At 65.0% G+C, this 57,671-nt stretch carries 48 protein-coding genes and 1 pseudogene (1 of these 49 running past the window's edge); 39 read left to right on the top strand and 10 right to left on the bottom strand.

Features of this window, described 5'->3' with window-relative positions:
* From J2853_RS46900 to J2853_RS46955, 12 genes are all read left to right on the top strand, one after another.
* Positions 1-318 (top strand): hypothetical protein (locus tag J2853_RS46900; RefSeq protein WP_307569301.1); only part of this gene is annotated, 318 nt, incomplete at its 5' end.
* Between the two features lie 904 nt (positions 319-1,222).
* Positions 1,223-1,501 carry a hypothetical protein gene (locus J2853_RS46905; RefSeq protein ID WP_307569302.1) on the top strand — a complete coding sequence of 93 codons (279 nt, stop codon included), beginning with the start codon at positions 1,223-1,225 and terminating at the stop codon, positions 1,499-1,501.
* Positions 1,502-1,725: 224 nt separating this feature from the next.
* Positions 1,726-4,254 carry a helix-turn-helix domain-containing protein gene (locus J2853_RS46910; protein ID WP_307569304.1) on the top strand — a complete coding sequence of 843 codons (2,529 nt, stop codon included), beginning with the start codon at positions 1,726-1,728 and terminating at the stop codon, positions 4,252-4,254.
* A gap of 132 nt (positions 4,255-4,386) precedes the next feature.
* A complete protein-coding gene (locus J2853_RS46915; RefSeq protein WP_307569306.1) occupies positions 4,387-4,593 on the top strand; it encodes a hypothetical protein in 207 nt (68 codons plus the stop codon).
* An 8-nt stretch (positions 4,594-4,601) separates the two neighbouring features.
* Entirely contained in the window at positions 4,602-5,411 is an 810-nt protein-coding gene (locus J2853_RS46920) for a hypothetical protein (RefSeq protein ID WP_307569308.1), read from the top strand.
* Positions 5,411-6,019, top strand: a complete 609-nt coding sequence (locus tag J2853_RS46925) for a hypothetical protein (protein WP_307569310.1) — start codon at positions 5,411-5,413, stop codon at positions 6,017-6,019. Before J2853_RS46920 ends, J2853_RS46925 begins: the two co-directional genes overlap by 1 nt.
* Before the next feature lie 271 nt (positions 6,020-6,290).
* Positions 6,291-6,740, top strand: coding sequence for a hypothetical protein (locus J2853_RS46930; protein ID WP_307569311.1), 450 nt, complete (start codon positions 6,291-6,293; stop codon positions 6,738-6,740).
* Between the two features lie 112 nt (positions 6,741-6,852).
* The gene (locus J2853_RS46935; protein WP_307569312.1) at positions 6,853-7,185 is read left to right on the top strand and encodes a hypothetical protein; all 333 of its coding nucleotides are present in this window, start codon (positions 6,853-6,855) and stop codon (positions 7,183-7,185) included.
* Between the two features lie 63 nt (positions 7,186-7,248).
* Positions 7,249-7,683 (top strand): hypothetical protein, encoded by a 435-nt coding sequence (locus tag J2853_RS46940; protein WP_307569314.1) that lies wholly within the window; start codon positions 7,249-7,251, stop codon positions 7,681-7,683.
* A 214-nt stretch (positions 7,684-7,897) separates the two neighbouring features.
* On the top strand, positions 7,898-9,478 hold the full coding sequence (locus J2853_RS46945; protein WP_307569316.1) for a hypothetical protein: 1,581 nt from the start codon (positions 7,898-7,900) through the stop codon (positions 9,476-9,478).
* A 58-nt stretch (positions 9,479-9,536) separates the two neighbouring features.
* Complete coding sequence (locus J2853_RS46950) at positions 9,537-9,974, top strand: hypothetical protein (protein ID WP_307569317.1); 438 nt, start codon at positions 9,537-9,539, stop codon at positions 9,972-9,974.
* 78 nt (positions 9,975-10,052) lie between these two features.
* Positions 10,053-10,673: a hypothetical protein gene (locus J2853_RS46955; RefSeq protein WP_307569319.1), complete on the top strand. Its 621-nt coding sequence runs from the start codon at positions 10,053-10,055 to the stop codon at positions 10,671-10,673.
* 99 nt (positions 10,674-10,772) lie between these two features.
* Here J2853_RS46955 and J2853_RS46960 read toward each other — a convergent pair whose 3' ends face one another.
* Positions 10,773-10,973, bottom strand: coding sequence for a P-loop NTPase family protein (locus J2853_RS46960; protein WP_307569320.1), 201 nt, complete (start codon positions 10,971-10,973; stop codon positions 10,773-10,775).
* Between the two features lie 1,369 nt (positions 10,974-12,342).
* Positions 12,343-13,362 (bottom strand): ParA family protein, encoded by a 1,020-nt coding sequence (locus tag J2853_RS46965; RefSeq protein WP_307569322.1) that lies wholly within the window; start codon positions 13,360-13,362, stop codon positions 12,343-12,345.
* Positions 13,363-14,402: 1,040 nt separating this feature from the next.
* Between J2853_RS46965 and J2853_RS46970 the strand changes: the two genes are divergently transcribed.
* Positions 14,403-15,275 (top strand): hypothetical protein, encoded by an 873-nt coding sequence (locus J2853_RS46970; protein WP_307569324.1) that lies wholly within the window; start codon positions 14,403-14,405, stop codon positions 15,273-15,275.
* 141 nt (positions 15,276-15,416) lie between these two features.
* A pseudogene (locus tag J2853_RS46975) lies at positions 15,417-16,447 on the top strand (IS5 family transposase).
* A 723-nt stretch (positions 16,448-17,170) separates the two neighbouring features.
* Here the strand turns inward: J2853_RS46975 and J2853_RS46980 are convergent.
* Together J2853_RS46980 and J2853_RS46985 are read right to left on the bottom strand one after the other, a co-directional pair.
* Positions 17,171-18,028 carry a hypothetical protein gene (locus tag J2853_RS46980; RefSeq protein ID WP_307569326.1) on the bottom strand — a complete coding sequence of 286 codons (858 nt, stop codon included), beginning with the start codon at positions 18,026-18,028 and terminating at the stop codon, positions 17,171-17,173.
* Positions 18,025-18,573 (bottom strand): RNA polymerase sigma factor, encoded by a 549-nt coding sequence (locus J2853_RS46985; protein ID WP_307569328.1) that lies wholly within the window; start codon positions 18,571-18,573, stop codon positions 18,025-18,027. Before J2853_RS46985 ends, J2853_RS46980 begins: the two co-directional genes overlap by 4 nt.
* An 872-nt stretch (positions 18,574-19,445) precedes the next feature.
* Here J2853_RS46985 and J2853_RS46990 point away from each other — a divergent pair.
* A complete protein-coding gene (locus tag J2853_RS46990; RefSeq protein ID WP_307569330.1) occupies positions 19,446-20,255 on the top strand; it encodes a hypothetical protein in 810 nt (269 codons plus the stop codon).
* A 418-nt stretch (positions 20,256-20,673) separates the two neighbouring features.
* Complete coding sequence (locus J2853_RS46995) at positions 20,674-20,994, top strand: hypothetical protein (protein WP_307569331.1); 321 nt, start codon at positions 20,674-20,676, stop codon at positions 20,992-20,994.
* A 366-nt stretch (positions 20,995-21,360) separates the two neighbouring features.
* Here the strand turns inward: J2853_RS46995 and J2853_RS47000 are convergent, their stop codons facing one another.
* Complete coding sequence (locus J2853_RS47000) at positions 21,361-24,204, bottom strand: hypothetical protein (protein WP_307569332.1); 2,844 nt, start codon at positions 24,202-24,204, stop codon at positions 21,361-21,363.
* A gap of 1,465 nt (positions 24,205-25,669) precedes the next feature.
* On the opposite strand from J2853_RS47000, the gene J2853_RS47005 reads away from it, so the two are divergent.
* The 9 genes from J2853_RS47005 (at position 25,670) to J2853_RS47045 (ending at position 33,642) form a co-directional block, all read left to right on the top strand.
* The gene (locus J2853_RS47005) at positions 25,670-25,936 is read left to right on the top strand and encodes a hypothetical protein (protein WP_307569334.1); all 267 of its coding nucleotides are present in this window, start codon (positions 25,670-25,672) and stop codon (positions 25,934-25,936) included.
* Positions 25,937-26,638: 702 nt separating this feature from the next.
* Positions 26,639-27,481, top strand: coding sequence for a phosphoadenosine phosphosulfate reductase domain-containing protein (locus tag J2853_RS47010; RefSeq protein ID WP_307569336.1), 843 nt, complete (start codon positions 26,639-26,641; stop codon positions 27,479-27,481).
* A 507-nt stretch (positions 27,482-27,988) separates the two neighbouring features.
* Positions 27,989-28,294 (top strand): hypothetical protein, encoded by a 306-nt coding sequence (locus J2853_RS47015; RefSeq protein ID WP_307569337.1) that lies wholly within the window; start codon positions 27,989-27,991, stop codon positions 28,292-28,294.
* A 2-nt stretch (positions 28,295-28,296) separates the two neighbouring features.
* A complete protein-coding gene (locus tag J2853_RS47020) occupies positions 28,297-29,163 on the top strand; it encodes a hypothetical protein (protein ID WP_307569339.1) in 867 nt (288 codons plus the stop codon).
* A gap of 311 nt (positions 29,164-29,474) precedes the next feature.
* Complete coding sequence (locus tag J2853_RS47025; protein ID WP_307569340.1) at positions 29,475-29,981, top strand: single-stranded DNA-binding protein; 507 nt, start codon at positions 29,475-29,477, stop codon at positions 29,979-29,981.
* Between the two features lie 328 nt (positions 29,982-30,309).
* A complete protein-coding gene (locus J2853_RS47030) occupies positions 30,310-30,912 on the top strand; it encodes a hypothetical protein (RefSeq protein WP_307569342.1) in 603 nt (200 codons plus the stop codon).
* Positions 30,913-31,894: 982 nt separating this feature from the next.
* Complete coding sequence (locus J2853_RS47035; RefSeq protein ID WP_307569343.1) at positions 31,895-32,356, top strand: hypothetical protein; 462 nt, start codon at positions 31,895-31,897, stop codon at positions 32,354-32,356.
* Positions 32,357-32,810: 454 nt separating this feature from the next.
* Entirely contained in the window at positions 32,811-33,095 is a 285-nt protein-coding gene (locus tag J2853_RS47040) for a hypothetical protein (protein ID WP_307569344.1), read from the top strand.
* A 118-nt stretch (positions 33,096-33,213) separates the two neighbouring features.
* Complete coding sequence (locus J2853_RS47045; protein ID WP_307569345.1) at positions 33,214-33,642, top strand: DUF6205 family protein; 429 nt, start codon at positions 33,214-33,216, stop codon at positions 33,640-33,642.
* Between the two features lie 360 nt (positions 33,643-34,002).
* Here J2853_RS47045 and J2853_RS47050 read toward each other — a convergent pair whose 3' ends face one another.
* Entirely contained in the window at positions 34,003-34,527 is a 525-nt protein-coding gene (locus tag J2853_RS47050) for an XF1762 family protein (protein ID WP_307569346.1), read from the bottom strand.
* A gap of 2 nt (positions 34,528-34,529) precedes the next feature.
* Entirely contained in the window at positions 34,530-34,691 is a 162-nt protein-coding gene (locus tag J2853_RS47055; protein WP_307569348.1) for a hypothetical protein, read from the bottom strand.
* Positions 34,692-35,040: 349 nt separating this feature from the next.
* On the opposite strand from J2853_RS47055, the gene J2853_RS47060 reads away from it, so the two are divergent.
* Positions 35,041-36,285 (top strand): IS3 family transposase, encoded by a 1,245-nt coding sequence (locus J2853_RS47060; RefSeq protein WP_307569593.1) that lies wholly within the window; start codon positions 35,041-35,043, stop codon positions 36,283-36,285.
* Positions 36,286-36,714: 429 nt separating this feature from the next.
* Here J2853_RS47060 and J2853_RS47065 read toward each other — a convergent pair whose 3' ends face one another.
* A complete protein-coding gene (locus tag J2853_RS47065) occupies positions 36,715-37,230 on the bottom strand; it encodes a VUT family protein (RefSeq protein WP_307569350.1) in 516 nt (171 codons plus the stop codon).
* Between the two features lie 754 nt (positions 37,231-37,984).
* Here J2853_RS47065 and J2853_RS47070 point away from each other — a divergent pair.
* The 4 genes from J2853_RS47070 (at position 37,985) to J2853_RS47085 (ending at position 42,831) form a co-directional block, all read left to right on the top strand.
* A complete protein-coding gene (locus J2853_RS47070; protein ID WP_307569351.1) occupies positions 37,985-38,425 on the top strand; it encodes a plasmid mobilization protein in 441 nt (146 codons plus the stop codon).
* Positions 38,422-39,882, top strand: coding sequence for a relaxase/mobilization nuclease domain-containing protein (locus tag J2853_RS47075; RefSeq protein WP_307569353.1), 1,461 nt, complete (start codon positions 38,422-38,424; stop codon positions 39,880-39,882). Before J2853_RS47070 ends, J2853_RS47075 begins: the two co-directional genes overlap by 4 nt.
* Positions 39,883-39,910: 28 nt before the next feature.
* The gene (locus J2853_RS47080; RefSeq protein ID WP_307569355.1) at positions 39,911-41,839 is read left to right on the top strand and encodes a coiled-coil domain-containing protein; all 1,929 of its coding nucleotides are present in this window, start codon (positions 39,911-39,913) and stop codon (positions 41,837-41,839) included.
* Positions 41,840-42,075: 236 nt separating this feature from the next.
* Positions 42,076-42,831 (top strand): hypothetical protein, encoded by a 756-nt coding sequence (locus tag J2853_RS47085; RefSeq protein ID WP_307569357.1) that lies wholly within the window; start codon positions 42,076-42,078, stop codon positions 42,829-42,831.
* Between the two features lie 122 nt (positions 42,832-42,953).
* On the opposite strand, the gene J2853_RS47090 is transcribed toward J2853_RS47085, so the two are convergent.
* On the bottom strand, positions 42,954-43,814 hold the full coding sequence (locus J2853_RS47090; RefSeq protein ID WP_307569359.1) for a DMT family transporter: 861 nt from the start codon (positions 43,812-43,814) through the stop codon (positions 42,954-42,956).
* Positions 43,811-45,340, bottom strand: coding sequence for an NsdA family TPR-like regulatory protein (locus J2853_RS47095; RefSeq protein ID WP_307569361.1), 1,530 nt, complete (start codon positions 45,338-45,340; stop codon positions 43,811-43,813). Before J2853_RS47095 ends, J2853_RS47090 begins: the two co-directional genes overlap by 4 nt.
* Before the next feature lie 528 nt (positions 45,341-45,868).
* Between J2853_RS47095 and J2853_RS47100 the strand changes: the two genes are divergently transcribed.
* The 9 genes from J2853_RS47100 to J2853_RS47140 all read left to right on the top strand — a co-directional run.
* The gene (locus J2853_RS47100) at positions 45,869-46,525 is read left to right on the top strand and encodes an SAM-dependent methyltransferase (RefSeq protein WP_307569362.1); all 657 of its coding nucleotides are present in this window, start codon (positions 45,869-45,871) and stop codon (positions 46,523-46,525) included.
* A gap of 29 nt (positions 46,526-46,554) precedes the next feature.
* Complete coding sequence (locus J2853_RS47105) at positions 46,555-47,811, top strand: glycosyltransferase (RefSeq protein ID WP_307569363.1); 1,257 nt, start codon at positions 46,555-46,557, stop codon at positions 47,809-47,811.
* Complete coding sequence (locus J2853_RS47110; RefSeq protein ID WP_370879567.1) at positions 47,798-48,658, top strand: SAM-dependent methyltransferase; 861 nt, start codon at positions 47,798-47,800, stop codon at positions 48,656-48,658. Before J2853_RS47105 ends, J2853_RS47110 begins: the two co-directional genes overlap by 14 nt.
* A 917-nt stretch (positions 48,659-49,575) precedes the next feature.
* Positions 49,576-50,556 (top strand): ABC transporter substrate-binding protein, encoded by a 981-nt coding sequence (locus J2853_RS47115; RefSeq protein ID WP_307569366.1) that lies wholly within the window; start codon positions 49,576-49,578, stop codon positions 50,554-50,556.
* The gene (locus tag J2853_RS47120; RefSeq protein WP_307569368.1) at positions 50,553-52,082 is read left to right on the top strand and encodes a methyltransferase; all 1,530 of its coding nucleotides are present in this window, start codon (positions 50,553-50,555) and stop codon (positions 52,080-52,082) included. Before J2853_RS47115 ends, J2853_RS47120 begins: the two co-directional genes overlap by 4 nt.
* Positions 52,083-52,528: 446 nt before the next feature.
* A complete protein-coding gene (locus J2853_RS47125; RefSeq protein ID WP_307569370.1) occupies positions 52,529-53,764 on the top strand; it encodes a cytochrome P450 family protein in 1,236 nt (411 codons plus the stop codon).
* A gap of 23 nt (positions 53,765-53,787) precedes the next feature.
* Positions 53,788-54,927, top strand: a complete 1,140-nt coding sequence (locus J2853_RS47130) for a cytochrome P450 family protein (RefSeq protein WP_307569594.1) — start codon at positions 53,788-53,790, stop codon at positions 54,925-54,927.
* A gap of 54 nt (positions 54,928-54,981) precedes the next feature.
* The gene (locus J2853_RS47135; RefSeq protein WP_307569372.1) at positions 54,982-55,701 is read left to right on the top strand and encodes a hypothetical protein; all 720 of its coding nucleotides are present in this window, start codon (positions 54,982-54,984) and stop codon (positions 55,699-55,701) included.
* A gap of 1,723 nt (positions 55,702-57,424) precedes the next feature.
* On the top strand, positions 57,425-57,671 hold the 5' end (the start) of the coding sequence (locus tag J2853_RS47140) for a DUF8094 domain-containing protein (RefSeq protein ID WP_307569373.1). 836 nt of this gene lie beyond the right edge of the window; only the first 247 of its 1,083 coding nucleotides appear in the window; its start codon is at positions 57,425-57,427; its stop codon lies off the right edge, out of view.

Raw genomic sequence — 57,671 nt, forward strand, 5'->3', positions numbered from 1 at the left:
ATCGTCCGACACCAAGAGGCCTTTCCCACCATTGCTGAGCCGCAGCACGACCGCCACCGCGAGGTCCGTCCCTCAATCGCCCTCACCACGACCGGCCCGTCCGTCAATAACGCACCCACGTCCACCATCCCTGAGCACGCCACCGCGAACCAGCAACCTCACCCCGCCTTCAAAAGGGCCACCGCTACCGCAGCGGCCGCCTTTCCCGGCTCGGTCCAGACTCGGCTGCTCAACACCGCCGGCCAAGCCGCATCGCCCAGCGCGGCACCCGTCCCCACGACCGGCCTGTACTCCTCCCGCGAGCAGGACGGGCGATGAGCGCCCACAAGGTCAGCGTGCCGACGTGCCCGCTCTTGAACGGCGAAACCACCGCACCATCCAGAGGCCACGTCCGCGCGGAGAGCAGTTGTTTCACACCGCTGCAGATCTCGCCGACGCGCGCGCTTTTCCTCATGCCATCTCCGGGCCTGCAGATCGCGATCAGCCGCCGACTACGAGCGCTGCGGCCCGCTGCCGCCCCCGCCCTGCCGTGAACCCCTCGCTCATGCCCAGCGCGCCTGGAAAACTCCAACTCCCTTGTCAGAGATTCCTTGACAAGGATGGGTCAATAAACACGCATCAAGATCGAAAAGTATCGAGAAATCCCGCTCGCCCACCCAGATATCCCCCGCGCGACCACACGCTCCCAATCGCGCCGGCCGCCTCCACCGAAGGAAAGACGACCTTGAACAACACCACTTCAACGACCCCTTTCCCCTTCGCCGGCCCCCACCAGGACCGACGTGGCCATCGCCCCAATCCCGCCCTGAAGAACCAAAAGAAGAGAAACTCCTGTGGCGCTTGGGATTTTGACACCCCATATGACACGATGGTCAGCCACAAGACGATCATCAGGAGTCGCCCACAAACACCCGAACAACAAAAAAGACGCCCCCCAATGAGGGACGCCCACAACTTCACACCGACGATCTCAGCTCCCCAAGGATTCCCGGCCCAACGGAGCAAGATTTCACACGTCAATCTGGAGGACACCATATCAGGTAGCCCCCGGCTCACCACAGCACGCCCTGATGCCAAAAGCACGGGCGAACCCGCCTGCGGTCCAGCCGTCGATCCCCTCACCAGCCAACCTGCCAAACCGGCTGATGATCAAACCCCAGGTGACAGCAAATCGCGACACGCCGAAATCCTTAGTGTTCCACTAACAGCCTCCAGGTGTGCCATGATCCTCACCATGGCCACTCATGGAGCTACGGGAGCACGACGCGGCGAGCGCCGCCGCAAGCCCTCCCGCACCAAGGGGAGCGCGGAGCCGTGGGACATCCGCACCACTCTGACGCCATTCCTCGCAGACAAACTGCTTGACCTCTGCGATGCAACGGGGCTGAGCGCCAACGCGCTGCTCAGTGGTCTCGTGGATCAAGTTCCGGTGGACCCCGAAACCGGGCGACCGCAGGGCTGGGCCGCAAACGTGCAGGAGACGATGCCGATCGCCAGCTAGACACCCAGGGTTTGAGCCCCCGGAACATATGTTCACGGGGGGCTTCAACACCACCATTTGAGGATCCTCAGCACCGGCCTCGCAAACCACGCTGACGATCTCTCTGCTAGATCAGCCTGACGGCATCGCCGCTGGGTCGACCTTTTGTTGTCCGGGAACGAGTCCCTATGGAGGGGATCATAGCTCACGGACCCCGGGATAGCACTGCCATGCCTCTTTTGGGCGTGTCTGAGTCCATCACAGGGGCGATAAGTGCTTTTCCTGATCCGCGAACAGCTGAGCGCGCGCGCACGCCGATGGCGTCGACGACCGCGGTGATCAGCTGGATTTCGAGCGCGCTCGAAATCCCGGGCATCTCAGACAGCTCACGCAACGCATCAACCCACTCCCCCGCCACCTCTCAACGCGCTCAGCCATCTTCTCCCGACGAAGACCGCTGGCAAGCAGCTCGCGACCTGGCCGCAGAGACCTTCGCCCGGATCACCCCGCTACTGGCCCAGACACTGCGGATACGGCACAGCCCCAACGGCGGCGAAGACTTCCCTGGCGGCGTACACGAACGGCCGCTATCACCCCACCGGCCAAAGCTGCCCGACCGGCCCACCGCGATCGCTGTATTCGACCGCGCCAGGGGGGAAGGACGCCTGCTCGTAGCCGACCTCGATGTCACCAAGGCTCAGGCAACCGGCCTGACCCGCCAAGCGGCCACCGAGCTGGTCGCCACCGAGGCCACCGCGCTGATCGAGTTGATCCAACGATGCGGCGGACGCGCAATCAGCGACGTCAGCCCCAGCGGCGGCCGCCACGTGTACATCCGATGGGCACGACCCCTGCCCTGGCCAGACCTCCGCGACATCGCCCACGCCCTGGCCCAGAGATTCATCTCCTTCGACACCAGCCCGATGTCAGGCCCCGCCGCACAGATCCGCACCCCCGGCAGCCTCCACAAATTCGCCGCCGGCGGCTCAGGCCGCCTCAGCGGATACCTGCGCCTGACCATCCCCATCGCCGACGCCGAAGCAATCTTGCGGCGACCCTGCGGCCCCAAGGTCTGGGCAGCGCTCCAAGAAGAGCTCACCGCCGAGCGAGCGGTCCTGGCCGCCGGCCGCAGACCCCGCTCCTCCAGCTCGGCCGAGCCCGGTAGCGACGACGACCAGACAGTCAGGGACGCTGCGGCATGGTCAGGCAGCGGGCAGACCTGTCCCTCCTGTGCTGCCATCATCGACGTCCCCTTGGACAACGCGGGCTCGCTCTGGCTCCCCCGCCGCGGCGGCCGCCGCGCACCTCGAGCAGATCTCGACCAGCTGGCCCGCAGCGGGGACTGGCAGAGCCGACGAACCAAATCAGCCTCAGAGCTACGTCTGAGCGTGCTGAACTCCATCGCCGCAGCGGGCTGGCGACTGGGCGAAGTGATCCAGGAGATGGAGCACGGTCGCTGGCCTGGCTTGGCCCGCCTGCTGGAGTCCAAGCGCCCCAGCCAGCATCGCCGCAGGTTGGAGGGCGATTGGCGAAAAGCCGTGACCGGAGTCGCATGGCAGAGACATGTCCGCAGGTGCAACACAAGCCCGAGACAACCTTCCACGCCCCCCCTGGTGTCCCCTACAACTGAGGGGGGTGGTGCTACCCCCGCGGTCGTCCAGAAATCAGGGCTTTACATTGTAGATTCGAAAGAAGCGGCGGCCTCTCCTGACTCCGATAGCTCCCATCCCCGGGAGCGAAATATCTGGGGAGTGCGCACCATCGATCCGGATGTCGCCACACAAAGAGTCCTGGACCACTGGCAGCAGATCCTGCAATGGCGCACCGCGGTGTATCTGGCCGAGCGCGACGAAGAGCGCGTCCGAAACTGGGGCCGAGCCGCGCCTCAGATCCGTATGCTGCTGCGAGGGATGGCCGTCGCAGCCCGCAAAGATGGTTCAACCTGCCCAGCCTTCGGAGCGCGCAGCCTGTCGCAACTCGTCGGCATGGACTACACCACCGTCGCCCGCCATCTCAAACGACTACGCGAAGAGGACAACAGCCTGATCGACCGAGTTGAAGAGGCATCGGGAAAACGAGCCGATCGCTACGAGCTGAGCGTGCCCGACATCTACAAGGCCGAGGCGCGGTGGATCCGCTGGCGGGGCGGCCGCATCGACTGCCTGCACCCTGCGCTGCACGCCCTCGGCGCAGTCGTGGCGCTCGTCTACGAGCAGCTCAACAGCGTCGAGACCGGCTCGACAGAACTCGCCCGGCTAACTCTGATATCTACGAGCGCTACCGCGGAAGCCTTGCGCACCCTGGCCCAGCTCGGCCTCGCTGAACGTGGACGAGCCGGCTGGTATCGAGGCGACCGACCTTTGGAGGAAGTCGCAGTCGAGCTCGGCGCCGACGTCATAGCCCGCGAGCGACGGAAGCAGTATCGCAAGCACCGCGAAGACTGGTGGGCGCTGCTGGAGGCATGGCAACTCCCCCCAGCCGATCGACCCGATCACCTGCAACCCCGTCGTCGTACCCAGGCTCCGCACGTCCTAGACGCGACCGCTGGGGAGGAAGCGCCCTGGCCAGAGGAGCCCGTAGACAACGGTGAGGCAGGGGCCTATGACTACCTTGAGCAAAACGACGAATTGTCTTTAGCACCTGGACTAGGCACGTCCGAAGTGGCGGGAAACCCGACTCTCGAGCGAGGAGGTCTTGGGGAAACAGAACGGTCAGTGCTGCTAGTGCATGCATCCTCCTCCAAGCGGGGTGGCGACTACTGGCAGGATCCTTAGAGTGAGTCGAAAGGAGTGACGGCGATGACGTCGGTCCGAGGTGCGATTTTGGTCTTTCGATCAGACGATGAACGATGCGCTTGCCCAGCCAGCCGGCGGCCCGCCTCCGGCTCCCCGGCCAAGGCGCACACGGTGACCATCGACCTGATGGACGGCGAGCACACACTGGGTGCTCACCGTGAGGCGCTGCGCGAGTTCGCCCATCGCCAGAACGGCGAGGCCGACCAAGAGGAAGCGGAAGCTGCCGAGCGGGGCGAGGTCCGTGACCGCCAGGCGAAGCATCGCCGCGAGTGGGTGGCCGCCGAAGCCCTGCTCAATCGGATCGACGACGTACTGTAGGGCCGCTCATGACCAATGACCACGCTGCCGACCGTCCGGCCGGACGGCCCCAGCTGATCGCCACCGTCGCCGAGCTGGCCGCCCTAGCCGCCGCCGTCGAGCCCGACGCCCCGGTGTTCATCGACGACGCCCAAATCGAGCCCGGCTCCGACCCGGCCGACCACAAAGCCTGGGCCGTCGTCGCCCAGCGTCAGCTCACCCTGGCCAACGAGGCCGGGCAGGCGGCCGGGCCGGGCGAGCAGGTCGGCACCAGCGCGCCGGACGAGCACGGCAGGCGGCACCTGCTGGGCACGCCCGTGCTGATGCTGACCGAGCGGCGGCTGGCTACCCCCGGCGTTATCGGCCCCGTTGCGCACCCGGCCGACCCTGAAACCCGCCGGTATGAGGCGTACGAACTGCGCAGCGATCAAGATCTGACCCGCTACCTGATGGAACTGCTGGACGCGGTCGAACGGCTGCGAGTCGAGACCGAGCGGGACGCGCATGACGACGACCAGCAGTTTCATCCCCTTGCCCGCGCCCACCTCGGCACCGCTGCGGCGCACCTACAGCAGGCACGCGCCGCGATCGACCGCGCCACCGGCTACGGCATCGCCTGCGAGCTCATCCGCGGCTACGACCTGGACGACGACAGCGGCAGCCCCTGCGACGCCGAGCGCCTGTATGACGTCCTGGTGTGGCTGCCCGACGAAGGGTACGAAGAGCTCGCCTGCCCGGTGCACGGCGCAGTTGTGGTGCGTGTCCTCCCCGGCGCTACGAGCCGTCCGAACCCCAACGCTGACTACGGTAAACCGCGTCCGAATGGGGACATCAGCTGATGACCAGCTCTGCCCGCTCACTGCCGCCCCTGCTCAGCGCGGCCGCCACACTCCTGCAGCGCGTCGGCGAGCTGTTACCGGTGAGTGTCACCTGCCAGCTCACTCACCCATCGCTGGCGCCCGTGACCCTCACCCCGGCTTCCCTGCACATGAGCCGAGACGATCAGCACGCCGTCGTGAAAGCGATCGCCACCGCACTTGGCTGGTCTTGCCGTCGCCTGCCCAACGTCGATGGAGGCTGGGTGGCGGACGGCCGCATCGACGGCATCCCAGTCGAGGCGCTGGCCGCACCCATAACCTGGACCAGCACCAGTGGCGAGCGGGCCGTGCGCGGTACCGGGATCACCACCGCCGACCACGCCGCTTTGCTGCTTGACCTGGTCGATTGGAGTGCGGCGCTGCCCACGCACGGTATCGCCGGGCTGGAGGTCCGCGAGGACCTGGATGCCGGCGCGCTGCGGGCTTGCCTAGTCGTAGCCGACCGGGCGACCACCAAGGAGATCGGCGAGCTGGTGCTGGCCGCGCCCGACGACGGCTGGTCCGGCTACGCCGGTGCCGGTCTTCTACCCACCGGGCACGATCTGAGCGTGAGCGTTGGCCGCTACTGATGAACCTGTGCGCCTCTTATCTGGAGTTGTTGGCCTCTTCTCGCAGGTCAGAGTGAGATGATCTATTCAGGCAAGTAAGGCATGTTGACTCGCTCTCGCAGCATGGTGCGAGGACCGGCCACAGGTCTCGACGGCTGTCAATGGCCGAGTGCGTGTCGACTTAAAGCCGTCCCATCGATCATCGACTGGATGTTCCGTTTCGCTGGCGCGTGTCCCGCTGGCCGCGCATCATCGGAGAATGGGCTCGTGCGGCGGTCACCAATATGCCTTCGTGATCCAGACACGGGACAGCAGTGACCCGCACTGGTCGTGGGTCACCGCTTTCGGCAGCAAGGATTGCCTCGTGATCGGGCGCGGGGTGGTCGACGATGCCGTGGGAAGTCCGCGAGTCTTCGGTCGCGCTACCTTCCGTGCCTACCTGGATAAGCTGGTTGCACAGGTGCCTGCAGCGGTCGACTACTACTTGTTCGACGACGATCACGGCACTGACTGGCGCATCCTGGTATGGGACGTCCCTGCCACGGGCTACGACCAGCGCAGCACGGTACCGCCTCCCGATGATCCGATCCGCGCGGGTTACGCCCTTGTACTGGCCATCGAGGGCGGCGAACCGCACTACGTGGGCACATGGAATGGAGTCGACGTCCGCAAGCGGCTACACGATCTGGTGATGCGGGCCGAGGCGTCGCGCACCAGGGAGGCCGCTCCTCCTTCCGTCTAAGCCGGCCCTTCTAACGCGGTGGCGGCCTGGAGCAGGGCGGGCAGCGCACCACTCCCGCCAGGCCGCCAAGGAGGCGGGCCCGCCCGCGAGCCGGTACGGCGAACTTCTCGAAGTGTTCCGGCACATCGCGACACGCTGCGACGAAACGATCGGTGGCGGACGCAACAACGAGCGCGGTGGCGCTGCCCGCAACGAATACGACAAGCTCGAACGCAACGCCACCGCCATGACCACCGTGCTGCCCGCGCTGACGATGGCCGCTCAACGCTGGATGAAGCCCATGCACGCACCCCTGAAGGAGAAGCTTCAGCGGGAGCTCGACGAAGCACGCGAGGCCGCCGGGGAACTCCCCTGCTACTTCAACACCGTCGAGCAGTCCCAAGTTATTCTTGCCATGGATTCAGCCCGAGCGAGGCGCCGCCGTAGCGGCGACCCCAAGCCCTGAACCAGCCGGCTACTCATCGCCCTTCGAGGGAGCCCCTTTTTCCGCTCAATCAAGGAGACAGTCATGAGTAGCAAGCCCTGGCAGACCGGCCGGTGGGATGTCATCGCCGGCCATACCGTCCGCCCCAGTCGCTGGCCCGAGGACTTGACCGCCTTCTACAGCGCCTACGTCGGCGGCGCCGACGACATGGTCAAGTACATGCGCGCTGCCGGGTGCTGCGCCCCCGGCAGCGTACGGGGCTCGGGCGGGCACCCCCACGTCTACGCCGCCGATCTACACGAGCGGATGGCCGAGCCGGGCCAGTGGTGCCTGGTGTGGGCCGAGGCCCCGGTGGAGATGTGGGATGGGTGCCGTAACACCGGACACCCGGACCACCTCCTCGCCGTCATTCACCCCAGCGGGATGTCCACACCCGCTGCGATGAGGGAGGCAGCCATCCTCATCGCGCGTCTTCGTGTAGCGCGCGCCGAGTGGGAGCTCGCCAAGCTCCTCATCTAATCCCGTCGTCCATCTGTAGATAGGCGAAGGAGGAAATCGTGGACGACATCACCAGGTGCGATCGTCTCCGGGGAAGACCCCGCGCTGATCACTGACTGATGCACCCTACGGTGAAGCCGACTAAAGCAGCAGGCGAAGGCGCCGATAGTTCCGAAGAGTCCACTCATACCTCCAAAAGATGTCATAGTAAAAGTGACACCTTTTGGAGGTATGAGTGGACGCCAGCAGCATCAGCATCTGGGAACTCCAGCCCGACGCCGAGATTCCCACCCACGCCTGGACGCGGGCATACCGGACCCTCCCCACCTCCACCACGCCCAAGTTCCCTTATCCCCACGCCACCCTGTACGGCCAGCCCGAGAACCGGCCCCTGTCGGTCCGGGTATGGCTCGACGTGGACAACGGCTACCTGTGGACCACGCCGCAGACAGCCCGCGGCTACGACCCCCAACCCGACTACGTCACCCAGAACAAACCGAACTACGGCTACGACAACATCGCCAACACGGTGGTCGTCCGCCACCCGCTTACTCCCGCCCGGCGCGCTCTGGCCGAGGAGCTGCTGGAAACCGCCGCCCCACCCGTGGCGGACTACCCAGTCCCCCCCGAGGCCGCAACCGTGTTCCGCCGCGCCGGCTGGACCCCCGACCAGGTGCGCGAAATCCACACCGGATGGACCACCACCACCGCCGACGACGCCCGCGTCTGGACCGCCCACAGCTACGAATGGTGGTGGCAGCAGAGGTTCCCCAGGACAGGCCCATACCGGACGGTCGACGCCGCCGACCCCCGCCGACACGCCGACCTACCGCCCACCCCGCTCACCGCCAGCGACGCCGCCCGCCTGCTGGAAGCGGGTACACGCTTCGACGTGATCGACGCCTACCTGCACGCTGGCATCGTCGATGTCGAGCAGATCCTCAACGCCCGGCCCCCGGAGGTGCCCGACGACGCCACCCGCATCATCATCGGCGACTTCATCGCCCTCGACCCGGCGGCAGCACGCGCCCACCTCAGCCAGCACCCCCACACATGGGTGAAGCCCGTCATCTCCGAGACAGGCCCGCAACTGCTGCACATCGACGAAACGATCTTCTCTGACACGTGGATGATCTGGTCTGACGGGCAGATCATCGGCCGCAGCCACCTCATCCTCCCCCCAGAAGTCGAGGATGGAGAGCCGCACCGCACATGGGCACCCGCCCGGTTCACCGTGGCCGGCTTCGCCATCACCGCCCCGCTGCTCTACGAGATCATGCACGCCGACAACCGGGCCGACCTGACCCCGGACCTCTGGATGCCGTGGCAGGACGCCACCGGCCTGACCAGCACCGTCACCCACGAGACCGCCCAGGACGTCGCGGTCGGCCCGCACGCCACGATCCGCAGCGAGACCACGATCACCCGCCACACCATCGCCCTACCCGCAGGAGAAGCGACCGCGTGGGAAGTGGCCGACACTCTCGCCGACAGAGTGCACGGCCGAGACACCACGCGGTGGCTCTACACCGACCTCGATGAGGCGACCGCCCGCTACACGGAAGTCACCGAGGTTCAGCCGCCCGTCGCCACCATTGAGCAGCTCGCCGAGCTGCTCGGCGTGACCGGCAACGCCATCACCCAGGCCATCCGCCGTGACAGGGGCCTCGCTCGCGCCGACCGAGAGACGCCCCGCCGACCGGGATTCATCCACCGCAACGGCCGCGCAGAACTCTTCCCCACCCGTAAATTCATAGCCTGGTGGCGCTCCCGGACCGGGCACGGCCCCGGCCGCGGACACCGCTCCAACCAGTAACACCCGCGGTCGTCCATCTGTAGTAAGTAGAAGCAGAAATCACCCCGAGGAGCTGAGCATGAAGCCCTGGCAGCAACAGCGCTGGAGCGTGATCAAGGGCTGCACCGTCCGCCCCAGCCGTTGGCCCGATGGCCTGACCGCCTTTTACTCCGGATACGTCGGTACCGCCGACGAGCTGGTGGAGGCTATGCGCACCATGGGGCGCTGCGGTCAAGCCATCAAGGGCAAGGGCGGGCACCCAGACGAGTGGGCGCGGGAGATCCGCCAGCAGCAGGACGACGATCAGGTGTGGTGTGTGGTCTGGGACGAGTCCCCGATCGAGATGTGGGACGGCAGCCTCAACGCCTACAGCCCTGAGCACGTCCTCGCCATCGCCACCCCGCCCGGCATGTCGAGCATGGGGGCCGCCCACGAGACGCACATCCTCGCCGCCCGGCTCAAGGTCGCGCGAGCCGAGTGGGAACTCGCCGAACTCCTCGGCGAACCCCGCTCATAAGGAATGCCTCATCGCCCCTTCGAGGGGCCGGCCGCCCGATCGGGCGGCCGGAACTCAGCGAGACCCCCAGGAGGGGCCATGCAGGACAACGAGCAGCTCGCCGACTGGCAGAAGGAACTCGAAGGGCTCCCGGTCATCCCGCAGGACACGCAGGAGGAGCCGCTGCCCGCCGAGTGGGCGGCGCTGAACACCGCCCTCGGCGGCACGGTGAACCTGGCCGGCGTCTGGGAGCCGATCAGGCGCAGCCCAGGTCGCCAAGAAGACCGGGGGCACGACCTGGTCGAGCAGTTGGAGCAGCGAACCCACGGCCGCCCCTCGATTGTGGCCCGGCGACTCGGGCAGGTGCTCGAAGAGCTGATTAGCAGCGATGACGGCAAGGTCCACATGGACATCCCCGACTCGCAGGGTGGGGTGCTCAACATCACCGCGTGGTGCTGGGACTCTGTCCTGCCATGGTGGTTCCACGCAGACCTGAAGATCACGGTCGGCCCGGTGACCCTGGTCACCAGCGACTGGGACAGCGACGCCATCACCTACATCGACGAGCCGGAGGGGCCGATCGGTCACGTCATGGCGGGATGGCTCATCGGATGGGTCGGCCGCTTGGGCATCCAGGGCTACGCGGGCCTGGTGCCCGAGTCGGACGAGCTCCCGGAGCTGGTGACCCAAGAGGAGTTCGCCACTCAGTACCTGCGGTAAGCCGCACCGACGCAAAGAACGCCCCGTCTCGAGTAGCCGCAAATGAACGCGCATCTCGCCAGCCTGCTGGACCTAACCGGAACTCCATAGACGCCTTTTTTAGAGGTGCTTCCACAGATCCACGTGCTTGAGAGGCTCTAGGGACGGCGGAACATCCACGACGTACAGGTCGAATTTTCCTTCTACCTCGGACGCCTTGGGGACGGTCCAAAAAGAGACATTCGGCTGCGGGTCGAGATCGCAGAGCACCCTCGATGTGCCTGTCGTCTTCTTAATTCCACCCTGCTGGTAGAACTCCATGAGATTCCTTCCGAACATTAACTGCCAGCCAATGATATCAAAAATGCAACGATCATGATACGTATGGCGTAAGTTGCGCCTGGAAAAGGTCTCCGACGCTGTGGTCTAGCCGCGGCTCACGTCCGCAGAAAGCGCGGTCATGGCTGCGGGTCGGAATGGACTGGAAATTTGGATAGTGACCCCCTGACCAGCGAGGATAGTGCCGTCGAGGCCTACCCGACACAGAAGGCGGCGACTCCTCCTTGCAAGGAGGAGTCGCCGCCTTCTATCGATAATTTTTATGCTTCATTCTGAAGCTTCTCGGGCGGGAGCTCCGCGTCAAGCTGATCTAAGAATCGCGATACGATCTCTGTCAGCAAATGCCCGAACAAGCCATGCCGGGCGTGTACCCGCAAATCACCCTCTAGGTCTGCCATCATATCTTTCAATGGTCCAGGAATAGTGGTTGATCGCGATGGGGCCTCTTCGTCGGAAATTGTCCTACGCGACTTAGCCCACTGAATACATGTGTCCAGGTCCGCTGGAGTCACTACGGCTAATGCCGCTGCATATAGGTGGTTCTCTCCGATGCTGCGTCGTTTAAGGACCTTGCGATAACGGACCATCGCGGCTGTAGCCCGTTTTTTTAGATCATCAGGGAGTCGGATCGAAAAATTCTCCCATCGCTCATCCCCATCGTAAGCGAGGAGATAGGCGGCAGTGAAAGCTTTACCCGCTGGCCCGAGCTTGGCACCTCGCGGGTGGCTTACGCGAGGCAGAGCAATAAGAGCACGAGATGAATTTGATTGGCGAGCGACCTGACGAGAGTGACTCTCTGCTTCGGGCTCGGAGGGCGGTTCGGCGTTGGCCGGCGGCTCAGGCACCGGGGGCGCTTCGGCCGCGGTTGGTTCCTGGACCGGTGCTTCGGGCTCGGAGGGCGGTTCGGCGTTGGCCGGCGGCTCAGGCACCGGGGGCGCTTCGGCCGCGGTTGGTTCCTGGACCGGTGCTTCGGGCTCGGAGGGCGGTTCGGCGTTGGCCGGCGGCTCAGGCACCGGGGGCGCTTCGGCCGCGGTTGGTTCCTGGACCGGTGCTTCGGGCTCGGAGGGCGGTTCGGCGTTGGCCGGCGGCTCAGGCACCGGGGGCGCTTCGGCCGCGGTTGGTTCCTGGACCGGTGCTTCGGGCTCGGAGGGCGGTTCGGCGTTGGCCGGCGGCTCAGGCACCGGGGGCGCTTCGGCCGCGGTTGGTTCCTGGACCGGTGCTTCGGGCTCGGAGGGCGGTTCGGCGTTGGCCGGCGGCTCAGGCACCGGGGGCGCTTCGGCATCATCTTCGACGACTGGACGGCCGAACCCAGTGATTGACTTTGGCTTCAAACGCGAAGATGCGGCCACTGTCACACTTCCTCAAGGATCGGTGTGCGCATGCTTTCAGGCCAAGCGGTTTTCCACGCTGCCCTTATTTCAGCAGCTTGGGGATGGTTGATGGCTTCGATTACTTGAATTGCGATACCTTCTGCGACCTGGGAGACGCGGCGAGCAGTCTCGCGATCGCTGCTTGATCCGAGATATGCCGAAAGCGGAGCTTCTGCGTTCTGGCTCTTATCGACGACCGTGTAGCCTGGCAAACGGCCCTTCAACAAAGGGACATCGTAGCCTTCCGCATGATGCTCCTGAGCATCCCGGACCTGCGCAATTAGATTCTGCTGCGTGTTGGACCGATCGACGTATTCATTGAATACCAGACCAATTACCTCAAGCTCATCCCGCCGGTAGCTTTCTCTCACATCCTCTACGAGTAGGAGAGTCTCCGGGATGGCCTCAACGCCGAAGCGCTGAGCCTGAGTCACGAGCAGGGCGTGGTGGGCAGCCATGGCAGCCTGAACCGAGATAAGCGAACCGCCAGGTGGGGTATCGACTAGGACAACGTCCCACTCGTGGTTAGGCGGAGTCCCTCCCGGCTCGCTCGGTAGGAGAACCGCCTTGGCGAGGCGTTCGAGGTCACTAGGCCTCCACGACTGAGCCTGAATTTCCAAGGCGCGGTAACAGGAAATCAAGCCGATAGTGCCGATCTTCCCTGGGAAGAGCGGCCCTCCCCGATAGAAAGCGTCCTCGGGAGCGTAACCCCAGTCGACGATCTGAATTGCTTCGGATGCGATGCCGTCAGCGTCGGCGTCGATCACTTCGATCACGGTCGGTGTTGTAGGCGTCATGATCGCCTTACCGCCGAGGCGGGTAGTACCTGATGTCTCGAGCTGAACTTTCTTGCCCAGGCCTATAGAGGCATTGCCCTGAGGGTCGAGGTCGATGACGAGAACTCGAAGCCCGAAACGGGCGAGAGCATCAGCAAGTAGCAACGTAAGCGTTGTCTTGCCAGCACCGCCTTTACGCATCATGAGGGCGATGACGTTAGCCATCGTGGTTATCTCATGCAGGATCCATGCAGATGGAACTTGCGATGGAGTCGTCTGCGGGGGTGTAACAGACACTGGATCCGTCCTTCTAGTGGCGAGGATGCGCGGCTCGTCGGAAGAATCTCAGCCGCAGCAGACATCTTAGGGACAGCAAGGTGAGTCATCCGGAATTTCCAGTGAAGGCGGCGAGTCTTCATGAACCTGCGAAGCACCTTGGCCCTCCCCTGTGTGACTGTATGGCTGTGTGATTGTGTGAAACACGTATCCCCTGAACAGGCACTTTTGCGATTCCGTTACCTAAAATCAGGTTGAAGATGCGTCGCAGGTACAGGGGAAGCGGAAGGAAGCCAGGCCTTAAATCCACGCCTTCGATGCAGCATCGTTATCTGGGCCACTCTTCGTGCACGCGGCGAAGAGTACTGCCGAGCTGTTTGGATCGCCGCAGCAGATCGAGGTGGGAGATCTGCCCAAACCACCAGGAACATCTCATGGGTCGCGCTTCGCGCGGCGTGTTTTTCTGGGGGCCACGCTGGCCCCCAGACCCCCTCGCGTAGGCCTGGGCGCGTTCACCGTCTGGTGGCTGTCCAGGCCGAGGGCGGCCTGGACAGCCACCAGACGGGCGCCCAGTCCACCGACGCCGGCGACGCCACTGATGACAATAGGTGCGGTCGGCGAATCGAGCCCGGACGCGTAGCTGCAGCGGTCGAGCTCGAGGTCGAACTGTGCCAGGTGACATGTCGGGGGAGTGGTGGGGTTTCGCGCTACGCGCGATCTGTGCGTTCCTAAAACCCACTGGGCATGGTTGGCCGGAGAGCTGAGCTGGGGAGCCGTACCAGGAGTCGGAATGATGAGTGCGTTCGGTCGGCCTCTGGTTGAGGGCTAAGGATGGCGACGTTAGGCACCTAGAAGGGGGCCCGGTTCCAACGGTGAAGGACATAGAACTTCCCATTTGAGCCGTAAATATGCTATAGTTTTACTTGTAGGAAAGTGGGGTGTGGCACCCCGATTTCCACATCCACCGCATCACGGACGAAGGAAGCACTATGTCTCAGCCCGACACCGCAGGCCTGCCTGGTCAACGTATCGTTGGCCAGGATCGAGCCTTCTTGGTGCAAGAGCCCGCCTGGCAGGAGCTGGCCGTTCGGCTCACCAAGTACTTGGCTGACAGCCCATCATGGGAAAAGACCTTTGGTCGCCCGGGTGCAAGCACGTGGAGTTCGCCCGGCTCCGGCTACCAGGTGTATGTCCCGGAGCGCGGCTGCGATGCTGAAACGGCAACCCTGTGGGTGGCCTCGGCCATACACGTCGTTACCTGTGCCACCTATGGCTTGCCGGTTAACACGTCTCCTGCCGAAATGGGCATACGAGCCGCTCTAGCTGCGCACGGGTTCGCCCCGACGTTTAGTCGGTGTTCGCACGCAAGTGCTCAGGTTGCCGATGGGGGTTGCTTCTGGCAGCAGATGCAGGCCAACCAGGAGGCCCACAGCGAAAGACTCCGCGCCGTCGAAGAACGCTACGAGAGCGTGATCACGGCCCTCACCGAGGAAGGAGTTTCAGATGTGGATCTGACCGACAGCGGCGCTGGCATGGTCATCGACATCGTCCTGGGCGAAGAACGTTATATCTGGGTGGATGCTTCCGTCGACGCTGTGCCCACGAATCCCGGTGATCAGACTGGCTGGGTAGTTACCCAGTTCTTCCTGGGCGACGATCACCCCACGTTGGTCATCTACCGGTCGGAAAGTCCGGAGATTGAACCGATGGTGCAGAAGGTCGCCACTCATGTGCGGGAGTCGCTGGTATACCTCTACCGGGCCGCTCTGGAGGGTGGCCGCGAGCGAATCTGTCCGCGCTGCATGCGAACGATCCAGGATGGGCGACTTCCGCAGGAACCCTGTGCCGGCTGCCATCCGTGACCCGCTTTGATGTGGGCCTCGACGCACATCCGTCGAGGCCCGGCTCGACTTCAACGGGTAGGGGGAGAACTAGGAGCTGTTTGGGGTTCGGATCTAGGTGAGGCTCGGTGGCGGGCTGGCCGTGGCTGGTAGAACTCGGACGTGGCGCGCTTTGATGTGACAGATGCCGAGTGGGCGTTGATCGAGCCGTATCTGCCGGTGGCGGCTACCGGGCCGCTGCCACGGCGGATGCGTGATCAGTTCAACGGGATCCTGTGGCGTTTTCGCACTGGATCTGGCTGGCGTGACGTCCCGGAACGCTACGGGCCTTGGTCCACGCTCTACTCCCGGTTCAACGGCTGGGCCAAAGCCGGGGTGTTCCACGGGCTGATGGACGCACTGATCGCCGAGGCCGCATCACGCGGGCAGGTCGGGTTGGAGGTGGTCAGCGTGGACTCCACGATCGTGCGGGCGCATCAGGAGTCGGCCGGGCTGGCGGTCGCCGGGGAGACCCTGGATGCGCTGGAGCAGGCGCTGACCGAGGAAAAGGGGGCTCCGCTTCCGGAGCAGCCGCCGGTGCTGCGGGTGATGCGCCGCAGGTCACACCCGGCGCGGACAACGCGGACGACGCGGACGCGTCGTCGGGCCAGGATCGTACCGCCACACGGCGACGCCGCAAGGCCCGGGCACAGGCTGCCGAGCTTGGCCGATCCCGAGGCGGGCTGAGCAGCAAGGTCCATGCGGCGGTCGATGCGGCCGGGCTGCCGCTGGCCTTCGTGCTCACGCCCGGTCAAGCCGCCGACTGCCCGCGGTTCGTCACCGTCCTGGACAAGATCCGCATCCCCGGCCGGATTGGCCGGCCTCGGACCCGCCCTGCGGCGGTGGCCGCGGACAAGGCCTACTCCTCCAAGGCCAACCGTGCCTATCTGCGCCGCCGCCGGATCACCGCGGTCATCCCGGAGAAGACCGATCAGCAGGCCAACCGGAAGAAGAAAGGTTCAGCGGGCGGGCGGCCCGTCGGCTTCGATCCGGAGCGCTACCGGCAGCGCAACACGGTCGAACGCTGTTTCCAGAAGATCAAGACCTGGCGCGGTCTGGCCACCCGCTACGACAAAACCCCGGAAAGCTACGAGGCCGGACTCTACCTCCGAGGCTCGATCATGTGGCTGAAACTTCTCACCTCAACCACATGATCCGAACTCTGAACAGCTCCTAGGTCACCTTGGGAGTGAAGGTGACCCCCGCAGCTCACCGCGGCTGGCCGCGACTGTAAGAACGACGGAGAGATCCGTCCATCTTTTATCGGATGGACGGATCTCTCCGTCGTTCTCGGCTCTGACGGCGAGCCCCGGCGATGCGTCTGAGCATGGGATGTGATGGGCAGCCGGCGATCTATCTGTTTGGTCACCTAGAGCGCTGCGTTGAGCAAGTGCGAGTCCGTAAGCACGCCAGGAGAGCTGCCTCTGGTTCTGTTCGTGTGAAGGAGGAACGTTTGTCGATGAAACTCGGCAACACCCCTGATCACAGCGATGTCGTGTCGATGAGTTTTGGCAACACCCTGGCCCTGGCGATGAGAGCATCAAAGTGCTGCTCGCCGCAGAGGGGACCCGATGCTGTCGCAGTCCAAGACAGAGCTCTACGCGGCGATCCGACGCGATATGCGAGGTGGGATGTCGATCCGCGCCGTGATGCGCAAGCACTCTGTGTCCTACCTCACCGTGACCAAGGCTTCCGCGTCGGCCTGGCCCGAACTGCGTAAAAACCGACCCCGCGGCCGACACGGCTGGCACGGACCCGCTCAAAAGCCGAGCAGGCCAGCGCGGGATAACAACGACGGGGAGGCCTTGGACGTGGCCCCCGAGGGCCCTCTCGTTGGGGACGTCGGGGGCCGCGTATGCTTATCGATCTTGCATCGGTCAGAAGCCGGGCGGCCGGGTCGCGTCCGGGCCTGGCACGACGCGTAGAACGATCACGCCATCGTTGTAGGTTTCAGCCGACGAGACCGACCAGCCGGGATCGATGCTGGAAGCAGGCACGTTCTGCTCCGTGTGGCCGCCCCGGCCCCCATTCCGCGCCGGCCAGTCGAGCTCATAGGCCACCTTCAAGTCATGCTTGCGTACGACGCGCACCGCCTGTTCGACGGAACGTCCCTGGATTTTGACACCCGCCAGCGCCTCACCTGGCCAGCTCGCGTCGGCGCGGAACGCGTACTTTTCGCCGGGCTTCGCGGGACGGCCCAGGAAGAACTGTGCGGGCCCATTGATGTCCGCGGCGACGCGGAAGGCCTTCAGGCATCCTTCGACACGCTCGGCGCAATCGAACACGGTCGCCGACGCGCCCCCCTCGAGGTCGGGCCTGTCGAACCCGAAGACAGGTCCTTGCTCCTGCGGCGACACGGGGATCAGCTTCACTGTGACCTTGTCCAGACCGACCGAGTGGAAGGCCTTCTCCAGCTCGGCGGGAGTGGGATCACCGTCGGTGATGTAGAAGACGTACCCGTCACCGTCGCGGTCGATTGTCACGGCCTGGCTGGCATACACCTGCTCGGACGCCCCGATCAGGGAGGGTCCGACGACGAGGGCTCCCGCCAGGACGGCGGTCGCGGCCAGGCCGAGCAGGACGCGGCGAGGAGAGGGCATGCGTCGTCGCCGGGCCGGAGCTTGCTCCAGCAGGACGATCTCCGCCAGCAGCGCGTCCGCCTCAGCGGAGGACGCCTGGCCGGCCAGGTCCTCGTCCAGCACCTTTGCCCGGTTCTTGAGGATCTGATTGTTCATCGTGACTCCTTCTCGACGAGAGGCCGCGTTTCGAGACAGGCCGATGGGCGGATCTGCTGCAGGGCCTTGGTGAAGCGCTTGCGGGCCCGGTGCAGGCGGGTGCGGGCGGCGGTTCGTGAGCAGCCCAGCACCTCGGCGATCTGTCCGGGGTCGAGATCCTCCCAGACGGCCAGGGTCAGCAGCTCGCGATCATCGTCCGAAAGCGTGTCCATGGCCTGGCCCACCTCGTCAGGCCCGCTCAGGGGGAAGGGCGGAGGGTAGAGAAGCTCGGTCTTGGCCGTGAGCTCGGCGTGCCGGGTGGCTCTGCGTCGCTCGCCGCGACGGTGGTTGGCCAGGACCCGCCGGGCCACGCCGTACAACCAGAGCCTGCCGGCCTCGCCGTGCGGGAGCTCGTCCATCCGCCGCCAGGCGATCACATAGGTCTCAGCCACGACGTCGGCCGCGTCCTCGGCGCAGGAACAGCGCCGCATGGCGTAGCCGAGGATCTGCTCGTACGTTCGCCGGTACACGGCCTCGAACCGGGACCGGTTGTCTGTTTCATCCACGCGTCATCCTTGTCAGACCTTCCGAACGCTCAGGGGGTTTCAATCCCTACGTGTCCGCGAGCGACCGCAGAATTACAGGCCAATACGACTCACGCTCTGCCACCACTTCGTCACAAGCGGGTCAGAGCCCGAAAGGTCAGCAGCCGCGCGTACGCACCGTTACGGCGAGAAGAACGCCGACGCGGACCGCGTTCATCTGAGGTGCTGAAGTCGGACGAGGGCGGGGCTGTCCAGGCAGCCCCGCCCTCACATTCAGGGCAAAGGGGGCATGAGGCTGCGCCGAGGATCTCTGCACTGTTGCTAAATCTCATCGACATTCCGGCCCAGTTGAGCCGCTGGCGTTGCGCGAACTCGTGAACAAGCGTTGCTGCTTCTGATCGATGCAATCATGCCTCAGATGCAAGGTGGCCATGGTGCCGTTGGGCTCTATCCGAGGCAGCGTGGCTCTTGAACTCCCTTGTGCAGGCCCAGTCGAGTTCGTCGACGCCGCCGGCCGGATAGGGCAGGGGGAGGAAGGCCAGGGGCGCGAATGCACCCATCGGGTGTGGGACTGGACCGGAGTGGCGACCAGGGGAGAGCGAGGGAGGTTTCGCACCTCGCGTGCTCAGCGCTGTTCACGGCTCCCGAGCACGTCAGATGCGAGATACGGGAGAGCCGATGCCCGCCCGCCGCGCGGAGGTGAGCCTCCGTGTCAGAGGCGGATGCGCCATGAGCGTAGGGGACGTCACGCATCAGCAGAACCTTTGATCAGCACTGATCTACAAGACAACCCCATTTGAGCTATAAATACGCTATAGTTTTATATGTAGGAAGTTGGGGGGTGGCACCCCGGCTCCCTACGTCCACCGCGCATCACAACGAAGGAAGATCACGTGCTGCATCCTGAACAGAATCGGACCCTTTCGCTCGGCGGTCTCTCGTTCGGCGAGTCGGACTGGCAGACGGGAGCCGACGGGCTCACGAAGCGACTCATGGACAGTCCCACGTGGAGGAGGGGAGAGACCACCTGGCAGGGAACCCTCTGGTACGCCTCGTGCGGCCAGCAGATCTGCATTCCCCACGGTTTCCTGGAGGAGCGGGTCGGCTGGCACCAGGTCGAAACCGCCAGTCACGCCTTCGCCTGCGTGGAGCTGGGCCTGCCCTTCACCACCCCACCGCAGGCCCTCATCCGACTGCTGACCATCGCACAGAGCTCTGACCAGGCGGTAGCCGAGCTCGCCCAGAAGGGTCACCCCGAGCTGACCTGCCAGCTACTCAGTACGATCGTGGCCCGTACCGGCAAGCAGCTCGACCCCGATGACACGCCCACGGCCGAGTTCCGGGCGATCACCATCGACGACGGACGGTCGAAGCGAGGCGATCGAGTCCGAGCGGCTCTGAGCGCCTGGCACGCGGTGGCTCCTGAAAGCGCCGATGATTGCGAAGGGGTGGGTCACAGGGCAGAGATGATGCTCGCTGATGTCCTGCATCTGCTTGCTGACGAGGACTCCGAAGTGGCCGAGGTCATCATCTCAGCCGTTGGCCTGTTCATCGAAGAAAGAACCAGGCAGGAGCCGCGATCTGAGCACTGGAATCTGACGTCGTTCGGCGCTGAGCTCATCGGCGAGCTCATCGGCGCCGTCAATCATCAGGGTGGTCCCGCGCACCAGATGCTCGGCACGGCACTGCTGAACGCCACGTAGCTCGTAGCAGCGATCATCTACTCCGGCGCAGGTCTAGCGACCTGCGCCGGAGTCCCACACCCCCACACCACCTGCGAAAAGGCGCCATCACATCTTCGACGCGGGCACGCGGGCTGACGCCGAGGGCCGGCCGGGAGATGACCGGTGCGGACAGAGCCGAGTTCCGCATACGGGCGATGCACCCGCATGCACGAGCCCGTCGCGGTGGCAAACCACGGTGATGCCGCCGCGGTACTGGTGAGACCGCGCGACGGCAGGGATCGGGGACGTCGCCAGGACGTACGCGCGTAATTGAGTGGGAGCGATGACAGTGAGAACTATCCCTATTGAGCTTTAATTATGCTATAGTTTTATATATCGGAGTTGGGGCGTGGCACCCCGGCACCACATCCACCGCATGCACAACGGAAGGAAACCCATGACGAATTTCAAGCTTCCCGCCAGGGGGACGGCACCTCGCTGGCACGAGGAGGCCGACGCGCTCACCGAGCTGCTCAAAGCCAGCAGCATGTGGCACTCCCATGGGAGCGAGGAGCGAGGCACTCTCTGGCGCACCGAGGGCGGCACTCAGGTATGCGTTCCCACCGGGCAGCTTCCTGTCCTGACGGCTTGGAAGCTGATCAACGAAGCCAAGCGCACGATCGCCGACGTCCAGACCCACGCGATGGCGCTGGCAATGCCGGACACCGTTCACAGCGCAGTGATCACCAATGCGGGCCAGAGCGGAGTATCTGCGTAGCGCCTGCCCAAGGAATCCGGCTTGCCCGTCAACCGGCGGGCAAGCCGCCCTTATGTTCCCGCGAAAGGTATGGGATCAATGCTTACGGAGGACGGTGATGATCGGTGAGTACTGCGCAGGTGCTGCGGTTTGGCTATGAAGGTGGGACCGGGAGCCAGGTGTCGGCCGGTTTGAGAGCCACTTGCTGATCAACGGCCTTGGAGTGTCAGTGAAAAAGAGAGCCATGCCCCAGAGGTCTGGGCCATGATTCTCGTAACGCTGTGTGATTCCTAATTGGCGGACCGTGATGCCGGGCAGCGTGGATATGAAGGAGCTGCAGCGCCCCCGGCCCCTGTGCGGGGTTGCCGGGGGCGGTGCGTGGGGTCCTCAGGCCTGGTCGTGGAGCTGGGTGCGGGTGGCTTCGGCCTGTTCGGCGATGGTGGCCAGGACGGTCTCCGGGACGCCCTTGTCGGCGAAGACCTCCACCAGCTGGTCCAAGACGGCGTCGGCCTGCTTGATGTCGCCTCCGTCGGCGTGGGCGCGGGCCAGGGTGCGCATGGTCTCGTTCAGGGTGATGTTGTCGACGCCGGCGTCGGTGCCGGGGTCCAGGGTGGTCTCCACGACCGTGCTGAGCTGGGTGATGCTGGTGTCGGTGTCGGCCGCGCGCACGTCGATGCCCTCGGGGGTGAGGGTGAGGAAGTCGCGTCCGGCGTTGGTGCCCTTGGCCATCAGGGCGTAGACGGCCAGGGGGTGGTCGGGGTGGTCGGTGATGAGGGTGTCCAGGGCGGCGTTGCCGTCGGCGAGCTGGGGGGCATCGGATCCGCGCAGGGCCAGCAGGGTGCCCTGCTGGTCGCCGATCAGCAGGTCGCCGGCGGCCTTGTCGGCGTCGTCGACGGGCGCGTTGACCGCGATGGTGTGGTCGGGTGAGGCGATGACGGAGCCGTCGGGGGCGGTGTAGCGGGCCTGCAGCCGGTAGGTGCCGGGCTGGGTGAAGGTCAGGCCGGCTGCGCCGTAGCCGATGTAGGCGCTCTCATACAGGGCCGGAGTGGTGGCGTCCAAGGTGACGCGCTCCTGGCTGCCGCACCTGCGGGCCAGAGGCTGGAACAGGCGGGTGTCGGCGGCCGGGTCGGTGATCAGGATGGTGAGGTTGTCGCTGCCGGGGCTGAGGTTGGGGGTGGCCTCGGCCTGCGGGAGGGTGCCGTCCAGCGACAGCCGGATCTGCACGGTGACGGGTTCGCCGTGGGAGAAGGCGCCGCTGCCCGACAGGTCCAGGCGCAGCCCGGACTGGCTGGGTGCCGGCGGGGTGGGGTCGGCCAGGGGGACGCTCGTGGTGAGCGGGCCGCGCTGGACGGGCAGGTCGCTGTCGTCCAGCGCGGGCCGGTGACCGGGGCTGTCGGCATCATGCTGGGCGACGGTGTGGGCGGTGCCGACCCCCCAGGCGTATCCGCCCGGGACGACGTTGTAGTAGAAGCCGTGGCGCAGGTGGCGCAGCTCGTTGGCGGTGAACGTCCAGGCGAAGGCGGCGTAGAAGGCGGCTTCGCGCTGCTGTGCCGTTGCCGTGGGTCCTGCCGGGTAGTTCTCGGCGTAGTTCATGAACGACAGGTCGGCCATGCCGCCCTGCGGGCCGCGGGTCGATTCGGGCTGCTTTTGCCAGGAGTGATGGATGTTGAGGGCGTGGCCGATCTCGTGGATATAGCTGAACAGGCCCTCGCGCCTGCCGACGTAGCCGGCCTCCCGGGCGGTGTCGTAGAAGATGGCCATGCCTTGGCGCTGGAAGTCGTCGGCGAGTCCGGTGCCGGCCCAGTCGAACATGATGCCGTCGCAGCCGTCGACGGCGCCGTTGGTCTCGTGCCGGTTGGCGATGAGCGTCCACAGTTTCCACTGCTGGGCGTCGCGGTGCAGGCTGAAGTTGGCGACCATCGCGGCGTGCAGTTCGGCGTCTGACCACGCCGAGTTGGCGCCCGCTCCGGTCAGCGCCACCTGGTTGGGGACACCGGCGGTGCGCACTTCGATTCCGGCCTCGGCGTAGGCCGCCTGCACGGTAATGATCTTCTTGGCCAGGCCGGGCGGGCGCGGGTCCTGGGTGGTGGCGTACTGGGTGGGCAGCTCGGTGCCCGCCAGGTAGTCGATCTCCCAGTCGATGCTCCGCAGGAACCGCGAGGTGTAGAAGCACACGAAGGTCAGGCCGCTGCCGTCCGCCGCGCTGACCGTGACCGTGGCCGTCCCGCCCGGGGCGAGCTTGTCGGCCGAGACCGCCACCCTGCTCATCCAGTTGGGGAAGGCGAAGCTCACGGTGCCGGGAATGGAGAGGGCGGTGGCCGAGGGCAGGGCGACGGCCTGGGTGCCGTCCAGCACGAAGGAGTTCTGGTAGACCTCCGCGCCGTTGGAGGTGGCGAAGATGTCTCCGGACACGACCGGCAACGCGCCGGCCAGGTCGACGCGCAGGTCCACCGTCCAGATGCCGGAGGTGCCGCGGAAACGTCCGGTGGGCGGCAGCCGCAGGTTCTTGTGGGCGGCCGGCAGGGCGCCGAGCCCGGCCAGCACCTGGGCGTAGGTGCCGGTGGTTGTGGGGCCTTTACTCCAGTCGAACCGCATCGCGCTCTCGCCCTTGATGAACAGGGTCTGGTAGCTGCCATCAGCGGTCGGCAGCATCACGGCGTGATCGAAGTCGCCGTTCATCGGCGCGGTCAGCTTCTTCCACCCGGCCTCGCGCAGCCCCGAGAGCGGCCCCGGGGTGCTGGCGCCCTGGCCGGAGGTGATGATCGTGGCCTGGTCGCCCTTGATCAGCAGCGTGTACGTCGGGTTGACGCCCGGCAACCCCATGACGACGTCGACGTCGCTGCGGAACGCCGCCGGCAGGTAGGACCCGAAGTTCGGCAGCCCGGTGACCGGCCCGGTGTACTTGGCGCCCACCCCCCACGCCCACTCCAGGCACATGTCCCCGGCGATGAACACGGTGCGCTGCACACCGTCCGGGTTGGTCATCGAGAACGCGGCGTCGCTGCAGCTGGCGAACGGCTCGGGCAGCGACGACAGCGCGGGGCTGTAGGCCGCCGTCAGCAGCCCCTCGCTCACCAGCGCCGTCTGGTTGATCTGCGCGACCCGGTCATCGCGCAGGAACAACGCCCTCCACGGATTGTCTGTCGTCGGGATGATGGCCGTGAATCCTGTGGTCTTGCTGCGGATGAACCCCATCGTTCGCGCCTCCTGGCCGGGTCCTGGAGGACCCACGGCGCTGACGCTAAGCAAGCGCGTCGATACTCACAATGAGGACATCGAGTCAGGTCAGACCGAAACAAACCGAATGAGGTTCTTATTTGGTTACGGACTGCTCCATACCCATCCGCTATCTCTCAATTGAAGCCGGACAACGGCTCACACCACCCCCCGACAGGCACGAAAGCGCAGGTCAACACTCAAAGGGGGTGAATCTTCCAGCTCACCTCCGGCCGCCGCGAGGCGCCTCACATCCCTTATGTCACTTCTGCCCCACCGGTTACGGGCAAGACCGCCGTAAACACCGCCACCAAGTGGCCTCATCTGGCCATCACCTGCGCGACAACCCCGCTTCCCCATACGCCCCCGAGCGCCCTCATCACAGGCCTCACCTGTGTCGGGGCCACGAAGTCCCTGACGGTGAGGGGCGGCACGTGGATCTAAGAAATAAGCTCTGGGTTCCCGAGCGCCTCCCCAGGTCGCCCAGCCCCAGGACCAGGGCGTTTTTCGCGTAGAGCGCGTTAGCCTGACAGCTGAGGGGATCTCGGGATCGGTGAAGCTTCTCCCTCGTTGCTGAGGTTTTTGTAGCGGTGGTGAAGCCGAGGAGTCGCGTGCCGGCCCCGGTCGAGGACGGCACGATCCGGTGCCGAGTGTTGTCCTGACAGAGAACGCCTGCTCACGCGGGGAGCGGCTCCACACACGAGCTCAGCCGCTCGCGAGGCCGGGGCGGCCGCCGTCGCCTGCCCTGGGCACTGCCCGGTGCCGCTCCGGGACCGGTCGGCCGTAGGAATCCTTGGGTTCTGACGAACCCAAGGGTGCATAACTTCCCAGACCACCCCAACAGTCCAGCGTCGACCCTTGAGTTCGCGGGAACTCTGGGGTTTCCAGGCCCCCCACTCTGGTCGCTGTCACCAGCCGCAAAGTAACTTTGTGTAACAAAGGTGACGGTGTGTGATTCGCAGAAATGACCGATTGTGCGAGGTCAGAGCCGCCTTCGTGCGACGAGGCGTTTACCCGCGTCACCGTTCGCAGAACTCCTCTCACAACCGGAACGTTCTGAGAGATGGTTCTGAGACGGTGTTGATCTGCGCAAACGCTCTACTTTGCGGCCGGTGACACGGACCCGAGCGGAGAGCCATCCAGATCGCCAGCGCCACCGACCCCTGCCGACATCAACCCTCGACAGGCTGACCACCCTCTCCCTCCCTTCATAAACGACCCGTTACGGAGGAAGGAAGATCGCAAAGGGCTACCGGGGGTGTGTCACCAGCGTCTCCTCACACGGAGTAACACTCCAGTACTCACACCGCTACCCCCTGGGTGGCTCCGGAATTCGCTAACACGGCTTCACCCCCATCGAGCGCCGCAGAGCCACTGACCGACATTCGGCTCTCAGATTCACCTACAGAGCCAGCGGTTCGAGTTCGGCAGCGAGTTCATCGAGTTCTGCCCGCCCACCTCTCCTAAGAAGAGCTGGGAGGTGGAGATTGGCGACGAGGGTTTCCGCCTGTCGGCCGAGGTCGCCTTGACGCTGCATCAGCTCTTGATGAGCCTGTGGCGAAAACTCTTCCCACCAACCGACATCATGATCGACCCGAAGGAAGACAGGGTGCTGCATGTCGAAGTGGATCGTGCCGGCCTGGAGCTGGACCTGTACGTTGGCGGAGAGCCGAGCTCGGGTGTGACGATCCCGCATAACCGAATCATGGAGGTTGCCGCGGCCCTCGCGCTGACTCTCCCGAGCTGACCACCAGATGGACATTTCGCCACGGCATGGTCCCCGCCGCCTGTTGGCCGCCGAGCCTTGTACGGATTGTCACCCCCTCTGAGCACACCTTGCCCGTCGGGCCCTGGCGCAAATACGCCAGGGCCCGACGGCGTTACGAGGGAAATCACGAAGGTCGCGCTTCGCGCGGCGTGTTTTTCTGGGGGCCACGCTGGCCCCCAGACCCCCTCGCGTAGGCCTGGGCGCGTTCACCGTCTGGTGGCTGTCCAGGCCGAGGGCGGCCTGGACAGCCACCAGACGGGCGCCCAGTCCACCGACCCCGGCGACGCCACGGCGCACATCCGCGCCAGGATCGGCCGGATTGCTCGGGCGCGTAGTCGTACCGCCGGGCGCGCCGGCCAGGTGCACGGGATGGCAGGCAGCGACGGACGAAGTTTCGCGCTGCGCGCGATCTGCATATTCCAAGCTCCTGGTTTTCCCCGTGCTAGCCGATCGGCGCGGGAGCCGTACGGCGTAGCCAATGCCGGACGCGTGAGGCAAGTGACGCTCTTACACGGTGCTGACGTAGGTCAAACCGCACCGGGGAGGGGGCCCAATTTCGCTGTGACCTGCGAAAACACTCCCAATTGAGCCTTAAATGCGCTATAGTTTTATATATAGGGAGTCGTGGGGTGGTATCCCCGGCGCCCGACCCCCCATCACACCCCCGCGGAAGGCACCGACGTGCAATCCACTCTGTTCGAGCTGCCCGCATCTCCCGAGCCCGATCTTTGGTCCTTCGACTGGATCGTGGCGTCGATCTCTGGTGGCAAAGACAGCCAAGCCCTACTCGACCTCATCGTCGAGTTGGCCGATCGCGCCGGGGTCCGGCACCGCCTGGTCGCCGTTCACGCCGACCTCGGCGAGATGGAATGGGAAGGTGTAGCCGCCCTTGCAGCGGAGCACGCTGCCCACTACGGCATCCCCTTCTATCTGGTCAGCCGCACGGTGGAGGGGGAGTCGCAGTCGCTGCTAGAGCAGGTCGAGGAACGAGGCATGTGGCCGGACGCAGCACGGCGATATTGCACAAGTGATCATAAAAGGGGACCAATCGGACGTTTTATCACCTGGTTGGTCAACCAGACTCGCGCGGAGCGAGGACGCGACTATCGGGTGCGAGTGCTGCACGTGATGGGCATGCGGGCCCAGGAATCCCCGGCACGCGCGCACCGTGATCCGCTACGCGACGATGAGCGCAATTCGAGTGGAACCCGCTACGTCCTGGAATGGTTGATCTTGCACCGGTGGACCACCGAGGAGGTCTGGGAGCGAATTGCCCAGGCCGGAACCCGGATTCATCCCGCGTACCTCGCCGGCATGCCCCGCCTGAGTTGCGTATTTTGTGTGCTTTCCTCAAAATCGGCGCTCGTCTTGGCCGCTCAGCTCAATCCGGAATTGGCCGAGCGGTATGCGGCCGTCGAGAGGCGGATCGGCCATCGCTTCCGCGCGAATCTATCCATGGCACAAATCATCGAGGAGGCCCGGCAGCGCCCCCGGGTCAAGGTTGTCGAGGGGTGGGCAGGATGAAGAGGCCGCTCGCTGAGACGGCGCGATCGCCGGGCGTGGTGCTCAGGTAACGGGTGCGGCGACCAAGACCTGTCTTGGTCGCCGCACCCGTTATGGCCGAGGCCAGAATCAGCTGCTCTTTTGTCTGGTCCTAGGCGCAGGCTAGTGCTGGCCCTGATCAGTCATCCCTACTTACGAATTGAACAAACGGAACATCGATGGGCGACATGGTGAAGATCCCCGTCAGGGCAGATCACTCCTAGGCCCAGTTGTTTGAGGACGTGGATTACACCAACGGGGCGTTCGAACTGCCCCAGACCACCTGGGACGGCATGTCCGAGGCAGATGGCCGAGGGGATCGACGAAAACCTGTGATCACTCAGGGGCTCACCTGTTCCTCGCCGGGTGAGCGGATGAAGCCGTGAGAACAATCTCCGAATGAGCTATTAATATGCTATAGTTTTATCTATCGGATATAGGGAGTGGCACCCCAGCTCCGCATCCACCGCACGAGACGGAAGGAAACCCATGACGAATTTCCAGCCCGCAGGCGGGACTGTGACGCCTCATTGGCACAAGGCGGCCGATGCGCTGACGGAGCGTCTGAGGGTCAGCGGCGTTGGCTGCGTACGGAGAGCGACGATCAAGGCAGCCCGTTCTGGTGCACCGACAGCGACTATTGGCCGGCAGGATCACCTGCCTGTCGGTGTGGCCGCTCCTGCGAGCGCGTCATACCTGATGGGCCGGATCAGTGCCAGAACAACCAGCCCTGACGAAATGGCCGACCTCGCCCGGCTGATGCGCGTCGCCGAATCGCTCACCGCACAGGAGTAAAGGTGTCCGCATGGTCCCCCCGTCGCATGCCACGCATCCGCGACCGTGTGCGCACCGCGCTCACCGGTTCTGACCGCCTCTTCAGCCAGGACACTCCGGAACTGGTCGCCAGGAACAAACGAGTCGCCCAGAACCTCGGCGCATCTGGACTGTCATGGGCCACACCCAACATGTCGGCTCTCGCCATCGCCGCAGCCGCCGACCTGCCCGAGGTGCGATGGGCCACCGCCGACCGGCCGTCAGCATCTGGGCTCATCGTGTGGGACGGCGGCATCGGCCAAGTCCCCTACCGCGGGGTCTACACGCCCGTGGATGCCATCTCTTGGGGCCCGCACCCTGACGGACTCAGCTGCATGATGTGGCTGAGCCTCAACCGCATGCGGGAAGCGGTGACGGCCCTGGGCGGCACCTACGTGCCTGGCATTCTCCCGCCGCTGCTCCCCGTAGGGGAGTTCGTCGCCCCCATCACCGCCGACCCGTACCCAGCGGAGGCGATCGACGACGGTGCCCGGACCGCGCTCACGACGCTCGCATCCGCATGGCTGCTGATGAAGCAGCCGAAGATGGTCGACCGGTCGAGCGTCGAAATCGACCGCAGCGTGCGTCGCTCCTACGGACGGGCAAACCTCCCCGTGCCAGAGGTGACGCTCATAGACCTGCGCCGTCTCTACGTTCCCAACATCACCGAACGAGACGAGCCTGCCAGTCGCACCTACAACAGGCGGTGGGTCGTGGGCGGGCACTGGCACAACCAGGCGTACGGGCCCGGCTGGTCACTGCGTCGGCAGATATGGATCCCGAACTACATCAAGGGTCCGGATGGGGCCCCGCTCATTGTCACCGAGCGCGTCAACGTGTGGCGGCGGTAGCCGTACAACGCCGAGAGCCCGCCCGGGCTGGGACGGGCTCTCGTGTTCCTCAACTACGACGGTGGCGCCCGAACCCGATATCCATCACATCTCCCATTCACTCGATGTGATTGCTCCGGGACCACCGTCGCTCTTCGCCGGCGAGCAGGTGAGCTCGCTGAGGAAACTTCCCACTTGAGCTTTAATTACGCTATAGTTTTACATATCGGACTGGGGAGTGGCACTCCAACCCGACATCCACCACATGCGCGGATCAGGTATCGGACCTGACCCGCTCTCACCTGAGCATCTCTCAATAAAGGGAGGCCATCATGGCCGTAGGCGAAACCACGATCACCATTGTCGGCAACCTCGTCAACGATCCGGAGCTGCGCTTCATCCCCTCGGGGCAAGCAGTGGCACGGTTTCGCATCGCATCCACTCCGAGGTTTCTCGACAAGACGACCAACGAGTGGAAGGACGGCGAAGGCCTGTTCCTGACCTGCAACGTTTGGCGGGAGGCAGCGGAAAATGCTGCCGAGAGCCTCCAGCGCGGCATGCGTGTCATAGTTCAGGGCAGATTGCGCCAGCGGTCTTACGACACCAAGGAAGGCGAGAAGCGCACGGTTTACGAGGTCGAGGTCGACGAGGTCGGCCCCTCCCTGAAGAACGCGACCGCCAAGGTCAACAAAACTGCCCGTCAGGGCGGTGGCGGTGGCTTCGGCGGCGGCCCCTCCAACGACCCGTGGGCCTCCTCGGCGCCTGCCGCACCGCAAGGTGGCGCCTTCGGCCGTGGTAGCGCCTTCGATGCGCATTCCGGCGACGAGCCGCCGTTTTAACCATCGCGGCGATAGCTGAAATGAGGAAGGCCGACGGGAATCCCCTCTCGCGAGTGGGTGGCACCCCGTCGGCCCCTTTACTTTCCACCGCATCATCACGAGAAGGTCCAATGAGCTCTAAAGCTCCAGGAGACCAGTGCATGAGACGCGCCTCTAGGGTAAGGCCTTGAAGGCGCACACGCCCACCGGGCGCTTCGCTGCTCAGAAGTTTTCGAAGGGCCGCTCACTCGGCTTGGCATCGCCTCGGACGCCTCACGCCAGCGGCCGGAGCCCGTATCCTGCGCCTAGCACCCCGCTGATCAACGTGACATGACAAGAGGAAACGACCATGATCCGCGCAGGCCGTACCGTGGTTGATGCTGAGGGGTTGGCGAGGCTGCACGGCGTCAGCCTCGCCACCGCCAAACGCCACCAGCTGTTCGACGACGCGACGCTGCCGGCACCGGTCAGCGCAGCGCGTAAGCGGTTGTGGGATAGGGAACAGGCTCAAGCGCATGCCGCGAACGATCCGATCCCGCCGCTACCGGACACCGATTGCGACGACGACCTGTTGGAGGCGGCCGAGGCCGCACAGCTGTGGGAAATCGCCGTTGAGAACTGGAACAGATACGTAGCTCAAAAACGCGCACCTGAACGCACCGAAACCGTGTGCGGAGTGGACCACTGGCGTCGCGACGTCGTGGTCACCTACCAACGACCAGGGCGTGGTGTCGGCGGCGGCCGGCCGCCAGGCACGCCAGACAGCCAGCCCCGACGCGAACGGGCACTGACGCGCCTCCACCAAGAGCGCGTCCGGAAGGTGCGGCAGATGCTCGACAAGGTGGGTAAGGCCGATGATGAACCCACTGCCAAGCAGGTCGCTGAGATGTTCGACGTGGCTGTCGATACAGGCCGACGCTACATCAACGAGGCCAAGGAACTCCCGGCCTAGCGGCGGGCCGGTAATCGCAGGACATCACCGCCGAGTCGAGGGCAGCCAGCACACCTCAGGGTCGAGGCCTCACGGGCCAGCAGGATCACGCTGACCTTCGGCAGGTGCGCCGTCATTCGATGCCGTGTTCTGCTTCTGGCGTTGCTCGCGTGGGCCGACAGTCGATGGCCGCCCGCGCCTCGCCTGAGGCCCCAACCGCGGACGTCCCGGCGGGCGCTTCTCCGGAGCAGGACAGTCCAGCCTCCCAAGGTCGTCCGCGGTCCACCCCTCGTTGGTCGATCGCCGGTATGCCAGGGCATACAGGCGATCGATTTCAGCGAGCTCGTCCATGATCGGCTTCCTACGTTCACGGAACGCGATGAGGTCAGCGACGGGGGCCAGGCGCTGCTCCACCATCGCGCGGGCCTGAGTGAGAGAGTCAGAGGACGCTTCTTCTATCGTACGATCCGGCACACGATCACCTCTCGTAATGAGCCAGCAGCACACCAGCCCGCAGATTTGACTATAAGTCAAACAATTAGTCAAAAGTGTAAGAAAGATACCGGGTCGCCGCCATCTCCGACGACATCCTTTCCCGGGGATGTGACTGATACGTGATCAGAGCGGTTGTGGTCGGCTGCCGCGCCGCTTCGGCCGGTCACTTGCCACCGTGAGATGCGCACCGAGGCAGCAGGGCCGGCGCCGTTGGGGTCGCTGGGAAATGCCGGCAGGGGCGAGCCTGGCACCGCCGTCCGGGCCCGCAACCCCACCACCCCCGGGCGTCAAAACAGGGCCCGCCCGCACCGGCTGCACTCGCGCCGAGACGCGCCGCCAGAGCGTGGGCTGGGGTTGGCGGGCGGCCTCAGAGTCTTGCCGGGCTTCCCGGGGGTGGTGGGGTTGCGGGCCCGTCCTTGCGATGCCGACCTCGCTCCTGCCAGGCACCCCGCAGCCTCGATCCGCCATAGGGGCGGATCCTGTCGGACCAGCTGGCAGAAGGAATCAGATGCATACCGACCGCACCTTGCACCTGAGGCAGAGCGCCTCCGCTCTCGACAACGCCCGTCGAGCCATCAACGACGTGCGCAAAGGGGTCTACTCCGCGGCGCTCCTGGATTGCGTGAGCGCCATCGTGTGGCACGCACTGCCCACAGCCACGGACCTGATCGTGGACATTACCCGCCTCTACACCAAAGGCATTGGAGACGTCGATATCGAGCAGATAATCGACGTCGAAGGTGGCATCCTCTACGACTACAACGCCGAAGACGACACCCTGCCGGACTATCGCGATCCCGCCGGCCGCACTTGGCGGCAGGCGCGCCTTGGTGCCGAGTTGAGGCTCCAGGAGTACGTCGGGATCAACGGTCCGACAGGTTGGCCCCGCATACAGGGGCAGGTGGAAGTCCGCCGGATTCCGCTCGCTGCCATTACCTCGGTCATCGATGACGACCAGCCGCCGTTCTAACACCTGATGACGGATACCGGGAGATACCTTCCCCTGGCTGGTCTTAGAGGAAGGTATCTCCTGCTCCGGGAGTGCACGCACGAGCTCTCGCCAGTGTGACTCTCCTTAATAGTTGACACCTGGTAGATCGGCCGACCAGCAACGATGATGCAGGCGAGCCAGAGCAGGTGTCACCGAATGCTCAGGATGGTTGTCACCGGGTCGCTCTATCCAACGGAGTTGTCACCAGTTTTTGTGATGGATTCGGGCCACGGCTCAACTCGGCCCCGGGTTGGTGACAGCCACCGTGGCCAAGTGGCAACTATCTCGGCGAGTCGTATGAGTGAGGCCCAATTCGACGCAGATCTGTGAAAACAAGCACCTTATGAGCCGTAAATATGCTATAGTTTTATCTATAGGCAATGGGAGTGGCACCCCAGGGCCGCATCCACCGCACGACAACAGAAGGAAGTCCATGACGTACAACCGCGCTGCCCAGATCTTCATGATCGTCGCCGCCATCCTCGTCGCCTCTGTCGGCCTCAAGGAACTCCTAGCCGACAACCTCACGGCCGCCACCGCGTGCTTCTGGTCCGTCGCCTGGATGTTCATCCACCATCTCAACCAGGACCAGATCAAGCGGCTCCGCGCCGTGATCAAGACCCACACCGAGGTCACTAACCTGATGGCCACGCACCTCAGCGACGAGCAGTTCGAGAAATTCCGGGCCCAGTTGAAGGCCGCCGAGTCCGACGCCTGACCTGATCCAACCTGCCGGGCGGGCGACTGTGACTGCCCGCCCGGCCCGGGGAGTAGAACGCGAGCCCCATGTACGCCTGCCGTACCGCGCTGAACAACGAATGATTTAGGAGCCGCCAATGGATAACTACTATCTGTTTAGCGGAGCGATCACTATCGACCCCCCCATCCCCATCGAAATGATCCCAACCGGCAGCATTCTGCTGGGGCGAAACAACAGCAAGTTCCTCGACAGTAAAATGCGCTACCCCGACCCCGACACTGATGTCTGGCTGCGCATCGTCGAACAGGACGGCCGAACAGTAGCCGATGCCATCGTTCCTTCCTGCCTGCACTGCCGCAAATGCGGCGACATCATGCTAGAAGTCGGGAATATTCTCCAGGCCTATGGTGAAGAACGGACATTCTCCGGAGAGCTGAAGGCCGTGGGCGAGACGCAAGAGGAAGACGGCACCTGGACGATCGTGATCGTCAATGGCCGCGCAATACAGACCGGCATCGACCAAGAGCCCATGCCTATAACGCCCACACCAGAGCCAAGGCTCTAAGTCCACCGGTCAATAACCAAGCGTCATCGAGGTAGTCGCCGCCCTGCTGATGCAGGGCGGCGAGCCGGATACCCGGCTCATCGTGATGACTAACAAAGCCAGCAGCTGAACTGGTCACCGCGGAGAAAACATGTCCGTTCACGGTGCCCGGAACAGGATGCTCAACGCACCGCCCGGCCCGATCACCTACCGGCGTCATCGCCCACAGCCTGCGCCCCCGTAGCGACGCTACAGGCCAACAACAGCTCCCGTGATCTCACGCCCACCACCCTGCCCCGAACAGCCATCGGAGCAGGGTGGTTCGCTGATGCAGCCTTCCAGCAGCCCAAGACGATCCCACACCACCGGATAAAAGGCCACTCAAAACAGAGGCGGCGTATGCGGCTCCACGGGTGAAGGCCGGGAGAGTGACGTGGCAAGTCGCGCGCCCGGATGAAGAACCTGCTCCCACAACACCCGGTCGGTCCACTCGCTGCCACTGACCTCGCGCGGACGTGATGGTGCATTCCAGCCCGCCCGAGCAGCTCGATCAGCGACGCGACGCCACCCCGCACCGCGCAGACTTGCACCAGTCTCCGCGCCTTGGGTGTAAGTGATAATCCGCCGATAGCCCAGCGTCTTCATGGTGCGCGCTGCCGACCCGTAGAGGTAAGAACAGGCGTTGCGAATGCCATCGGTACAGCAGCGCGTCACCTCTACCGTCAGACCGTCTTGCAGCAGCCGGGCCACGGGACGACCGACCACAACCACGCCGTGCAGCACGTCGTTATCGTCGGCCACGCCCAGGCACAGCAGATACCCCTGTGGTGGGCGATGGTGGCGATGCCAATCGAGGATGAAACGCCGGGCTACGGCGCCAGAAACTGGCACGGTGTGGAGGGCCATTGTCAGCCCTCCCACAGCAGTGTCTGCCCGCGGACCTCGCGCACCCACGACAGCAGCCGAGGCAGATGGTGATCCGGGCCGAACGCGATGAGCGTTCCGTCGGCCGACTGGCAGCCGATCCCTGCGGCGTAGCGCAGCCGGCGGTGGGAATTAACGCGGCCCATGTGCACGCCCAGACCGCGATCACGCGCTTCACGGACGAGACGGCGCGCTGCCCTCTTTGGCAGGCTCAGGTGAGACAGCGGAAGGAAGTACCCTTCTGAGCTTCGAGTAGGGCGAGACAGGACCGTTGACGATCGTGACTTTGACTGCTGCCGACCTGGGCGCCGGCGTGCGTGATGATGGAAGTGTGAGTTCGGAGCCGGAAGGGCCGCGAGCTGAACGGCCCAAGCGGCGCAGATTCAGCGCGGACTACAAACTGCGGATCGTGGCCGAGTACGACGCGCTGACCGAACCGGGCGCCAAGGGTGCGCTGCTGCGCCGCGAGGGGCTGTATTCCACGCACATCCTGGACTGGCGACTGGCCCGCGACCACGGAGCCTTGCAGGCGCTGAAGCCCAAGCCGCCGGTGCGCAAAGACGCCAAGAGCCCGGCCGAGAAAGAAGCCGACAAGCTGCGGCGCGAGAACGAGAAACTCGCCGCCGAGCTGGCCAGGACCAAGAAGGCACTGGCGATCTTGGGAAAAGCACACGAGCTCTTGGAACTGCTGTCCGAGAGCGAGGAGCCCAGCACGCCGCCGACGAAGCCGGACGCGTGATCAACGAGGCGTTTGAGCAGCTGGAACAGACGCTCGACACCACGAACGCCTGCCGGCTGACCGGCATCTCGCGCGCGACACTGTATCGACGGCGCAATCCCCAGCCCGCCCCGGTGGCCGCACCGCGGCCGGCCCCGCCCAACGCGCTGTCACGTGATGAGCGCCATGCGGTGCTGGAGACGCTCAACTCCTATCGGTTCATCGATAAATCACCGCCGCAGGTATGGGCGACGCTGCTGGATGAGGGCCGCTATCTGTGCAGCATTTCCACGATGTATCGGCTGCTGCGCGCCGAGGACGGCGTGCGCGAGCGCCGCGCTCAGGCACGCCATCCGGCCAAGACGATTCCCGAGCTGGTCGCTGACGGCCCTTCGCAGGTGTTCACCTGGGACATCACCAAGCTGAAGGGCCCCAGGTCAGGTATCACCTACGACCTGTATGTGATGCTCGACATCTATTCGCGCTACGTGGTCGGCTGGCGGGTCGAACACCGCGAAAGCGCCGAGTTGGCCACCGACTTCATCGCTGCCGCCGTGGCGCGCAACGGCGGCAGGCCCCGCGTAGTGCACGCCGACCGGGGCCCCTCGATGACCTCCACCGACGTCGCCGCGTTGCTGGCCGACCTACAGATCACCCGCTCGCATTCGCGTCCCAAGGTGTCCAACGACAACCCCTACAGCGAGGCGGCGTTCAAGACGCTGAAGTACTGCCCGGCCTTTCCCGAGCGGTTCGGCGCTCTGGCTGATGCCCGCGCGTTCTGCGAGGCGTTCTTCACCCACTACAACCACGAACACCGCCATTCGGGGATCGGGCTGCACACCCCGGCCTCGGTCCACTTCGGCACCGCCGAACAGATCCGCGCCCAGCGCGTCGTCACTCTGGAGGCGGCCTACGCAGCCACACCGGACAGGTTTCACACGAAGCCGATCCCACCCCGGATCCCCACCAAGGCGTGGATCAACGACCCGGCCAAACGGGAGAAAATGACACAGATCGATTGAAACGACCGTGTCTCACCGAGCTTGACAAGTTCCGCTGCGCTTCCGAGCTTCCAAGGGGTCGAACCTCCCACGAACAGGACATCAACAGTCGTCCACGGCACCGTGAGATCGTCGAGCCCGTCTTGTGCAATGAGTAGGGCAGGATACCCAGCCGCCCGAATTGGCGGGAGCATCGGCGCGGAACGCACGAGGGTCTGGGCGGCATGCCCGACGATGTCGGGTACCGCTGCGAATAAGGCGTGGGGAGCGTGATGGGCACGAGCCGTCAGCCACGCCACGAACGCGGCGTCCCCGGGATAAGTGCCGGTGAAGCAGCCGTTATCGGCCCCCCAGGTCACTCTCTCGATGAGGGTGTTGCCTTGCGTCGGTGAGGCCATCATCTCCAGCAGCCCCTGGCGCATCGCCTCATGCACCGCGGCGGTAGAGGGATTAGCCAGATACCGCATGGCTCACCGCCATAAGGCGCACGATCAGCACGACGGCGACGGCCACCGCGCTGGCCCAGAACTTGCCCAGCAGCTGGCCGGGCGCGCCGGCCAGCACCGGCAACCCGGCGATGACCAAGAACAGCGCCGTGTCGACAATCGAGCCGAGCAGATTGGAGACCAGCACCGCGCGTACCCACCCGCGCCGCCGCAGCGGGACATAGATGAGCATGTCGGCGGTCTCGGCTACCAGGAAAGCCACCCCGGAAGTGAGCGCCAGCCGGGGAGTGGTGACCACCGCGCTGAGGATGGTGCCGCCGATGATGGCCAGCACTACCATCGGGCGACCGCCGATGTCATGCGCTACGTCGCGCATCAGCAGCGTCGCGCCCGCGGCATAGGTGCCCGCGGTGGCGGTCAGGCCCAGGCCCATGGGGAGCGGCCCGAACTGGGCGGTCAGCTGATTGGCGGCCACGATGGTGGCTAAGTAGGCCGCCACCACAGCAAAACGAACGATCATGAACGTTTCCCTTCCGCGCGGGAAGGGGTGATGGCTTCGGGCGCCAACTGCTCTGTGTGCCCTTCCCGGCGAGTGCCGGGCGGGCGGGCGATAGCCGGGTTAGGCAAGGGCGCAGCGCCCGCAGCGCAGCGAGGACGAACGGCCCTTGCCGTTCCGGTGCGCCTGCCAGGCTGAAGCGATCGGGAAGGCAGAGGGGGAGGGCTGCCCGGCATGGCCGGGGCCGTCGCGGGGAGCGCATCGCGCGGGGACAACTCCGGGTTTCGCGCTTTGCGCGGGTGTCTTTCCACCCCGGCCTGATGAGGGTGCGCGTGTCCGGTTCGTGCGGAGGTTTCTACCGGTCGCGGTGGTGAGCTGGGGGTTGAAGAGTAAAGCCGAACGTGACGAGCTTGGTTTGTCCGGACTTACTTTTCAATTTCGGCGAGGCGGACGCGTTGGCGGGCATAAGGGCCGGGTCTGGGTCTCCAGCGGTGCTGCTGCCCGCGCCTCCGTGAGCTCCTGCCGGACCCGCCGCACTGAAGACTTAACCCGACCGTTGCAAGATCCCCTGAAGAGTAAGTCCGGAACCTGAAGAGATGACCCGCACCGGACAGCGCGCTTCCACCTTCCCAACCCGCTGACCTGCATCGGGGAGAGCAAGATAGGCGATCAGGTGCCCTGATCGCGGATTGAGTCTTCCGACAAGTCGGATTACTCGGCCAAACTGATGTTTGTCATCCCCTGTCGGGGTCGCTTCGCTGGGGAGGAGTCGGCCACCGTGACGCACGGCGAGCAGGCGATACCGCCTCAACCAGCCAGCGCAGCGGCCCGCCGTCCGGCGGCCCGCCGGCCGGTGGCGCGACTTCGCCGGCAGCGCGGTGGACGGCCGCATGTGGTCAAGGTGAGGTTGTCCACCGCGGAGAAAGTGAAGATCGAGGCACGAGCCATGAATCTTGGAGTCAGCGTCCAGCGCCTGCTGGTGGAAGCCGCGCTGGCGACCAACAGGCTGACCCTGACGGAGCGGCGCTCCCATGTGATCGAGCTGATGGCTTTGCGGCGGCTGGTCACCGCACTGAGTAACAACCTCAACCAACTGGCCCGGGTCGCCAACGCCAGCGGCAATGTACCCCGCGCCTTCGGCCCGACCTCGGCGGCAATCGCCCGCGCCGCCAACCGGCTGGATGCCGCAGTCGCGACGTTCATGGGAGAGGGCCAGTGAACGCGAAAATCAGGGTGCCCTACGGCGATGACCTCCCAGGTCTGATCGGCTACCTCTTCGGCCCGGGCAAAGCGAACGAGCACACCGATCCCCATTTGGTCGCCAGCTCCGAGCACGTGGAGCTGGCCGGCGCACCGCGCTTCCAGCAGCCTGGTGAGCTACAAGCCGCCAAGATCGAATTGGATCGGACCCGCCGCACCCTGGGCAGTGATATCGCCGGCGGATATGTCTGGCACTGCTCGCTGAGCCTGCCGCCTGACGACCGCCAGCTCACCGATGCGGAATGGGGTGAGATCGCCCGCGAGGTCATCCGGCGTCTTGGATTCGACACCTCCACCGGAAAAGCGCCATGCCGGTGGATCGCCGTGCGACACGGTCTGTCTACCGGCGGAAACGATCACATCCACCTGGCGGTCAATCTGGTGCGCGAGGACGGTACCAAGGCCAACACCTTCAAGGACTTCGTGAAGGTGAGCAAGGCCTGTGCTGAGTTCGAGCGCCGCTATGCCTTGCAGGTGGTCGACGGCAGGCCCGGCGCAGGAATGCCTGGATTGAAACGAGGCGAAATGGAACGAGCGCGCCGTGAAGGCCGCGATGAGCCCGACCGTCTTCGACTGGCGCGCAGCGTCCGAGCGTGCGCGACGGCAGCCCAGGACGAGGCCGAGTTCGTGCGTCGGCTTCGTCGCGCCGGCGTGCTCGCTCGCCCGCGTTATGCCCCCGGCGGCAGGCAGGCGGTGATCGGCTATTCGGTCGCGCTACGGCCCGACGACGGCGCCTCTCCCATCTGGTACGGCGGCGGCAAACTCGCTGCCGACCTGACCCTGACCCGGCTGCGGGAAGGCTGGCATTCCACCCCCGACGGCCTGCGCAATGCGGCCAGCGCCTGGCGGACCCCGAACAGTCGTCCTCAGACAGCGCCGGAACGCACCGTCTACGGAGGTCACACCTGGGAACAAGCCGCCCAGGTCGTCACTCATGTGCGCGCCCAACTGGCGCAGGTGCCCGTCGACGACCTCGATGCTTGGGCCAGCGCGGCCCGGCAGACTGCCGGCGTTCTCGCCGCGTGGTCCAGCCGCCTGGAGACCCGCGGCGCCGGGCCGTTGGCCAAGGCAGCCAACGCGTTGGCCCGCTCAGCACAGACCTCTCCAGCCACACCGCGCCGGTCCCCTCACCGCAGCGCGGTCCGCGACCTGCGCGGCGTGGCGATCGTCGCCCTGCAGGCCACTCCTCGTGGACGTGGAGACAGCGGTCAGGTGATGTTGCTGCGTCAGCTGACCCGTCTGATGGAGGCCATCCATGACGCGCATCTGGCGCGCGGCCAAGCCCGTCAGGCGCAGCTGCTGGCCGCGGTCGCTCGAGAGGACCTCGCAGGATTACACCGCACCATCGGCCTACCGATCGAGGCCGGCGTGCCCGCCCAGGCGCGGCGCGAGGCCTTCGAACTCGACCTGCACTGACATAACCGTCAGAAAGAAGGACTTCGATATGAGCGAGCAGCCCACCGACGATGTCGTTGGATCCCTGCGCGACGCCATGCGCGGCCTGTTCTCCTCCGCGACGGAGACCGCTACCGCGATTGCCCAGCGCCGCGCCGAGGCCGCCCGCCGCGCTCAGGCTGAGAGCGATGCCGCCGCGCGGGCCTATCGACAGCGCACAGACGCTCAATTCCGGGCGGATGAGATCCTCATGCGGCCGGTGTGGACTGACCGGTGGTGGTCGAGGGTCGACGGCCACCCGGAGAAGATCAGCGAGATGTGGGAGAAGGCCGCCGGCTGGGCCCAGATCCAGCCGTACGCGCAGGCCGTCCTGCACCACATGCGCGATGAGATCGCCGAGCGCTACGGCATCGAATTGCCCATGACACCGTTGCGCGGAGAACTCGCCCGGCTGCTGGCCGCTCCCGGTGCGTCCGGCGCCGAGCCCACCCTGGAGCAGGAACTGGCTCCAGCCGCCGGCCGAGTCTTCAGCTACCAGATCTTCGACGCCGAAGGGATGTCCATACGGTCCGATCCAGCGGCCTTCTCGGCCGAAGTCATGGTCGAGGAAGGCACCCCGCTGGAGCTGTTTGCCGCCGAGCGGTTCCAGGCCTACGCACGTGTGCGCTCTGCCGGGCAACAATCGCAGGCGCAGCTCACCGGCGATGAAGTAATCAAGGTCCATTCCGGGGCCAACACCATTACACCCGTGGCACTGACGCTCACCTGGCAACAGGCTCAGGAGATTCACGAGCGCATCACCCGTCGCCGACAGCAGATCCTGACCGGAGAGCAGGACGCACCGCCTGAGGAGGTCCGTGACGCGCTGCTGGCCGAGCGCCGCCGGCTGCGCGCCGAACTCGACCAGCACGACCCCGCGGTCCTCAGAGCTCGACACCAGCTGCGCCTGGAGAAAGAGGCCTACGGAATCCTCGCCCGCGAGGCGCAGCCCGACTCGGCGACCACCGGCTCCTCAGCAGCAGATCCCGCGCACGCTCAGAACCTGCGCGAGGAACTCGCCGACATCGCCCTGCGGATCCACGCGACCGAAGCGCAACTGCGCGGCGAGGACCCCGATCAGGTCTACCAATCAGCGATGCTGCGCCAGGGGCTGGATGAAGGCTGGTGGCAAACCGCCAACCCCGAGGAGATCGCCGGCGTCTGGGGCCATGTCGAGCAATGGGATGAGTCGGTAACGCGAGCCGCGACGCTGGAGCGCATGCGCGAGAACATGGTCACGGCGCTGGACGCGGTCGTCAACGCCCAAGCCACCCGGCAGGAGGTACTGATCGCCACGCGCCTGGCCGAGGCCAAAGCATCCGGCCGCACGGCATTCGAGGCCACCATTCAACGTCCCAATGTGTTCGGCGTCTCCCAAATCGTCCGGCACCAAGCCTTGATCCTGGAGCCCGGAGAGCAGCCTGTCGATGCCGCTCGCCGGGCGATGAACGCCTGGTTCGGCGATGTCTCACCGCCCTATCGCGACAAGTACTCCATCAGCTTGTTTGTCCCCGGCGCCGCCACTTCGCACGTGCAGAACTTCACCTTCGCCGACCTTCAGCAGGCACCTGACGCCGAGCAGGCACACACGCAACCCGATGACATCCAACCATCTGGTGATCCCGCTCTCGATACCGAGAGCGTCCCAGAAACCTCACCGGCGCAGCCGCAAGCACCGTCACCCGATACGCAGGCCACGCAGTCCCACGTCGATTCGGCTGCTGAGCAGCAGCGGCTGGTAGCGGCCCAGCTGCACGAACAGGCCGCGGCGGCGACTTTGAGTGAACTCCCCGACCAAGAGGCCGCCGCCGCCGCGGTGAACGCGCGACTGGGCTTCCCCGATGGTCCACGCGCGAGCCTGGCCAAAGGAAGACAACGACGTAGCACCGCAAGCCGCCGGCCGCCACGTAGCACGATCCCCGAGCGGCAACGGGAGTAGAGCCGGTAACACGCGTTCTACCGACGATGTCCGGACCATCTGCTGCGCCGGGAAGTCCCAGCCCTTGCATCCGGCGGGCGAGAGCCGTGCAGATAGGGACACCGGGGCCAACCCCGGCGAGGCGTTCAGCGCGTGGAGGCCATCAGGAAAACCTCGGTGGTAGGGCCCAGAGCCAAAGTGGCTCCGGATGCGCACCGCCGCATGCGTCCATATCATATGGACGCATGCCCCCTCGGATGATCCGCACCGTCTCTGATGAAGCCCGCCGCCGCGCAGTCAACGCGATCCTCGACCGGCGACGCCACGTCGATGACCCCGACCTGGAGAAGGCAACGGATGACCCGTTAGACCTGGTCAACTACGTTCTGAAGCACCAGCGTGCGTCACGGAAAGCGATCCGCGCCGACGTACTTGACGCGCTGACCCTGCTGGAGTGGGCCCGCCGGCGGGCCGCGGTGGTCCTCGGCACGCTGGATCGGCTCGAGCACCAGCTCCTGGAGCTAGGCATCACGGTGGGCTTGCAACTGACCGAAATGGGCGTGCCCCTGGGATGCCGGAAGACGACGGTGCACAACCGGCTGATGCGAGGCCGAGCAGTCCAAGCGGGTCTACCCTCCAACGAGAAAGCGTTGCGTGCGCAACACCGTGGCGATGTCTGGTTCGCCGCGAACGCCAAGCGCCTCATTGAGGTGGCCAACCAGCTACCCCCCTACGCCGAGTTCGTCGACGATGAGGAGGAGGAGTTCGCCGACGGCCTTTACGAGCTAGGGGAAAGTCTTGCGCTGCTCTCCTCCACCACGACGTCGGCGAGCTCACCCGAGGTGGCGGTCGCCGACTACCCGCAACTACGGATCATTACCGCCCGACTACGCGTGATCATTCGGGAGATCACCGCTCCGGAGTTCGAGGTGCTGCGGGCGAAGTTGGACCAACCGCTGAAAGAGTTGACCACCCTTACCGTCGAGCACTCGGCCGTGATCGAGTACGCGTAGGGCAGCAACCACGCGCCTCGGCCGGAGCCCGATCGCTACCCTGCCGAAGCCGTAGTGATTGCCCTTTTATCGGGCTCGCGGTGCGGTGGCCTACCTGGGCCAGCCCGGCGCGGCACACCAAGTTACGACCTCACCTTCATCGGTTGGCCGGTGGCGCCGACGTAGGAACCCATCAAAATTAGTACCAGGCCAATGATTGCTCCCCAGGTAATCGATTCACCGAGAAAGATCGCGCTATAGACAACAGCAAATCCTGGGTCGAGGTAGCCCGCGAGGTTCGCGCGCGCAGCTCCAACGCGGTGAATCAACGTATAGAAGAGAACCAGAGCACCGGCGGTGGCAACCACACTTAAAATCAGCAGGCTCCCGACTGTTAGCAGATTAGGAATCTGCGTAGCCGTTAAACTCACAAACGGCACGATTGTAAGAGTGCTAACCATCATGGTTGCTGCGGCCGTACCCAAGGGAGGTACCTCAGGTAGTACCCGTTCGGTCCACACGGAGCCCGCGGCGATGCAACCGGCTGCTGCCACCAGTGCGAGGGCTCCCCACGTGCTGGAACTACCGAGGTCGAAGGGGAACAGCACCACCACGCCGGCCAGCCCGAGCAGGACGCCAGTGAGCAGGCGCAACGGCATGGACCGATTCGTTGCCGCAGCGAGTACAGCGGCCCAAACAGGCTGGGTGGCCACCAAGATTCCGGTCAGTCCGGCAGCGACATATTGCTGAGCTACGGTCAGCAATATCAGCGGGATGGTGACCTGTAGGACTGCGGCGATCAGTACTGCCCCCGGACGTGCGCGCACCGCGCTCAGCACTCCACCGCGGACGGCCAGAGGAACGAGAACAAGAGCAGACAGTGCGGTCCGAAGAAAGACAATGGTCGGCGGCGATAGTTCGCGAAGCACCACTGCGGTCAGCGGATAAATAGATCCCCAAATGGCGCCCAGCAGGACCAGGAGGAGCGCGTCTCGGCGAGTCACAATCCGAATTGATCGGCGAGTTCGCGTACCGCCTCGATGTCTCGATATGGGCGAAATTGGATGCGCAGATCCTGGACGTGTCGCAGGTTGCGCGGTGATCTGGTTGTCTTGGCGATGGCGTAGGCCTGGCCTGTCAGTCGCGCCGCCTCGGGGATCTCACCTTGGGCCAGGCGTGCTGAAGCGCGGGCCGTCAGCACCTCGGCAGATGCCCGCACCGCGCGATCTGACCACATCGCGTGTGCCATATCAATCGCGAGCCGTCCGTCGCTGATCGCGGTGGTTGCGCGTGTCCCCAGCCGGAGGAGAGACAGGCCTGCCATCTTGTGCAGGTGCGCGCGGCTGTGGAAGGCAATGTAGTCATCTGGTGCGCCCGCACCTGAAGCATGATCGAGCAACGTGGTGGCGGTCTCCAGGTCCACGCGGCAGGAACGCTCATCTCCCAGGCCGGCGTGAATGTATGCGCGGATCACAACGAGCCACGAGCGCACGGTTGGCGAGGCATGAGTTCCGGCGAGACGGACGGCTCCATCCGCGAGCTGCAAAGCGTCACCGTAGTTCTCGCTTTCGGCCAGGATCCGACTCATCCGCCCTACGAGATATGCCTGGCGACTCACATCATGATTGTTTTCAGCGGCGATGGTGAGGGACTGCCGGGCCAGCCAGAGCGCCTGCTCGTGATGATCTAAGTCAAGGCATAGCCATGAGGCCAGGCCGCCGGAGTCGATGGCCAGCGCCGCTATGCGCTGGCGTTCGGCTTCGCTGGCTGCCTGTCGCAGCCACGCGGTCAGCCGTTGGTGGTGGTCCATGACCTGCCCGACGACCGCGTACGGTCCGAGCAGGTTGTCCAGCCGCCGATGGGTGGCTGTCAGCTGGACGCACGTGTCATAGAGATCGGGAGTGAATGACGGCGATGATGGCGCCAGGGGCAGCTCGGGGATCAGCGCTGTGGCCGCCAATCCCCCGGTGAGAGCGAAAAGATCGCGCCGCCGCATGAGTTCGTCCTGAGTGTCGAGAATTTCTTCCAGCGTAGTGGCCGCCGCGATTGTGTTCCGGGTGGCCGCGGACGTGCCGGGCCGCTGGCTGCCCGTGGTTTCCGGCCGACCCGGTGGATTGCGTAATGGCTGGTACTCATCGAGGGCGCGGTGGTCGATGGCGTCGATCTGCTCGCGGGCAGTGGCGGAGTAGCGGGCATATTCATCGGGAGTGAGCAACCGCCGGCCCGTGGTCTGATACAGCCGCGCCAGCATGCTCAGGGCATAGATGCTGGGGCGGCGGCCGCCGTCGTCAGGCCACTTCTCAAATCGCCAAATCTGTGGCCTGGCTACGGTCGGCTCACCCGAGGCCAGCACGTTCCAGGCATCAGCGACTTCACTCTGAGTCCAGGTGTGGACTCTCCGGAACGCCACCCGCGGACCATCGCCGGGATGATCCATCTGCCAGGCGCCGGCGATCTGCTCCCACGTCATGCCTAGATCGCGGAGCTGCTGCATGCGGTGCGCATGTTCGTGCCGGTCGTCTGCGGTCATCCTCGCCTACAACGTCGATGACAGATGGTCGCTTGATCGTAGGCGGTATTTCGCAACTCCATTGGTAACCAGCACCATTGAAATAGGTAACCAAACGCTTGTGCGTTTGACATTTTCGCAGGTCAGATGCAGAAGATGTGGTAACCAACTTGGAGATTGTTCGCCCGATGTCTTCCCATGATCATGGAGGAACCTTGTTCCGCCTGACTGCGGAGGTGTCCAGGCGACGTTGCTCGGACACCTCGGTGAACATATTCGGAGGTGCCTCATGCGCCATAAACCCATCGGTGTTACGCCGGAAACTCAAATCCGTTGGGCCGCCTGAGGCCCGCGCCGATGCATACCTGATCTAGCGGATGTCTCTACGCATCGCGGATCACCGTGCTGGCTTCCCCTGCTTGCTGACAACCCCGCGCTGGCGGATCTTCCCTCTGTGATTGGACCGGCCCCACACCCCCGTAACGGGTCGGCTCTCGAGGATCTGGCAGCACCCGAGGCCTGTCCTCGCCCTTCGAATAGAGGCGCCCCATGAACAACGGCGTACCCCCGGAACCGTCCGCCGTACCGACCAATAGCCCTCTGCCGTCCCGCCTCGATCTCACCGTCCCGGGCATCACCCGGGTGTACGACGGCGTGCTGGGAGGGAAGGACAACCGAGCCCCCGATCGGGCTACAGCTGAAAAATTGCTGAAGGCCGAGTCCACCACCCCCATCGCCGAGCACGACAATCTGACGCTTTTTGGCCCCGCGGCCGGCGATCCGACAGTGGAGGGGATCGGCCAGTTCCCGAACCTCGGATCGAGAATGCCCCGAATCGCCCTTCGCCGAGGTCGCCTTCACCCCGGGTCCCGCTATGTCGCCGATGCCGAACATCAGCGCGACATGCAGGACATTCAGCTTTCCGACTGGTGTAGCGACCGGGTTTCTCCGGGACGCCTGGTCGTTACGCCTTGCCTCGCAACCCCGCTCGGGGTGGGCGCGCGAGGCACGGGCCGGTCGAGGCGTAGCAGTCTCGACCGGCCCGCAACACCTTCCCCACGACGAATGCGCGATCGCCTTGCGCAGGTCTCGGCCTCGAAGCCGGACCTGGGCGAAGTCGTAGAGAACATCCCGCAGATGCGGGTGCGCGGCTGCGCCGTTGCACCCCTGCTGTGCCCACGCCTCCCGATGCGGGAGGCGGCGTGAGCTCCCCGGCCCCGAACCGGGCATCGAAAATGATCGTATTCATCGCGGTGGCCTACGCTTCGAGACACCCTTCCGAGGCCGAGCGCATCCTCGATCCGCTGATGGCAGGCCTTCGACAACTTGGTCACCGGTGCCTGGTGGTGGCCGCCGGGCCACCTCAAGTCGGCGATGAGGAACGCGGCGTGATCCGGCTGCGGTCGCTGCAGCTCCCGTACTCGCCCACGGTGAAGTCTCTGCTTGCTTCGCTGTCTGACCCTGCTCGGGTGGTTGCCGAGGTCCGTCGGCACCTTATCCGCCGCGGGGCTGACATCGTGGTCTACAGCGACCCTGAATGGGGGCTGGGCTACCTCCACCCTGTCGTGGCGGGGATCCGCCCTGTCCTGATGCTCCACCGCATGCCGCCTAACCGCGCCTCGCGCTGGCAACGGGCGCTGGCCAGTGCGGGCGCCGTCTGCGTGACGAGCTCTCATCTGGTGGGGCAAGGAAGAGCGCACCTCTGGGATACCGCCGCATGGTGCACGATGCCCCTGCCCCTGGCCTTGGTGCCCCAGCGTCAGCCGGTGCCGCACTCGCGACGGGAATATCTGCGGACGGCTGGCCCGATCCGCATCATCGCCGACCCTGCTGCCGGCCTGGCGAAGGTGTTGGAAGTCGTTCCGGAGGATTTCGACCGCTCGATCGAAGTGACATTTGTCGAGCCCGACATCGAAGCCCGCACCAGGGCCGACGCGGCAAGCCGCAGACGGGCTGAAGCAGCATGCAAGGTCCTCACCCGGCGGCGGCCTCAGATCCTCATGATGCCTCCGCTGCGCTGGGGCCAGGCTCCGGCCTTCCTTGCCGAGGCAGCTGCGACGATCGCCCTCCCAGGCGTACCTGCGGATTTTTGCCGCGCAGGCGCCACCGCACAGGTGGTCGGTACCCCGGTGATCTCGGTGTCCGCGGATGCCGACGTATCGGCGCACCATCGCGACGACCATGACCCTCAGCAGAGGTTCGTCGCTCTATGGGCGGCGCTTAGCGCTCTTTTAGACGACCCGAGCGAGTACCACGCTGCTGCCGCGATGGCTTCCACCCATGCCGCCCGCCATGCCCCGGTGGGAGCGGCGACAGCGTTACTGGCTGCCGCTCAGAGCAGCCCACTTCGCTGGGGCCCAACCTCATCTGCATGGCAGTGGCCGATAACCACATCGGTGTCCCGCGGCAGCGTCGAAGCCCGCAGGTCCAGCGCGGCCCTTTACCCCTCAGCTTTCGTAGGTAGTGAAGGAGCACCACATGACCCGCGGTGACTCTCGCGAAACGTCCCCGGCGCTCTCCACCCGTCAACCGGTTCCACCAGTGCTGGATACCAGAACGCCCAACGTCGCCCGAATGTATGACTACTACCTCGGGGGAAAGGACAACTTCGCCGCCGACCGCGCAGCCGCGCAGAAAATCATCGATCTAGCGCCCGACGCACCTGAGAAGGCGCGCGCCAACCGTGCCTTCCTCGGCCGCACCGTGCGATACCTCGCCGCCCAGGGGATCCGGCAGTTCGTCGATATCGGCGCCGGCCTGCCCACGCAGGAGAACGTGCACCAGGTCGCCCTCGCCGAGCACCCCGACTCCCGGATCGTCTACGTCGACAACGACCCCGTCGTACTCACCCATGCCCGTGCGCTGCTGGCCGACAACCCGAACACCCTTGTTGTCGAGGGTGACGTACACGCCCCCCAGGCGATCCTCGACCACCCCGATGTGCAAGCACACCTCGACTTCGACCGGCCCGTCGCGACTCTGCTTCTCGCGGTCCTGCACTTCGTACAAGATGACGAGGAAGCCAACCGGATCGTTGCGAGCCTGCGCGAACGCCTGGTTCCCGGCAGCCATCTCGTGATCTCCCACATCTACCCCGGGAACCACCTCGCGGAGACCATCCGAGCCGGTGCGAGGATCTACGACACGACCACCGCCTCCCTTACTGGGCGCAGCCTGACGCAGATCGCCGGCTACTTCGCCGGGGATATGGAGGTTCTGGAGCCGGGCGTCGTCCCGGTGCAGGCGTGGCGTCCCGTCGAAAAAGTGGGGATCGACCTGGTCGCGCCCGGGATTCTGGGCGCCGTCGGCAAGGTACTGCGCTCCAGGGTGCGCCCATGAGGACATCCTTTGCGACTCCCGCCGCTGCGTGGCAGGACGCTCCCGGTGAAGTGCGCTTGTCGCGAGTGCGTGCCGACGGCGGTAACGACATGGTGCGACCGCCGCGCGATACCGCGCAGGCCGCCGCTGCGCTACAGGCCCAGGCTGAGCGATACCCCTGGATGATCATGTGGTTGCCCTGGGAGCGGCATTTCATCGCGTTCGACTGTTCCGCATCCGGGTTGCCCCCGGTTGAGCGAGCCACCATCGGAGCGCTCAACGACGCCCTGGATCAGGCTGAAATCGAGTATCTGATTGAGCGGTTTACGACAGCCACCTTCTCACGCACCGAGGTGGCGAGGAAGCGCGCCGGAACTGTTCTCCTTCCCACCGCGGCACCCACACGCCCGCGACCGGCGGCTCCCGATGACTCCTTCGAGCTCGGGGCCCCTGCCCTTGTCCGCCCCTACCTACAACCGAAAAGAACCGGTTATGTCACCAGCTGAACCTCCGCCGGTTCCCCCGAACACCCACCATCTGAAAGGAGCCGGCGTGCTGATTCTCTGATCGCTCCGGCGGCCCGCCGACCATGAGCGGGACAGCCACCTCCGAGCTCGTACGGTCACTCCCTGCATCGCTAGGGGGGCGCGGGACCGTGCGAGGACGGCGGCATCGGCCGAGCGGCGCAGTGATGTGCCGATAACCGATGCCGCCGACCTTCCTTCCCCATAACGCGTGCAGCAGAAGTACAGCGCTGCCGAGTTCAGGTTCGCCTTCTCGTAGCAGCAGATCACTCAGCTGACTGCGGCGAAAACACACCCCTAAACCCGCTATTGGAGCATTCCATGCGTCGATTACTATCTGTAACTGTTCCATTGCTTTTTGTGGTAACGGCGTGTACCTCCGCCGAACCTGTACCTACCCCGCCCGGTACGACGTTGGGCAGTCTGTGCACCCAGCACACGCCGACCGCCGATGCCGTGCGCACGAATCGCCCGGAGAAGTCCGCCATCGTCGTCGGCTCCATGCCGATCCCGGACGTGGCCGCATTGATGATCGCCCAGGACTGCGGGTTCTTCGCCCGCGAGGGCCTGACGGTGAAAACACGGACCATTCAGGGGGCCAGCTTCGCCCTTCCCCTGCTTGAAAACGGGCAGATGGATCTCTCGCTGCTCAACTACTCCACCGCCTTCATGGCGCAGGCAAAAAAGGTCCACGACGTGCGATTCGTCGCAGACGCTTATCAAGCCGGGCCCGGCGCTTTCCGGCTGATGTCGCTGAACCCAAAGCTGCAGACCCTCCAGGACTTGCCTGGCAAGACCATCTCCGTGGCCACCAAGAAGAGCATTGGGACGCTCAGCATAGAAATGACGTTCGATGCCGCCGGGGTAACCGCCGACGACGACAAGATGGTCGAAATCCCGCTACCGGACATGCTGAAGGCGCTGCTCGCCGGTACCGTCGACGTCGCCTGGATGACCGAACCCTTCATCAGGGTGGCGGTAAACAAGGGTGCCCACAGTGTCGCCGATGTGATGGCCGGACCCGCCGCGGACTTTCCGATCGCCGGCTACGGGGCGACGGCACAGTACGCGGCGAAAAATCCCAACACGGTGGCTGCGTTCCAGCGAGCCATCGCCGACGGTCAGCAGATCGCCGCAGGCAACCGCGGGGCGGTCACGAAGATCCTCCCGACGTACATCCCCAAGATCACCTCTACGGAGGCGGCGTTGATCATATTGGGCGTCTACCCGATCAGCTTGGACCTCACCCGGCTGAAGCGAGTCGCCGACGCCTTGCAGAAGTACGGCTACACCGAGGAATTGGTGGATGTGGCCCCGCTGCTGCTCCAGCCGACCATGTCCCCCTCACCGGCGACCAGCGACGAACCGCTCCTGCAGGGAGGCGTCACCTCGTGAGCACCATCCTGCCCTCCCGCAAACGCGGGGAATCCGTGCTCCCATCTCGAGTATCTGCTCACCCGCGAGATGCGATCCAGAACCTCATCACCCGTTTCTGGACGGCGTGCGGGCTGCTGGCCTTCGTCGAGATCGGCGTCGCCGACTGCCTGGCGAACGAAAGACGTCGGAGCACCAAGGCCCTGGCGAAGGACTGCCGAGTCGATCCCGACGCCCTGGGCCGGCTGCTGGCGGCTCTGGCTCCGCAGGGGCTCGTCGCCGCTGAGGCCGAGACCGGTGCCTGGTATCTGTGCCCGGCGGGGGAGCGGCTGATCAACAGCCGTGACGACTCGCTGCGGTCTGCGGTATGGACCTGCGGCCATCCGGACTATCGGCAAATGCTGCAGATGCTGCCCGAGCTGGTCACCTCGGGCACATTGCCGTTGCCTGACTTCTACTCCCCGAGAACCTTCCGGAATACGGCGCCGGGCGAGGAGGCCGAGTCGGGGCAATGGGAGCCTCAGATGCCGCATGCGGGTCAGACCATCCTGAGCATGATCCGCGCATTCGGCGACTTCGGTGCGCTCCTGGTCGCCGCAGAACAGCGCTGGGCCGATCATCTGAGCGATGGCGCGCTGAGCGTCACCGAACTCGCCGAACGCGTCGGCGCCGAGCCCGGCCCCGTCGCGGCGATCGCCAAGGCGCTGATCGGTATAGGCATCTTGACCGAATTGCCGGAAGACCGATACCAGCTCACCGAAGCCGGCCACACCCTGCGCTACGGCCGACCCGACTCCATGCGACCGGCGATCTTGATGAACGCCCATCCGGTGTGGTGGGATGCGATCTGGAATCTGACCCATGTCGTGCAGCGCGGCCAGCCCTTCCTTCCGCCCCCGCACACCTCGGCCTACGACGTCCTCCGGCAGGATCCGGACGCTCAGAACCTGTTCGACCTGTTCATGTCCCGCCGCTCGGCCCCGGTCGCCTACGCGCTCGGTGAATGGGCAGCCACAGCGGCGGTGCCCGACGGCGCCACCTTCGTCGACGTCGGCGGCGGTCGTGGCACTCTCCTCGCGGCGCTGCTGACGGCGCTGCCCACCTGCCGGGGCGTCCTGCTGGATCGCCCCGTGGTCATCGCTCAGGCTCGCACCTACCTGGCTGACCACAACGTCGCTGACCGGTGCGAGATGAGCGGCGGCGACTTCTTCGCCGCGATCCCCCAGGGCGGGCACACCTACGTGCTCGGCAGTGTTCTGCATAATCTAGGCGATGCGGCTGCGTTGCACCTCCTGCAACTGATTCGGGCCGCGATGACCGACGGGTCAGCTCAGCTGTTATGCGTGGATGTGTTGCTGCCTGACGGGCCACAACCTCACGTCGGTCTCGGGCTGCTCCTGCGGATGATGTCGCTGTTTCCCGGCGGCCATGAGCGCACCATCACCGAGTACGTCGCCCTATTGCACAAGGCGGGCTTCGCGGTGGCCGCTACCTCCAGCCTGCCCCATGGACTCTCGCTGGTGGTCGCTCGCCCCACTCTTTCGTGATGGTCCCGGCGGCCGGACGGGCTCGTCCCGCTCAGGCCGACCGGTAGAACCGGCGCGGCATCCGAGACCCCGATTCTGGGGCCTCTCCGCCGCCTCATCGCACTCTCGCAGCCAGTCCTGCGTGTTCAGGCTTCCTGCGGGAGCGCCGCCGATGTTCGGCGCCCAGGGCTCAGGGCTGAGCCCTGGGCGCCGAACATCGGCGCACCCACCGGCCAGTGAGCCCCCTCGCCTTTCTCGCGATCACCCCTTGTCGTGTCGGGATGCTGCCCTCGCCCCGCAACTGCCCCGACCTCATTGCCTGGAGCATGTCGATGCCCGGTCCCCCTTCCCCTCATCCGCCCATGACTGGCCGGTGCCCGGTTCAGCCGCTGTTCGGGCCAGAATTCTCCGCCGATCCCGTTGAGACGTTTCGCCGTCTTCGCGCCGAGCATGGAATCGTCGCCCCCGTGCTGCTGGCCGACGGCGTGCGGGGATACGTGGTCCTTGACCACCCCACCATCCTGGCCATCTCCCGTGACCCTCAAACCTGGTCGCGCGACTCCCGCCGGTGGGGTGCCTGGCCCAAAGGAGCGATCGCCCCCGACTCCGAACTCGCAGAACTCGCAGCGATGATGGCCTGGCGAGACAACCTGCTGTTCGCCGATGGGTCAGCGCACACGCGGTTGCGTACAGCGGTCGTGGAGGCTCTGGGTCACGTCGATGAGCGCGCGCTAGCCGCCCTGGTGCGGGCCGAAGCAGATCAGCTCATTAACGCCTTCGCCCCTCAGGGCCACGCCGATCTGGTGACCCAGTACGCCACCCTGTTGCCACTGCGCATCATCATGCGCCTGGTCGGCCTTGATCCCGAGGAAGTCAATCACCTTCTGCCCGTGCTGCAACGCATCTGGGACGGTGACGACGCCGCCGCCGCCAACGTCGCCTACGAGCACACCCTACGAACCCTGATCTGCCGCCAGCGCGCCTGGCCGAGCCGGAACATCACCACGTTCCTGGACAACCACGCTGCCGAGCTCACCGATGATGAACTGCTGCAGCACCTAGTGCTCATCGTCGGCGCCGCCAGCGCGCCCACGGGAAACCTGATCAGTAACACGCTCGGGCAGCTCTTGACGCGTGGGCCAATTGCCCGTGACTTCGCGAATAGGCGCATCGACATCCCCGAAGCCATCCAGCAAGTGCTGTGGGAAGGGGGGCCGATGTTGGTCTACCCGTTCGTCTACCCCACAGCGGATGTCCGCCTCGGCCGCCACCTCATCCCTGCCGGCACCCCGGTCGGAATGGCCATCACGTCAGCGAACCTGGCGGTGGCCATGGAGATGGGCGGGGTGATGCACGGCAACCGCGCGCACGCGAGCTTCGGCACCGGCCCGCATAAATGCCCCGGTCAAGCAATGGCGCTGCTGATCGCGACGCACGCCATCCAGGCGCTCTTCAAGCGTCTGCCGCACCCTCAGCTCGCTGACCCGCAGAAGCCTCTCAGCTACCGACCGTCGGTGTTCGCGTATGCCCTCAGCTCCCTGCGCGTTGTCTTTCGCCCGATTCTCCCGGAAGGCCTGCCATGGCAGACAGCTCCCGCCTGGTTCTCACCCCCGGCGACCTCCACCGTCAATCCGACCGTCTCCGTACCCGCGGGCCGGTCACCGTGGTGGAGCTTCCTGGGGAGGTTGAGGCGTTCGCAGTAACCTGGGATGCCACCTTGCGACGGGTGCTGGCCGATCCCCGGTTCGTCAAAAACATCGGGCATTGGCTGGCCTGGAGCGAGGGCAGGATACCCCGTGACTGGGAACTGGCCTCCTGGGTCGTGCCGGAAAACATGCTCACCGCCGACGGCGATCACCATAGGCGGCTGCGCGGGCTGGTGAGTCAGGCTTTCACTCCCGGCCGGATCGAAGCACTGGCACCCCGCATCATTCAGATCGTCGATCAGCTGCTGGACCAGATGGGTTCCCTGAACGGCCGTCACGTCGATCTCAAGGCCGCGCTGGCGCTGCCGCTGCCGCTGACGGTGATCAGTGAGCTGTTCGGCGTCGCCGAAAGAGACCGGGCACCTCTCCAGGAGCTGTGCGCCGCGGTGTTCGACCAAAGCCTCACCCGCTCGCAGGCCGCCGCCGCCCAGCGAGGACTTCAACAGAGCCTCGCGAAGCTGGTCGCACACAAACGCACGGTGCCCGGCGAGGACATGACCAGCGCCCTGATCGCCGCCTGCGACGGCACCGACCAGCTAGATGAGAGCGAGCTGATCTGGACGCTCGCGCTGATGATCGGCGCCGGCTACGAGACCACGATGAACCTCATCCTCAACGCCGTGCACGCTCTGCTCACCCATCCCCGCCAGCTCGCTCTGGTTCTTACCGGTCACTACGGCTGGGACGCGGTGGTGGAGGAGACCCTGCGCTGGGATCCCTCCATCGCCAACTTGCCGTTCCGCTACACGCGGGAAGAGGTGCACCTCGAGGGTGTAGTGATCCCGGCAGGCTCAGCCGTCCTGATGTGCTACGGAGCAGCCGGCCGGGACCCTGCCCGTCACGGCGCCACCGCCCACCGCTTCGACCTGCACCGCGATGACGCATCATCTCACCTGGCGTTCAGCCACGGCGCTCACTACTGCCTCGGCGCTCCGCTCGCCCGGCTGGAGGCGCGCCTGGTCCTGCAGCGGCTGTTCACCCGGTTCCCCCGGCTGCGTCTGGCCGCTCCCGCCAGCGCGCTGGTGGCGATGCCTTCCCTCATCGCCAACGGGTTTTCAGAGCTTCCGGTCACCGCCAGCCCCTCACCTCTTACCCCTCGGTATGGGGAAAACGGTCGCGTCGAAGAAGACGTTCCGCCCGAAGGGCAGAGGTCGGCGTGAGCCAGGCGTGGTGGCCGGCGAGGTGCCGTGCCTGGTCCTGATGAGAATCACGAGGTGGGCAGCGCGTGGACGCTGAAGATCAGCGATCGCGTGAAGATCGTTTCTCTGGAGGGAAATCTGCCCAAGGTGCGCGCGGCGACGTGGCTGCTGGGACGTAGCGGCAGCGTCGTGTGGCTACCCACCCGGGGCTCGCTTGTGCAAGTCGCCGTCGATGCCGATACAGATCCAGGCGGCAGGCAGGCGTCGCAGTGGGCATTACACGTCTCCGGCCTGGCGGTGGTGCTCTCTGCGCGCACCCAGGTGGGCCAGCAACGTCCGCGGGTTGGTGACGAGGTCACCGTGCAGACGGTTTTCTTCAGTAAAACGTCAATACACCCGTACGCGCGCTTCCTGATCGGCCAGCGGGGGCACATCGTATGGGCGCAGAACGGCAGCGATGTCGTGCTGGTCCAGCTTGAGACCGAGATCAAGACGCCCGGGGGATACCAGAGCAGGTGGGGACTCCACGTCGACGATCTGCAAATCACCCGCCTTATCGTCGATACCCGGCCCGAGGACGTCTACGGCTACGGCGTAGGTACGACGGGAACCGGGAGCGACCTGGAGCGGCACGCGATCACCGCATCGCCTCATTCCCGCGTGCGCGCCGTGTGCGGGGCTTGGGTAACTCCCGTGATGGTCGGCGACTGGTGCCCTGACTGGTCAGCTTTGCTGTCGCGTGCCTGCGCCATCTGTGTTCAGAAGACCAGCGGTGAGCCGGACCCCGCTGAGTGACGCGGCGGTCATGGTCAGGCTGTCTGCTGAGTCGAGGATTTCTCATCAGCAAATGTGTGATCACATCATAAGAATAAACAACACATTCTATGGATGCTTAAATCTTGAAATCGCTTCATAGATTTGTGGCGAACCATCGCGTGCCGTTCGTCGCGCCGAGAAAAATGAGAAATATGCAAGGCGGCCTTGCTCTCTAATTTATTAAACTCCAGATAGCAAAGAGAAGAATTGCCGATATGGGCCGCAGGTTATTTTTTGATGATGAGACAAAGGGGCGCGCTATTGTAGAGGTTGCTCGCGGACTGTCTCTGGATCGGGTGGCAGTCCGGTTAGGCGTGAATAAAGCGACCATTGAGAGGGAGCGCCGTCGAAGTCCCGATTTTGATAGTGCCCTGGTCGCTGCGTCAGAGGGGCGGATTCGGCCTGTTGCCTCGAACGTATGCCCTGGTGAGAACTGTGGTACTGCTCGCGGCTACGACTGGTACTCCTGCCGTCAGGAGCCGTGTGCTGCTGCCGTACGCAAGCCGTCTTCGCTTGATGACGAACAGGTTCGAAAACGCATCATCACAATTATTTTAGAAGAATATATTTGCACGGGCGACGCACTAGCTGAAGTTGCGAAACAAGAAGGCCTCAATCTCCGTCAATTATGGCGGCGAATGACGTGGGATCAAATATGGCGAGAACAACTTGACTGCGCGCTACTCGCCGCCCGAGATCCGAATATCGAACATGGGAAATGGCGCAGCTATATAACGGAAAAATGTAAGTGCGGGGACTGCCGGAGCTATTGGAATGCGTTTACTGTAGGGCGTTCGCCTGAATAGGGAAACTCACGCATCAAACATTTATTCACTTGATTGGGCGGTCAGGTGACGATCACCACGCCTGCGTTGCTATCCCGGCCCACCGATGACGGCGACGGCTCATCGGAGGCGCCAAGCGTCGAGGCCGTGCGGGGGTTGGTGGGATGGGACGCGTAGCCAGCTTCCGCGGAGGTTGATCCCGGCGTAACGACGCCGAGTGAGAAGGATGGAGCGCGGGGTGTTTTCCGCTGGATCGATCTCTGTCGACCCCGACTGTCAAGTTGGAAGTCAAGTTTTCCGATGGAGAGTGGATAGCGCCGAGCCGAAGTTGCAATGTGATCATTATGTTATATTTTCGAGGCGAACGATCATGCTCGCTTCCTTCCTGAAGGAATAAACAGCAGTTCAGCGGCTTGATCGAATTGCTGCTGGAACGTCGTTCGTAGATGTCGATGACGCCGGGCGCGTTCGTGCGTCCTCCAGCGCTAATCAGCGGATGATTTTCGTGCAGCCCGGGAATCTGACTCGTTTCTCAGGCCTGATGGCGGGAAAACATCTCGGCTGAGGTGGCGGAGTTTCCGGCGGGTCGGGCAATCATCTGATCTCTGACCTGCGGATTTTCTGTGTCCTTGCCAGCGGTGGTGAGCATCCGTGGCTTTGAGGCGGGGTCTGTCAGCGAGCGCGGGGAATGGTGGCTCGCCGTCCTATCGGGATTGTTGCGCAGTGATGTCGCTGCGTGATGACCGCTAGCGCTCCGTGCCTTGTTCTGACAATCTTTGTCAAGAGTAATGAAGTGGGACGGCCGTCACCCTCATCGACGGTTTACCGCTTTCTGACATCTACCCCTCATGTCATCTGGGCCGAGTCGAGGGCATCACCGTTACCCCAGGTGCTGCCCGTGTGACGGTCCGGCTCAGATGCTCATCACCACGCCGGCCCAGGAGACGATCATGATCATCGCGCTTTTGCCCCGCTCTGCCCGCGTGATCGGCATCGGCGGTGCGCTGGTGCTGGCCGCCGCCTGCGGCGCCGGATCCGTCTCCGCCCCGTCGACGGGCACGGGCGTCCCTGCCCGCGCTTCCTCGGCCGCGCCTTCCCCGGCGCAGACATTGACGGTGAGCGAGGCTGAGCGCATCTACGCCCGGTACGCCCGGCTGTATCGAA

Source organism: Streptosporangium lutulentum (genome assembly GCF_030811455.1).
In the GTDB taxonomy this organism is placed as follows: Bacteria; Actinomycetota; Actinomycetes; order Streptosporangiales; family Streptosporangiaceae; genus Streptosporangium; species Streptosporangium lutulentum.

Coding starts and splice junctions, on each gene's coding strand:
- J2853_RS47025 (WP_307569340.1), top strand. CDS start 29,475: ATGGCCGTAGGCGAAACCACGATCACCATTGTCGGCAACCTCGTCAAC.
- J2853_RS47015 (WP_307569337.1), top strand. CDS start 27,989: ATGACGAATTTCCAGCCCGCAGGCGGGACTGTGACGCCTCATTGGCAC.
- J2853_RS46980 (WP_307569326.1), bottom strand. CDS start 18,028: ATGAACAATCAGATCCTCAAGAACCGGGCAAAGGTGCTGGACGAGGAC.
- J2853_RS46925 (WP_307569310.1), top strand. CDS start 5,411: ATGACCAGCTCTGCCCGCTCACTGCCGCCCCTGCTCAGCGCGGCCGCC.
- J2853_RS47055 (WP_307569348.1), bottom strand. CDS start 34,691: ATGGGCCGCGTTAATTCCCACCGCCGGCTGCGCTACGCCGCAGGGATC.
- J2853_RS46940 (WP_307569314.1), top strand. CDS start 7,249: ATGAGTAGCAAGCCCTGGCAGACCGGCCGGTGGGATGTCATCGCCGGC.
- J2853_RS47040 (WP_307569344.1), top strand. CDS start 32,811: ATGACGTACAACCGCGCTGCCCAGATCTTCATGATCGTCGCCGCCATC.
- J2853_RS46950 (WP_307569317.1), top strand. CDS start 9,537: ATGAAGCCCTGGCAGCAACAGCGCTGGAGCGTGATCAAGGGCTGCACC.
- J2853_RS46960 (WP_307569320.1), bottom strand. CDS start 10,973: ATGGAGTTCTACCAGCAGGGTGGAATTAAGAAGACGACAGGCACATCG.
- J2853_RS47100 (WP_307569362.1), top strand. CDS start 45,869: ATGAACAACGGCGTACCCCCGGAACCGTCCGCCGTACCGACCAATAGC.
- J2853_RS47095 (WP_307569361.1), bottom strand. CDS start 45,340: ATGACCGCAGACGACCGGCACGAACATGCGCACCGCATGCAGCAGCTC.
- J2853_RS46905 (WP_307569302.1), top strand. CDS start 1,223: ATGATCCTCACCATGGCCACTCATGGAGCTACGGGAGCACGACGCGGC.
- J2853_RS47065 (WP_307569350.1), bottom strand. CDS start 37,230: ATGATCGTTCGTTTTGCTGTGGTGGCGGCCTACTTAGCCACCATCGTG.
- J2853_RS47045 (WP_307569345.1), top strand. CDS start 33,214: ATGGATAACTACTATCTGTTTAGCGGAGCGATCACTATCGACCCCCCC.
- J2853_RS46955 (WP_307569319.1), top strand. CDS start 10,053: ATGCAGGACAACGAGCAGCTCGCCGACTGGCAGAAGGAACTCGAAGGG.
- J2853_RS46920 (WP_307569308.1), top strand. CDS start 4,602: ATGACCAATGACCACGCTGCCGACCGTCCGGCCGGACGGCCCCAGCTG.
- J2853_RS46995 (WP_307569331.1), top strand. CDS start 20,674: ATGACGAATTTCAAGCTTCCCGCCAGGGGGACGGCACCTCGCTGGCAC.
- J2853_RS47110 (WP_370879567.1), top strand. CDS start 47,798: ATGACCCGCGGTGACTCTCGCGAAACGTCCCCGGCGCTCTCCACCCGT.
- J2853_RS47085 (WP_307569357.1), top strand. CDS start 42,076: ATGATCCGCACCGTCTCTGATGAAGCCCGCCGCCGCGCAGTCAACGCG.
- J2853_RS46965 (WP_307569322.1), bottom strand. CDS start 13,362: ATGGCTAACGTCATCGCCCTCATGATGCGTAAAGGCGGTGCTGGCAAG.
- J2853_RS47050 (WP_307569346.1), bottom strand. CDS start 34,527: ATGGCCCTCCACACCGTGCCAGTTTCTGGCGCCGTAGCCCGGCGTTTC.
- J2853_RS47035 (WP_307569343.1), top strand. CDS start 31,895: ATGCATACCGACCGCACCTTGCACCTGAGGCAGAGCGCCTCCGCTCTC.
- J2853_RS47030 (WP_307569342.1), top strand. CDS start 30,310: ATGATCCGCGCAGGCCGTACCGTGGTTGATGCTGAGGGGTTGGCGAGG.
- J2853_RS47080 (WP_307569355.1), top strand. CDS start 39,911: ATGAGCGAGCAGCCCACCGACGATGTCGTTGGATCCCTGCGCGACGCC.
- J2853_RS46970 (WP_307569324.1), top strand. CDS start 14,403: ATGTCTCAGCCCGACACCGCAGGCCTGCCTGGTCAACGTATCGTTGGC.
- J2853_RS47105 (WP_307569363.1), top strand. CDS start 46,555: ATGATCGTATTCATCGCGGTGGCCTACGCTTCGAGACACCCTTCCGAG.